The organism is Nocardia sp. 149-1B (genome assembly GCF_057747975.1).
This window is the reverse complement of the sequence record NZ_CM173233.1, coordinates 2931866-2988760: the sequence shown is the minus strand read 5'-3', so window position 1 is coordinate 2988760 and position 56895 is coordinate 2931866. Positions and strand designations below refer to the sequence as shown.

At 72.3% G+C, this 56895-nt stretch carries 54 protein-coding genes and 2 pseudogenes (2 of these 56 only partly in view); 35 read left to right on the top strand and 21 right to left on the bottom strand.

The features are described from left to right. From AC3ANS_RS14315 to AC3ANS_RS14290, 6 genes are all read left to right on the top strand, one after another. Positions 1-597 carry the end of an AMP-dependent synthetase/ligase gene (locus tag AC3ANS_RS14315; protein WP_488292253.1) on the top strand. It extends 1242 nt beyond the left edge of the window, so only the last 597 of its 1839 coding nucleotides appear in the window; its start codon lies beyond the left edge, outside the window; its stop codon occupies positions 595-597. 144 nt (positions 598-741) lie between these two features. Continuing rightward, entirely contained in the window at positions 742-1437 is a 696-nt protein-coding gene (locus AC3ANS_RS14310; RefSeq protein ID WP_488292252.1) for a hypothetical protein, read from the top strand. A gap of 11 nt (positions 1438-1448) precedes the next feature. After that, positions 1449-3011 (top strand): DNA polymerase Y family protein, encoded by a 1563-nt coding sequence (locus tag AC3ANS_RS14305; protein ID WP_488296502.1) that lies wholly within the window; start codon positions 1449-1451, stop codon positions 3009-3011. Positions 3012-3106: 95 nt separating this feature from the next. Continuing rightward, positions 3107-6538, top strand: a complete 3432-nt coding sequence (locus AC3ANS_RS14300; RefSeq protein ID WP_488292251.1) for an error-prone DNA polymerase — start codon at positions 3107-3109, stop codon at positions 6536-6538. A gap of 129 nt (positions 6539-6667) precedes the next feature. Next, a complete protein-coding gene (hemW, locus tag AC3ANS_RS14295) occupies positions 6668-7909 on the top strand; it encodes a radical SAM family heme chaperone HemW (protein WP_488292250.1) in 1242 nt (413 codons plus the stop codon). 41 nt (positions 7910-7950) lie between these two features. Further along, the gene (locus AC3ANS_RS14290) at positions 7951-8487 is read left to right on the top strand and encodes a TM2 domain-containing protein (RefSeq protein WP_488292249.1); all 537 of its coding nucleotides are present in this window, start codon (positions 7951-7953) and stop codon (positions 8485-8487) included. Between the two features lie 132 nt (positions 8488-8619). Here the strand turns inward: AC3ANS_RS14290 and AC3ANS_RS14285 are convergent, their stop codons facing one another. The 4 genes from AC3ANS_RS14285 to AC3ANS_RS14270 are packed head-to-tail and all read right to left on the bottom strand — an operon-like array spanning position 8620 to position 11398. Further along, on the bottom strand, positions 8620-9468 hold the full coding sequence (locus tag AC3ANS_RS14285) for a DUF3097 domain-containing protein (RefSeq protein ID WP_488292248.1): 849 nt from the start codon (positions 9466-9468) through the stop codon (positions 8620-8622). Between the two features lie 49 nt (positions 9469-9517). Further along, the gene (locus AC3ANS_RS14280) at positions 9518-9766 is read right to left on the bottom strand and encodes a hypothetical protein (RefSeq protein WP_488292247.1); all 249 of its coding nucleotides are present in this window, start codon (positions 9764-9766) and stop codon (positions 9518-9520) included. A gap of 17 nt (positions 9767-9783) precedes the next feature. After that, positions 9784-10659: an MBL fold metallo-hydrolase gene (locus AC3ANS_RS14275; RefSeq protein WP_488292246.1), complete on the bottom strand. Its 876-nt coding sequence runs from the start codon at positions 10657-10659 to the stop codon at positions 9784-9786. Positions 10660-10693: 34 nt separating this feature from the next. Then, positions 10694-11398, bottom strand: coding sequence for a hypothetical protein (locus AC3ANS_RS14270; protein ID WP_488292245.1), 705 nt, complete (start codon positions 11396-11398; stop codon positions 10694-10696). Positions 11399-11518: 120 nt separating this feature from the next. Between AC3ANS_RS14270 and hrcA the strand changes: the two genes are divergently transcribed. The 3 genes from hrcA to AC3ANS_RS14255 are packed head-to-tail and all read left to right on the top strand — an operon-like array spanning position 11519 to position 14556. Next, complete coding sequence (gene hrcA / locus AC3ANS_RS14265; protein ID WP_488292244.1) at positions 11519-12577, top strand: heat-inducible transcriptional repressor HrcA; 1059 nt, start codon at positions 11519-11521, stop codon at positions 12575-12577. Between the two features lie 57 nt (positions 12578-12634). Then, on the top strand, positions 12635-13807 hold the full coding sequence (dnaJ, locus tag AC3ANS_RS14260; protein WP_488292243.1) for a molecular chaperone DnaJ: 1173 nt from the start codon (positions 12635-12637) through the stop codon (positions 13805-13807). 8 nt (positions 13808-13815) lie between these two features. Further along, positions 13816-14556, top strand: a complete 741-nt coding sequence (locus AC3ANS_RS14255; RefSeq protein ID WP_488292242.1) for a 16S rRNA (uracil(1498)-N(3))-methyltransferase — start codon at positions 13816-13818, stop codon at positions 14554-14556. Between the two features lie 37 nt (positions 14557-14593). Here AC3ANS_RS14255 and AC3ANS_RS14250 read toward each other — a convergent pair whose 3' ends face one another. From AC3ANS_RS14250 to AC3ANS_RS14235, 4 genes are read right to left on the bottom strand one after another with little or no spacing between them, the layout of a single operon-like run. Further along, on the bottom strand, positions 14594-15499 hold the full coding sequence (locus AC3ANS_RS14250; RefSeq protein ID WP_488292241.1) for a winged helix DNA-binding domain-containing protein: 906 nt from the start codon (positions 15497-15499) through the stop codon (positions 14594-14596). Next, positions 15496-16386, bottom strand: coding sequence for a Gmad2 immunoglobulin-like domain-containing protein (locus AC3ANS_RS14245; protein WP_488292240.1), 891 nt, complete (start codon positions 16384-16386; stop codon positions 15496-15498). Before AC3ANS_RS14245 ends, AC3ANS_RS14250 begins: the two co-directional genes overlap by 4 nt. A 26-nt stretch (positions 16387-16412) precedes the next feature. Continuing rightward, a complete protein-coding gene (locus AC3ANS_RS14240) occupies positions 16413-17396 on the bottom strand; it encodes a Gmad2 immunoglobulin-like domain-containing protein (protein ID WP_488292239.1) in 984 nt (327 codons plus the stop codon). Beyond that, complete coding sequence (locus tag AC3ANS_RS14235; protein WP_488292238.1) at positions 17393-17917, bottom strand: SigE family RNA polymerase sigma factor; 525 nt, start codon at positions 17915-17917, stop codon at positions 17393-17395. The genes AC3ANS_RS14240 and AC3ANS_RS14235 overlap by 4 nt, the downstream gene beginning before the upstream one ends. 74 nt (positions 17918-17991) lie before the next feature. Between AC3ANS_RS14235 and AC3ANS_RS14230 the strand changes: the two genes are divergently transcribed. Beyond that, complete coding sequence (locus AC3ANS_RS14230) at positions 17992-18342, top strand: HIT domain-containing protein (protein ID WP_488292237.1); 351 nt, start codon at positions 17992-17994, stop codon at positions 18340-18342. After that, positions 18339-19535 carry a hypothetical protein gene (locus tag AC3ANS_RS14225; protein ID WP_488292236.1) on the top strand — a complete coding sequence of 399 codons (1197 nt, stop codon included), beginning with the start codon at positions 18339-18341 and terminating at the stop codon, positions 19533-19535. Before AC3ANS_RS14230 ends, AC3ANS_RS14225 begins: the two co-directional genes overlap by 4 nt. 3 nt (positions 19536-19538) lie before the next feature. Here AC3ANS_RS14225 and AC3ANS_RS14220 read toward each other — a convergent pair whose 3' ends face one another. The 3 genes from AC3ANS_RS14220 to AC3ANS_RS14210 are packed head-to-tail and all read right to left on the bottom strand — an operon-like array spanning position 19539 to position 22695. Further along, entirely contained in the window at positions 19539-21152 is a 1614-nt protein-coding gene (locus AC3ANS_RS14220) for a glycerol-3-phosphate dehydrogenase/oxidase (protein ID WP_488292235.1), read from the bottom strand. Continuing rightward, positions 21149-21994, bottom strand: a complete 846-nt coding sequence (locus AC3ANS_RS14215) for an aminoglycoside phosphotransferase family protein (RefSeq protein ID WP_488292234.1) — start codon at positions 21992-21994, stop codon at positions 21149-21151. The genes AC3ANS_RS14220 and AC3ANS_RS14215 overlap by 4 nt, the downstream gene beginning before the upstream one ends. Beyond that, positions 21991-22695 (bottom strand): class II aldolase/adducin family protein, encoded by a 705-nt coding sequence (locus AC3ANS_RS14210; RefSeq protein ID WP_488292233.1) that lies wholly within the window; start codon positions 22693-22695, stop codon positions 21991-21993. Before AC3ANS_RS14210 ends, AC3ANS_RS14215 begins: the two co-directional genes overlap by 4 nt. A gap of 56 nt (positions 22696-22751) precedes the next feature. Between AC3ANS_RS14210 and AC3ANS_RS14205 the strand changes: the two genes are divergently transcribed. Next, a complete protein-coding gene (locus tag AC3ANS_RS14205; RefSeq protein ID WP_488292232.1) occupies positions 22752-23381 on the top strand; it encodes a TetR family transcriptional regulator in 630 nt (209 codons plus the stop codon). Between the two features lie 7 nt (positions 23382-23388). On the opposite strand, the gene AC3ANS_RS14200 is transcribed toward AC3ANS_RS14205, so the two are convergent. Further along, the gene (locus tag AC3ANS_RS14200) at positions 23389-23679 is read right to left on the bottom strand and encodes a hypothetical protein (RefSeq protein ID WP_488292231.1); all 291 of its coding nucleotides are present in this window, start codon (positions 23677-23679) and stop codon (positions 23389-23391) included. Positions 23680-23779: 100 nt separating this feature from the next. On the opposite strand from AC3ANS_RS14200, the gene AC3ANS_RS14195 reads away from it, so the two are divergent. From AC3ANS_RS14195 to AC3ANS_RS14150, 10 genes are all read left to right on the top strand, one after another. Beyond that, positions 23780-24820 carry a PhoH family protein gene (locus tag AC3ANS_RS14195; RefSeq protein ID WP_488292230.1) on the top strand — a complete coding sequence of 347 codons (1041 nt, stop codon included), beginning with the start codon at positions 23780-23782 and terminating at the stop codon, positions 24818-24820. A 4-nt stretch (positions 24821-24824) separates the two neighbouring features. Further along, positions 24825-25274 (top strand): rRNA maturation RNase YbeY, encoded by a 450-nt coding sequence (ybeY, locus tag AC3ANS_RS14190; RefSeq protein WP_488292229.1) that lies wholly within the window; start codon positions 24825-24827, stop codon positions 25272-25274. 19 nt (positions 25275-25293) lie between these two features. Continuing rightward, on the top strand, positions 25294-26583 hold the full coding sequence (locus tag AC3ANS_RS14185; RefSeq protein WP_488292228.1) for a hemolysin family protein: 1290 nt from the start codon (positions 25294-25296) through the stop codon (positions 26581-26583). Beyond that, entirely contained in the window at positions 26576-26944 is a 369-nt protein-coding gene (locus tag AC3ANS_RS14180) for a cytidine/deoxycytidylate deaminase family protein (RefSeq protein WP_488292227.1), read from the top strand. The genes AC3ANS_RS14185 and AC3ANS_RS14180 overlap by 8 nt, the downstream gene beginning before the upstream one ends. A gap of 61 nt (positions 26945-27005) precedes the next feature. Beyond that, entirely contained in the window at positions 27006-28391 is a 1386-nt protein-coding gene (locus AC3ANS_RS14175; RefSeq protein WP_488292226.1) for an FAD-binding oxidoreductase, read from the top strand. Then, a complete protein-coding gene (locus AC3ANS_RS14170; RefSeq protein ID WP_488292225.1) occupies positions 28388-29659 on the top strand; it encodes a class I SAM-dependent methyltransferase in 1272 nt (423 codons plus the stop codon). Before AC3ANS_RS14175 ends, AC3ANS_RS14170 begins: the two co-directional genes overlap by 4 nt. 281 nt (positions 29660-29940) lie before the next feature. Then, positions 29941-30390 carry a hypothetical protein gene (locus AC3ANS_RS14165; RefSeq protein WP_488292224.1) on the top strand — a complete coding sequence of 150 codons (450 nt, stop codon included), beginning with the start codon at positions 29941-29943 and terminating at the stop codon, positions 30388-30390. A 578-nt stretch (positions 30391-30968) separates the two neighbouring features. Further along, on the top strand, positions 30969-31790 hold the full coding sequence (locus tag AC3ANS_RS14160) for a siderophore-interacting protein (RefSeq protein ID WP_488292223.1): 822 nt from the start codon (positions 30969-30971) through the stop codon (positions 31788-31790). Next, a complete protein-coding gene (era, locus tag AC3ANS_RS14155; RefSeq protein WP_488292222.1) occupies positions 31787-32704 on the top strand; it encodes a GTPase Era in 918 nt (305 codons plus the stop codon). The genes AC3ANS_RS14160 and era overlap by 4 nt, the downstream gene beginning before the upstream one ends. A gap of 14 nt (positions 32705-32718) precedes the next feature. Then, entirely contained in the window at positions 32719-33114 is a 396-nt protein-coding gene (locus tag AC3ANS_RS14150; protein WP_488292221.1) for a nuclear transport factor 2 family protein, read from the top strand. Here AC3ANS_RS14150 and AC3ANS_RS14145 read toward each other — a convergent pair. Together AC3ANS_RS14145 and AC3ANS_RS14140 are read right to left on the bottom strand one after the other, a co-directional pair. Further along, a complete protein-coding gene (locus AC3ANS_RS14145; protein WP_488292220.1) occupies positions 33087-33920 on the bottom strand; it encodes a septum formation family protein in 834 nt (277 codons plus the stop codon). The genes AC3ANS_RS14150 and AC3ANS_RS14145 overlap by 28 nt on opposite strands. Next, positions 33917-34732 carry a septum formation family protein gene (locus AC3ANS_RS14140; RefSeq protein ID WP_488292219.1) on the bottom strand — a complete coding sequence of 272 codons (816 nt, stop codon included), beginning with the start codon at positions 34730-34732 and terminating at the stop codon, positions 33917-33919. Before AC3ANS_RS14140 ends, AC3ANS_RS14145 begins: the two co-directional genes overlap by 4 nt. Positions 34733-34917: 185 nt before the next feature. Here AC3ANS_RS14140 and AC3ANS_RS14135 point away from each other — a divergent pair, with 185 nt between their 5' ends. Then, on the top strand, positions 34918-36144 hold the full coding sequence (locus AC3ANS_RS14135; RefSeq protein ID WP_488292218.1) for a glucose-1-phosphate adenylyltransferase family protein: 1227 nt from the start codon (positions 34918-34920) through the stop codon (positions 36142-36144). 4 nt (positions 36145-36148) lie between these two features. Here the strand turns inward: AC3ANS_RS14135 and AC3ANS_RS14130 are convergent, their stop codons facing one another. Continuing rightward, positions 36149-37000 carry a sigma-70 family RNA polymerase sigma factor gene (locus tag AC3ANS_RS14130; protein ID WP_488292217.1) on the bottom strand — a complete coding sequence of 284 codons (852 nt, stop codon included), beginning with the start codon at positions 36998-37000 and terminating at the stop codon, positions 36149-36151. A 282-nt stretch (positions 37001-37282) separates the two neighbouring features. On the opposite strand from AC3ANS_RS14130, the gene AC3ANS_RS14125 reads away from it, so the two are divergent. Beyond that, on the top strand, positions 37283-38464 hold the full coding sequence (locus AC3ANS_RS14125) for a zinc-dependent alcohol dehydrogenase (protein WP_488292216.1): 1182 nt from the start codon (positions 37283-37285) through the stop codon (positions 38462-38464). A gap of 263 nt (positions 38465-38727) precedes the next feature. After that, complete coding sequence (leuA, locus tag AC3ANS_RS14120; RefSeq protein ID WP_488292215.1) at positions 38728-40452, top strand: 2-isopropylmalate synthase; 1725 nt, start codon at positions 38728-38730, stop codon at positions 40450-40452. Positions 40453-40464: 12 nt separating this feature from the next. Here leuA and AC3ANS_RS14115 read toward each other — a convergent pair whose 3' ends face one another. Then, the gene (locus AC3ANS_RS14115) at positions 40465-43239 is read right to left on the bottom strand and encodes an ATP-binding protein (protein WP_488292214.1); all 2775 of its coding nucleotides are present in this window, start codon (positions 43237-43239) and stop codon (positions 40465-40467) included. A gap of 69 nt (positions 43240-43308) precedes the next feature. Between AC3ANS_RS14115 and AC3ANS_RS14110 the strand changes: the two genes are divergently transcribed. From AC3ANS_RS14110 to AC3ANS_RS14090, 5 genes and pseudogenes are all read left to right on the top strand, one after another. Continuing rightward, entirely contained in the window at positions 43309-44166 is an 858-nt protein-coding gene (locus AC3ANS_RS14110; RefSeq protein ID WP_488292213.1) for an alpha/beta fold hydrolase, read from the top strand. A 29-nt stretch (positions 44167-44195) separates the two neighbouring features. Further along, positions 44196-44933 carry a DNA repair protein RecO gene (recO, locus tag AC3ANS_RS14105; RefSeq protein ID WP_488292212.1) on the top strand — a complete coding sequence of 246 codons (738 nt, stop codon included), beginning with the start codon at positions 44196-44198 and terminating at the stop codon, positions 44931-44933. Positions 44934-45007: 74 nt separating this feature from the next. Next, complete coding sequence (locus AC3ANS_RS14100; RefSeq protein WP_488292211.1) at positions 45008-46657, top strand: sensor histidine kinase; 1650 nt, start codon at positions 45008-45010, stop codon at positions 46655-46657. A gap of 27 nt (positions 46658-46684) precedes the next feature. Then, positions 46685-47443: pseudogene (locus tag AC3ANS_RS14095) on the top strand (isoprenyl transferase); the annotation flags it as partial. 99 nt (positions 47444-47542) lie between these two features. After that, positions 47543-49162 (top strand): sensor histidine kinase, encoded by a 1620-nt coding sequence (locus tag AC3ANS_RS14090; RefSeq protein ID WP_488292210.1) that lies wholly within the window; start codon positions 47543-47545, stop codon positions 49160-49162. Between the two features lie 28 nt (positions 49163-49190). On the opposite strand, the gene AC3ANS_RS14085 is transcribed toward AC3ANS_RS14090, so the two are convergent. The 5 genes and pseudogenes from AC3ANS_RS14085 to AC3ANS_RS14065 all read right to left on the bottom strand — a co-directional run bounded on the left by AC3ANS_RS14085 (position 49191) and on the right by AC3ANS_RS14065 (position 52393). Then, positions 49191-49616 carry a Fur family transcriptional regulator gene (locus AC3ANS_RS14085; RefSeq protein ID WP_488292209.1) on the bottom strand — a complete coding sequence of 142 codons (426 nt, stop codon included), beginning with the start codon at positions 49614-49616 and terminating at the stop codon, positions 49191-49193. Further along, positions 49603-49731, bottom strand: a complete 129-nt coding sequence (locus tag AC3ANS_RS14080) for a zinc transporter permease (RefSeq protein WP_488296501.1) — start codon at positions 49729-49731, stop codon at positions 49603-49605. Before AC3ANS_RS14080 ends, AC3ANS_RS14085 begins: the two co-directional genes overlap by 14 nt. Positions 49732-49824: 93 nt before the next feature. After that, positions 49825-50574, bottom strand: a pseudogene (locus AC3ANS_RS14075) (metal ABC transporter permease); the annotation flags it as partial. A gap of 32 nt (positions 50575-50606) precedes the next feature. Beyond that, the gene (locus AC3ANS_RS14070) at positions 50607-51482 is read right to left on the bottom strand and encodes a metal ABC transporter ATP-binding protein (protein ID WP_488292208.1); all 876 of its coding nucleotides are present in this window, start codon (positions 51480-51482) and stop codon (positions 50607-50609) included. Then, positions 51479-52393: a metal ABC transporter substrate-binding protein gene (locus AC3ANS_RS14065; RefSeq protein WP_488292207.1), complete on the bottom strand. Its 915-nt coding sequence runs from the start codon at positions 52391-52393 to the stop codon at positions 51479-51481. The genes AC3ANS_RS14070 and AC3ANS_RS14065 overlap by 4 nt, the downstream gene beginning before the upstream one ends. A gap of 61 nt (positions 52394-52454) precedes the next feature. Here AC3ANS_RS14065 and AC3ANS_RS14060 point away from each other — a divergent pair, with 61 nt between their 5' ends. The 5 genes from AC3ANS_RS14060 to AC3ANS_RS14040 form a co-directional block, all read left to right on the top strand. After that, a complete protein-coding gene (locus AC3ANS_RS14060) occupies positions 52455-52775 on the top strand; it encodes an antibiotic biosynthesis monooxygenase family protein (protein WP_488292206.1) in 321 nt (106 codons plus the stop codon). Positions 52776-52834: 59 nt separating this feature from the next. Further along, on the top strand, positions 52835-54247 hold the full coding sequence (locus AC3ANS_RS14055) for a glycine--tRNA ligase (protein WP_488292205.1): 1413 nt from the start codon (positions 52835-52837) through the stop codon (positions 54245-54247). Between the two features lie 26 nt (positions 54248-54273). Continuing rightward, a complete protein-coding gene (locus AC3ANS_RS14050; RefSeq protein WP_488292204.1) occupies positions 54274-54993 on the top strand; it encodes a hypothetical protein in 720 nt (239 codons plus the stop codon). A 42-nt stretch (positions 54994-55035) separates the two neighbouring features. After that, positions 55036-56184: a tRNA dihydrouridine synthase DusB gene (gene dusB, locus AC3ANS_RS14045; protein WP_488292203.1), complete on the top strand. Its 1149-nt coding sequence runs from the start codon at positions 55036-55038 to the stop codon at positions 56182-56184. Positions 56185-56355: 171 nt separating this feature from the next. Then, on the top strand, positions 56356-56895 hold the 5' portion of the coding sequence (locus tag AC3ANS_RS14040; RefSeq protein WP_488292202.1) for a VldE C-terminal domain-containing protein. Its footprint extends 345 nt past the window's final position; only the first 540 of its 885 coding nucleotides appear in the window; its start codon is at positions 56356-56358; the stop codon falls past the right edge of the window.

The following is a 56895-nucleotide window of genomic DNA, read 5'->3' as shown; positions in this document are numbered from 1 at the left end:
GGCAGCGAGGTCAAGATCGGCGAGAACGACGAGGTCATGCTCCGCGGCCCGCACATCATGGCCGGCTACCACAACCTCCCCGAGGAGACGGCGAAGACGCTGACCGACGACGGCTGGCTGCACACCGGCGACAAGGGCAGCCTCGACGCCGACGGCTTCCTCACGATCACCGGCCGGATCAAGGACCTCTTCAAGACCTCCGGCGGCAAGTACGTCGCGCCGTCCGCGATCGAGTCGAAGTTCAAGGCGGTCTGCCCCTACGCCAGCCAGTTCCTGGTGTTCGGCAACGAGCGCAACTACGTGGTCGCGCTGATCACCCTCGACCCCGACGCGATGGCCGGCTGGGCGGAGGAGAACGGCATGGTCGGCGCGTCGTACACCGAGATCGTGAACTCCGACGCCGCGCACAAGATGGTGGGGGAGTACGTCGACCAGCTCAACGCCCGCCTCAACCGGTGGGAGACCATCAAGAAGTGGCGGCTGCTCGACCATGACCTGACCATCGAGTCGGGTGAGCTGACCCCCTCGATGAAGGTCAAGCGCAACATCGTGGAGAAGAACAACCAGGAGCTGATCGACTCGCTGTACGCGGGCTGACGTTGGTTGAGGTGCGAAGGCGCGCTAGCGCCTGAGCCTCGAAACCATCGTCGGTTGAGGTGGTTTCGAGGCTCGCTTCGCTCGCACCTCAACCGCCGGGCCACCCCCGATTGACTCACTCGAACACATGTTCGATGATGGGGTGTGGGCACCTCGACCAGCACCGGCGGCACCGCGGACACCGCTGCTGACACGATCGCGCAGCTGCGCAGCCGGATGGCGCGCATGCACGACGGGGTGCCCCAGCTGGCCCTGGAGACCCACCCGGCGCTGGCCGGGCTGGTCCAGCTGCGGGCGGGGAGCAGCTACGCCGTCGACAGCGCGAGCCTGGCGCTCGCGCTGATGGCCGGCCCGTCGCGGACGGGCAGCTGGTGCGCGGTCGTGGGGGTGAGCGACTTCGGCGCGGAGGCGGCGTACGCACTCGGTGTCGACCTCGACCGCACCGTGCTGGTGCCCGATCCCGGCGACCAGTGGCTGGAGGTCACCGCTGCGCTGATCGACGTCGTCACGCTCGTGGTGGTCCGTCCGTCCGGCCGGGTCACCGAGCGGGTCGCCGAGCGGCTCGGCGCCCGGCTGCGCAAGCGCTCCGCCGCGCTGGTCGCCCAGGAAGCGACCCCGGGTGACTGGCCGCGCTGCGAGGTGCGCCTGACCACGCGATCGCCCGCCTGGTCCGGGGCCGGGCAGGGCGAGGGACACCTGCGCTCGCGCCGACTGCTGGTCGAGGCGCAGCGCGGGTCGGCGCCGCCACGCCGCGGGGCGCTGTGGTTCCCCGCCGAGGACCAGACCTACCGCCGGCTGGAGAGCATCACCCCGGCCGCGGGGGTCGAGGTGGCGAGCTGACCGTGAGAGTGATGGTGGTCTGGTGCCCCGACTGGCCGGTGGTCGCCGCGCTGGCCGACGAGGGCCTCCCCACGCACCTCCCGGCGGCGGTGTTCAGCGCGAACATCGTGCAGGCGTGCAACGACGGCGCCCGGAGGTTCGGCGTACGCCGCGGCATGCGCCGCCGCGACGCGCAGTCGCGCTGCCCCGAGCTCAAGGTGTACGCCGCGGTGCCCGACCGCGACGCCCGGGCGTTCGAGCCGGTGCTGGCCGCGGTCGAGGAGCTGCGGCCGGGGGTGGCGCCGCTGCGGCCGGGGCTGCTGGCGCTGCGGGCACCCGGCCGGTTCTACGGCGGTGAGCCGGCGGCCGCGGCGCTGGTCGCGGAGCGCCTGGTCGGCCTCGGGGTGTGGGACTGCCGGGTCGGGGTCGCCGACGAGCTGTTCACCGCCGAGCAGGCCGCCCGCCGGGCCGCGCCCCAGGACGCGCACGTGATCGACCCCGGCGCATCGGTGCCGTTCCTGCGCGGGCTGCCCGTCGAGGCGATCGAGGACCTCCCCGACGGCCGCGAGGCGGTGAGTCTGATGCGCCGGCTCGGGCTCCGCACGCTGGCGGACGTGGCCGACCTGCGTGCGAGCGACGTACGCGACCGGTTCGGTCCGCAGGTGGCCTGGGTGCACCGGGTGGTGGGCGGCGACGGTGCGGTGCTGCTCGCGACCCGCACCCCGCCGCCCGAGCTGGCCTGCCACGTCGACTTCGAGCCGCCGCTCGACTCCGCCGAGACGATCAGCTTCAGCGCCCGGCGTACGGCCGACCGGTTCGTCGCCGGTCTCGCCCGGCAGCGCCTGGTGTGCACCGAGGTCCGCATCGAGGCCCGGGCCGAGGGCGAGAGCGATGTGATCGCCTGCTCGCGGGTCTGGCTGCACCCGCGGTGGTTCAGCGCCGTCGACCTCGTCGACCGGCTGCTCTGGCAGCTCCAGGGCGCGAGCGGACCGACCCCCGGGCGCACCGGAGCGGTGCGCGCCCCGGTCGACCGGGTGGTCTTCGAGCCGGTGACCGTGGTGCCCGAGGCCGTGCACGCCGACGGGTTGTGGGGCGGCACCGAGGAGCGGGTCGAGCGCGGCATCGCCCGGGTGCAGGGGATGCTCGGTCACGAGGCCGTCGTACGCCCCGTGCTGCAGGGTGGTCGCAGCCCCGCCGCGCGGCAGGCGTTCGTGACGTGGGGGGAGCGGCCCAGTGGGCTGCGACCCCGGTCGGTCGATGGCGGGCCGCCGTGGCCGGGCAGCATCCCCCCGCCCGCGCCGTCGCGGGTGCTGGCGGACCCATGGGCCGCGGAGGTGGTCGGGCCCGCCGGGCGCCCGGTCGCCGTGGACGACCGGGGCGCGGTCACCTGCGCGCCGGAACGGTTCCGCGCCGAGCCCACCGGCGGCTGGCAGCCGGTCGCCGCGTGGGCCGGCCCGTGGCCGGTCGAGGAGCTGTGGTGGGAGGCGTCAGGACCGCGCTTGGTGGCCCGCTTCCAGGTCGTCGGCGTCGACGGCCGCGCGTGGCTGATGACGTGCGACGAGGGCGTGTGGTGGACCGAGGCGGTGTACGAGTGAGCGGGGACGCGCCAGCGGACCCGCTGATGGTGGTCGAGCGAGCCGCGCGGCTGAGGAACGAAGCCGCGACCGGCGTGTCGAGACCGGTGATGTAGATGGGCTGGAGCAACCCCCCGATCTCCTGGGGCGAGCTGGAGAAGCGGCTCTCCGGGCGGGTCAACACGCCTCAGGACCCCGAGGCGCCGATCTCGACGCGCAAGCGCAAGCGCACCCGGGTCGACGTGGAGCGCCCCGACGGCCCGGTGACGCCGTACGCCGAGCTGCACGCGCACTCCAACTTCAGCTTCCTCGACGGCGCCAGCGGCCCCGACCACCTGGTGCTCGAGGCGATCCGGCTCGGCCTGCACGGGCTCGCGATCACCGACCACGACGGGTTCTACGGGGCGCCCCTGTTCGCCGAGACCGCCCAGCTGCACGCGAGCGCGGGTCTGCAGACGATCTACGGCGCCGAGCTCTCCCTGGGGCTCACCAAGCCGCAGAACGGCATCGCCGACCCCGAGGGCAGCCACCTGCTGGTGCTGGCCCGCGGGGTGGAGGGCTACCACCGGCTGGCCGCCGCGATCACCGATGCCCAGCTGCGGGGCGACGAGAAGGGCCGGCCGGTCTACGACCTGGACGAGCTGGCCGAGAGAGGGCGCGGGCACTGGCTGGTGCTCACCGGCTGCCGCAAGGGGATCGTGCGGCAGGCACTCGCGCGTGCCGGATCGGGGGGTGGTCCGTCGTACGCCGCCGCTGAGCTGGACCGGCTGACCGCGCTGTTCGGCCACGAGAACGTCGTGGTCGAGCTGACCGACCACGGGTTCCCCACCGACTCGACCCACAACGACCTGCTCGCCCGGCTGGCCGCCGACCACGGGCTGCCGGTGGTCGCGACCAACAACGTCCACCACGCCCGGCCCGAGCAGCACCGCATCGCCGACGCGATGGCCGCGGTGCGGGCCCGGCGCAGCCTGGCCGAGATGGACGGCTGGCTGCCGGCGTCCGGGATGGCCTGCCTGCGGTCGGGCGAGGAGATGGCGCGCCGGTTCGCGCGCTACCCCGGTGCCGTGGCGCGCAGCGTGGCGATCGCCGACGAGATCGCCTTCGACCTGCAGAAGGCCACTCCGCGGCTGCCCAAGGACGGCATCCCGGCCGGCCACACGCCGTCGAGCTGGCTGCGCGAGCTGACCGAGGAGGGGTTCGCGCTGCGCTACGCCGGCGGTCCGCTCGAGGTGCAGGCGCGCCAGACCGTCGAGCACGAGCTGAAGGTCATCGAGGAGAAGGACTTCGCCGGCTACTTCGTGATCGTCCACGACATCGTGGCGTTCGCGCGCTCGCAGGGGATCCTCTGCCAGGGCCGAGGCTCGGCGGCGAGCTCGGCGGTCTGCTACGCGCTCGGCATCACCGCGATCGACCCCGTCTTCTACCGGCTGCCGTTCGAGCGGTTCATCTCCCAGCACCGTGACGAGGAGCCCGACATCGACGTCGACTTCGACTCCGATCGACGCGAGGAGGTGATCCAGTGGGTCTACGAGCGCTACGGGCGCCACAATGCCGCGCAGGTGGCCAACGTCGTCGGCTACCGCCCCAAGATGGCGGTCCGCGACGCAGCCAAGGCGCTGGGCCACTCGCCGGGCCAGCAGGACGCGTGGTCCAAGCAGGTCACCTCGTGGACGACCGTGGCCTCGCGGGACGGCGGCGAGCACGACGTACCGGCTGCCGTCGTCGAGCTCGCCAACGGCCTCCTCGGCGCACCGCGCCACCTCGGCATCCACTCCGGTGGGATGGTGCTCACCGAGCGGCCGATCGGCGAGGTGGTGCCGATCGAGCGGGCGCGCATGGACAAGCGCACCGTCTTGCAGTGGGACAAGGACGGCTGCGAGTTCATGGGGCTGGTGAAGTTCGACCTGCTCGGGCTGGGGATGCTCAGTGCGCTCGACCACATGATGCGGATCGTCGAGGAGCACCTCGGCGAGCACTGGGAGCTGAGCACGATCCCCAAGGAGGAGCCGGCGGTCTACGACATGCTCTGCCGGGCCGACTCGGTCGGGGTGTTCCAGGTCGAGAGCCGCGCCCAGATCGGCACGTTGCCGCGGCTGCGGCCCCGGGAGTTCTACGACCTCGCGATCGAGATCGCGCTGATCCGGCCCGGCCCGATCCAGGGCGGTGCGGTGCACCCCTACATCCGCCGGGCCACCGGGCGGGAGGAGGTCGACTACGCCCACCCGTCGCTGGTGCCGGTGCTCGAGCGCACCAAGGGCGTGCCGCTGTTCCAGGAGCAGCTGATGGACATGGCGCGGGTGCTCGGCGACTGCACCCGCGACGAGGCCGACCTGCTGCGCCGGGCGATGGGTTCCAAGCGTGGCATCGAGCGCATCGAGAGCATCAAGGACAAGCTGTACGCCGGCATGGCCGCCAAGGGTCTGGTCGGCGAGGAGGCCGACGCGATCTACCTGAAGATCCTGTCGTTCGCGAACTTCGGGTTCGCCGAGAGCCACGCGCTGTCCTTCGCCAAGCTCGTCTACGCCAGCTCCTGGTGCAAGCTGCACTACCCCGGGGCGTTCCTCGCCGCCCTGCTGCGGGCCCAGCCGATGGGGTTCTACTCCCCGCAGTCGCTGGTGCACGACGCCCGCCGGCACGGGGTGGAGGTGCTGCGCCCCGATCTCCGGCTCTCCGCGGCGACCGCCGACCTCGAGCCGCTGGGGTCCGAGTCCGGCGCGGTGGGGCTGACCGGGTGCCTGGCCGACCATCCCGACCGGGTCGAGTGGGTCGAGGGCACCCCCGATCCGACCCCGGCGCACCGGCGTGACGCGCGCTACGCCGTACGCCTCGGGCTGGATGCGGTCCGCGGCATCAGCACCGTGGTCGCCGAACGCATCGTCGCCGCGCGTGCCGAGCGGCCGTTCGCCGACCAGGTCGACCTCTCGCGCCGGGCCGGCCTCGACGCCCGGCAGCTCGAGGCGCTGGCGACCGGCGGGGTGTTCGAGTCGGCGTTCCCCGAGGGCCACCTGTCGCGGCGCCAGGCGCTGTGGAACGCCGGGTGGACCGAGGGTGAGGAGCACCTCGAGGGCCTCCGGGTCGCCGGGCCAGCGCCGATGCTGCCCGAGATGGAGGACGTCGAGGTCACGATGGCCGACCTGTGGGCCACCGGCATCACCCCGGCGGCCCACCCGTTCGCGCACCTGCGCGACCTGCTGCGTGGGGCCGGCATCAGGTCGGTCGCCGACTGCGCCACGTCGGAGCCCAACCGGCGGGTGCACGTCGCCGGGCTGGTCACCCACCGTCAGCGGCCGGGCACCGCCGGCGGCGTCACGTTCCTCAACCTCGAGGACGAGACCGGGATGCTCAACGTGGTGTGCACGGTCGGGGTCTGGCGGCGCTACCGCGCCACCGCGGCCAGCGCCGCCGGCATGATCATCCGCGGCATCCTCGAGCGCCAGGACGGCGTCACCAACCTGGTCGCCGACCGGCTCGCCCCCGTCGAGGACGTCTACCCCGAGGCCGGACAGGCCCTCCGCGCCCGCCACCGCTCCCGCGACTTCCACTGATCGAGGACGCGTCAGCGGACTCAATCGTCGGTGGTCGAGCAGCGACCGCGACCGAGCCTGCGAGGTCGCGACGGAGCGTGTCCCCAGTGAGCTGAGAGGCCGCATCCGCCCGGGTGGGAGGATGAGGCGGTGCCCCCGTCTGTGCTGCCCGCTGGTGATCCGGTGCCCGAGGACGGGTCGCTGCCGAGCGGGGCGTTGGAGCACGTGGGGGAGCGCGGGTTCGGGTTCTACGTGCACGTGCCGTTCTGCAGGGTGCGCTGCGGCTACTGCGACTTCAACACCTACACCGCCGAGGAGCTCGGTCCGGCCGGCGGGGCTCCCGGCGCGAGCCGGGCGACGTACGCCGAGGCCGCGATCGCCGAGGTGCGCCGCGCCCGCCGGGTGCTGGGCGACGTCGACCTGCCGGTGGACACGGTGTTCTTCGGAGGCGGGACGCCCACCCTGCTCAGCGCCGCTGACCTCGGGTCGGTGGTCGCCGCGATCGGTGCGGAGTTCGGGCTGGCCGACGACGCCGAGGTGACGACCGAGGCCAACCCCGACAGCGTCGCGCTCTGGGACCTCGAGGAGCTGCGCTCGGTCGGGTTCAACCGCATCTCCTTCGGCATGCAGTCCGCCGTCGACCACGTGCTGCGGGTGCTCGACCGCACCCACGACCCGCTGCGGGTGCCGGCGGTCGTCGGCTGGGCCCGTCAGGCCGGCTTCCAGCAGGTCAGCCTCGACCTGATCTACGGCACCCCGGGGGAGTCCATCGCCGACTGGGAGACCAGCGTCGAGGCCGCGCTCGCCTGCGCGCCCGACCACGTCTCGGCGTACTCCCTGATCGTCGAGGACGGCACCGCCCTGGCCCGGCAGGTCCGTCGCGGCGAGCTGCCGATGCCCGACGAGGACGACCTCGCCGACAAGTACCTGCTGGTCGACGAGCGGCTCGCGGCGGCCGGGCTGGGGTGGTACGAGGTCTCCAACTGGGCGCGTGGCCTGGACGACAACACAGCCAGCCGGTGCCGGCACAACATGCTCTACTGGACCGGCGGCGACTGGTGGGGGGTCGGCCCCGGCGCCCACTCCCACGTCGGTGGGGTGCGCTGGTGGAACGTCAAGCACCCCGCGGCGTACGCCGACCGCATCGCCGCCGGGGTCAGCCCGGGACACGCACGCGAGGTGCTCGACGACGAGAGCCGCCGGGTGGAGCGGGTGCTGCTCGAGCTGCGGCTGCGCGAGGGCCTGCCGACCGCGGTGCTGGACGCCACCGGTCGCGCAGCGGTCCCCGGCCTCGTCGAGCAGGGTCTGATCACCCTCGAGGAGGATCGGCTCGTGCCGACCCGGCGTGGCCGGCTGCTGGCCGACGCGGTGGTGCGCGATCTCCTGCCCTGATGTCCGGCGCCGGAGGTCGACCGGGTCCTAGGGTGGCGAGCATGAGTACTGGCCCTGAACACCCCGATCCGTCCCAGCAGCCCGAGGGACAGTCGACCCCGCCGCCCTACGGCGCGCCCGAACCGCCCCCGTCCGGCCAGACGCCCCCGCCGCCCTTCGGCGAGACGCCCCCGCCCTACGGGCAGCCCACGCCCCCGCCCTACGGGCAGCCCGCGCCGCCGCCCTACGGGCAGCCCACGCCGCCGCCCTACGGGCAGCCGTACGCCCAGCCCAGCGGCTACCCGCCGCCCCCGGCCGCGGGCGTCGCCTACGGCGCCAGCCCGGGCGCGCCGTACGGCGTGCACCCGGCCACCGGCATCCCCTACTCGGACAAGTCCAAGCTGGTCGCCGGCCTGCTGCAGATCCTGATCCCGCTGGGCATCGGCCGGTTCTACATCGGTGACACCAAGACCGGCGTCTGGCAGCTGCTCGTCACGATCTTCACCTGCGGCATCGGCGGCCTGTGGCCGTTCATCGACGGCATCATCATCCTGGCCACCGACAGCGTCGACGCCCAGGGCAGGCCGCTGCGCAGTTGACGGCCCGATGATCCGGGCCACGACTGGGTTTCGAGACGGGTCGCTCGGCCCTCGCAGGCTCGGTCCGAGCCGAGCCCTCCTCAACCTCCCGACCTAAGCGCCAGGGTGCGCCGGCTCAGGCCCTTCGCCGGCTCACCCTGGCGAGGTCGTGAAGTCGATCAGCTCCTCGACCCGGCCCAGCAGGGCCGGGTCGAGGTCGTTGTAGGACGTGACCTTGCCGAGGATGTGCTTCCAGGCGCGGGCGATGTCGGCCTGGTCGCGGTGCGGCCAGCCGAGCTGCTGGCACACGCCCTTCTTCCACTCGATGGTGCGGGGCACGTCGGGCCAGCGCGACAGGCCGAGCCGGTCGGGCTTGACCGCCGCCCAGATGTCGATGAACGGGTGGCCGACGATCAGCACGTGCTGGCCCGCGGGGGACCTCGCGATCGCGTCGGCGATCCGGCTCTCCTTGGAGCCGCGCACCAGGTGGTCGACCAGCACACCGACCTTGCGCTCGGGCCCGGGCTTGAAGTCACGCAGGTGGTCGGCGAGGTCGTCGACGCCGCCGAGGTACTCCACGACGACGCCCTCGATGCGCAGGTCGTCGCCCCAGACCTTCTCGACCAGCTCGGCGTCGTGACGACCCTCGACGAAGATGCGGCTGGCGCGCGCGACCCGGGCCTTGGCGCCGTGGACCGCGACCGAGCCGGACGCGGTGCGGGTGGGCTTGGCGGGCGCCCCGCCCCGCGGCGGCGGCACGAGGATCACCGGGCGCCCCTCGAGCAGGAAGCCCGGCCCGAGCGGGAACGTACGGCGCTTGCCGCGCCGGTCCTCGAGCGTCAGCGTGTCGAGGTCGCGGTCGACCGCGACGATCTCGCCGCACCAGTCGGTCGTGACCTCCTCGACCACCGCGCCGAGCTCGGCGGGTGCCTCGACGGCGCGGCCGCGCTTGGGGGCGCGCCAGTCGGTGGCGAGGACGTCGGATCCGTAGCGGTCGTTCACCTGCGCCAGGCTAGGCGGGCCCGCCGACACGACCCGGCAGGGCGCGCCGTCAGCTCTCGGACTGGCCCTCGGACTCGTCGCCGGACCCGTGGCCGGACCCGTCGCCGGACCCGTCCTCGGACTGCTCGGGCGTCTTGCCGCCGTGCATGTCGAGCTCCTCGGGCGACTTGGGGTCGTCCTCCTCGCTCAGCGGTTTCGCGAGCGGGTTGTCGTCGGTCGGCCGGAGGTCCTCGGGCAGCTGGTCGTCGGTGATGCCGGTCGTCTCCTCGGCCGCGTTCTCCTGGGTGTTGTCGCTCATGCCGAGGCCGTACCCGCTCAGACCAGCGGCAACCGCTTCTGGCTGCGCGGCAGCAGCTCGTAGCCACGACGTACGGCGGCGGCGAGGTCCTCGCGCGGGTAGGGCCACTCGCCGACCTCGAGCGCCTGGCCGACCGGGACGCCGCGACTGGCGAGGTCGCGGATCGTCTCGGCGACCACGCCGATCGCGTTGCGCTGGTCCTCCACGAAGTCACGGTCGACGATCGCGCCGTGCCCGGGCACGACCACGGACGACGGCGTCGTCATCGCGAGGACGACGTCGAGGCTCAGCGGCCAGTCGAAGGGGTGGCAGTCCTCGCCGAACCCGGGCACCGACCCCCGCTCCGCGGACTCCTCGACGAGGTCGCCGGCGATCAGCACGTCGGCGTCGGGCACCCGCAGCACCAGGTCGCCCGCGGTGTGGCCACGGCCCGGGTGCACGAGCTCGAGCACCCGGTCGCCGAGGTCGAGCGCCACGGCGGAGGAGAACGTCGTGTCGGCGGCGACGATCTCGGTCGCCTGCACCTCCTCGCGGTGCGGGTCGTCGGGCTCGGCGGCGTACAGCGCCTTGATGCGCTCGCCGGCCGACACGGTCCGCTCGGCGGCGACCTCGTGGGCGTGGATCGGCACCGGTCCGTACGCCGTGCGCAGCTCGCCGTTGCCGAACGTGTGGTCGAAGTGCTCGTGGGTGTTGACCACGGCGACCACGTCTCCGGCGCCGAGCCGGCGGATGTCCTCGACCACGGCGCGAGCCGCCACCGCCGAGGCGTGCGTGTCGACGACCAGCAGCCCGCGATCACCGCCCACGAGGGTCACGTTGACGTCGAACCACTCGTAGCGCGCGACCCACACCCGGTCGGCGACCTCCCTGAACCCTGCACCGGTGACTGCCACGCGGCCACCCTAGGCCGCGGCTGCGACCGGCTGGTCAGCAGATGTCGGCGTGCAGTCCACGCCGGAGCAGGTCGCCGAGGTCGGGGAGGTCCCGGGCGACCCGTGGGAAGCGGAGTGCGGTGCGGTGCGCGCCGGCGACGTCGACCCACTGCAGCTCGACGCCGCTCGCGGTCAGGCGGGTGAGCTGGACGCCGAGGAGGTCGCCGGGACGGGTGTCCGTGGCATGGGAGACGGCCTGGCGGAGCTCGGCCTGGTGCCACTCGTTGGCGTGCTCGACCGAGCGTTGGAGGTGGCCGCGGTTGAGCTGGTGCACCGGGCTGCGGAACTCCTCCAGCGGCACCCGGTGCTGGCGTCCGGCCCGGGCGAGCAGCACGAACCGGAGCTCGAGGCTGACGACGTGCCGCACCTCCTGGCAGCAGGCGCACCGCTCCGAGCCGCTGCGCTCGAGCCGCCCTGCGATCGTCAGGACGTCGTGGCGCTCGGCGCCGCCCGGGGGCCCGAGCCCGCTGCCGATCTTGAGCAGCGCGCTGCGGTGGGTGGCCGCCGCGCGGGCGACGGAGGAGTCGGGCCGGCACACGAACGTCGGGGTGCCGTCGTGGTCGATGACGCCCAGGCCGTCGTCGTCGGCGGGGCCGGTCAGGGAGGGTTCGCCCTCGACGACCATGCCGGCGGTGGCGGGGCAGGCCAGGATGCTGCGGGCGTCGGCTCCCCAGGAGGTGACGGAGGCGAGGTCGGGCACCGGTTCTCCTCGTGTTGGTTAGGTAAGCCTAACCTATGGCGCTCGATTCGAGCCGACGACCCCTGTTCCACGATGTGGGCTCCGCCAGGTCCTAGTAGTCTTGGCACTCAGGAGTTTCGAGTGCCAGCGCCCGAGGGCGCTGCCGGACGTGAGGAGGTGAGGCGGGTGCAGGAGGAGCGCAGGCTCGCCGTACTCCGCGCGATCGTCGAGGACTACGTCGCGACCGAGGAGCCGGTCGGCTCCAAGGCGCTGGTCGAGCGCCACGGCCTCGGGGTCTCCCCGGCGACCGTCCGCAACGACATGGCGGCGCTGGAGGACGAGGGCTACATCACCCAGCCCCACACCAGCGCCGGCCGGGTGCCCACCGACAAGGGCTACCGGATGTTCGTGGACCGGCTCACGACGATCAAGCCGATGAGCTCGGCCGAGAAGCGCGCGATCGCCACGATCCTCGACGGGGCGATCGACCTCGACGACGTCGTGCAGCGCTCGGTGCGGCTGCTGGCGCAGCTGACCCGGCAGGTCGCGGTCGTGCAGTACCCCACCCTGTCCCGCTCGACGGTGCGCCACATCGAGCTGGTCGCGCTCGCGCCGACCCGGCTGCTCGTGGTGCTGATCCTCAGCACCGGCCGGGTCGAGCAGCGCCTGGTCGACCTCGCCGCCGAGCTCGGTGAGGAGGACCTCGCCGACCTGCGCAGCCTGGTCAACCGGGCGGCGATCGGCGAGATCATCGCCGACGCTGCCTCGGCGCTGCGCGCACTGGTGCCCGAGGACGGCGCCACCCCCGCCCGTGCCGTGGTCGACGTGCTCGTCGAGGCGATGTCCGACCACCGCTCCGACGAACGGATCGCGGTCGGCGGAGCCGCGAACCTCGCCCGCTTCGGGGACAGCTTCGACTCCGCGGTGCGCCCCCTGCTCGAGGCGCTCGAGGAGCACGTGGTGCTGCTCAAGCTGCTCGGCGAGGCCAACTCCGGTGAGGTCCTCACCGTCCGGATCGGCCACGAGGGCCCCTACCAGGAGCTCTCCTCCACCAGCGTCGTGGCCACCGGCTACGGTCCCAACGACGAGGCCTTCGCGCGCCTGGGCATCGTCGGCCCCACCCGCATGGACTACCCGGGCTCGATGGCCGCGGTCCGCGCCGTAGCGCGCTACGTGTCGCGGATCCTCGACGAGGCCTGAGCCCGGACCAGCAGCCCCCACCAGCACCCCAGACCAGCAGCAACAGAAGGACACACGTTGAGTCAGGACCTGTACGAGCTTCTCGGTGTCGGCCGCGACGCGGACGCCGACGCCATCAAGAAGGCCTACCGGCGACTGGCCCGCCAGTACCACCCCGACGTCAACCCCGACCCGGACGCCCAGGAGCGCTTCAAGGAGGTCTCGCTCGCCTACGAGGTGCTCTCCGACCCGCAGAAGCGCGCGCAGTACGACCGCGGCGGTGACCCGTTCGGCGGCGGTGCAGGCGGCTTCGGCCAGGGGGCCGGGTTCTCGTTCACCGACATCATGGACGCGTTCTTCGGTGGCGGTGCCGCGGGCGCCGGCCGGGGTCCGCGGCCGCGCGAGCGGCGCGGCCAGGACGCCCTGATCCGGCTCGAGGTCGAGCTCGCCGAGGCGGCGTTCGGCGTCACCAAGGAGATCAAGGTCGACACGGCCGTCCGCTGCGGCACCTGCAACGGCGAGGGTACGGCGGCCGGCACCCACCCGATCCCGTGCGAGACCTGCCACGGGGCCGGTGAGGTCGCCCACGTGCAGCGCTCGTTCCTCGGCGAGATCCGCACCCTGCGCCCCTGCCCGGCGTGCCGCGGCTTCGGCACGATCATCCCCGAGCCCTGCCGGGAGTGCTCCGGCGACGGCCGGGTGCGCTCGCGCCGCACGCTCACCGTGAAGATCCCGCCCGGCGTCGACAACGGCACCCGCGTCCAGCTCTCCGGCGAGGGCGAGGTCGGGCCCGGTGGTGGCCCGGCCGGCGACCTGTACGTCGAGATCCACACCGCCCAGCACGACACGTTCACCCGCCACGGCAACGACCTGCACTGCACGGTCACCCTGCCGATGACCGCGGCGGCGCTCGGCACGACGTTGACGCTGCCCACCCTCGAGGCCGACGTGCAGGCAGACGAGGACACCGGCTCCGGGCTGGAGACCTCCTTCGAGATCGACGTCCGGCCCGGCACCCAGTCCGGCACCGAGCAGGTGCTGCGCGGGCGCGGCGTACCCGGCCTGCGTGGCGGTCGCGGCGACCTCGTCGTCACCGTCGTCGTCGAGACCCCGACCCGGCTCGACCCGCAGCAGGAGGCGCTGCTGCGCGAGCTCGCGGCGGTCCGGGGCGAGGAGACGCCGACCGGTCAGGTCCGCCCGAGCTCGAAGTCGGTCTTCGGCCGGCTCCGCGACGCGTTCAACACCCACTGAGCCGTCCCGTGTCGCTCCCGGTGCACCTGGTGCCGAGCCTGGCCGGCGCCGCCGCGGGCTCGGAGGTCACGGTCGAGGGCGACGAGGCGCACCACGCCGTGGCCGTGCGTCGCCTGCGGGTGGGGGAGCAGGTGGTCCTCACCGACGGCGCCGGCGCGTCGGTGCAGGGGCCGGTCGCCTCGACCGGCAAGCGGGTGTTCACGGTGACCGTCGAGTCCGTGCGCGTCGACGATGCCCCGATCCCGGCCATGGTCGTGGTGCAGGCGCTCCCGAAGGGCGACCGCGGCGAGCTCGCGGTCGAGGTCCTCACCGAGATCGGCGTCGCCGAGGTCGTGCCGTGGGCGGCGTCGCGCAGCGTGGCGGTCTGGAAGGGTGAGCGGGAGGCCAAGTCGCTGGCCCGCTGGCGCTCCACGGCTCGCGAGGCCGCCAAGCAGGCGCGGCGTACGTGGTTCCCTGCGGTCACCGACCTGGCGACGACGGCCGGCGTCGCCGCGCTCGTGGCGGCCGCCGACCTCGGGGTCGTGCTCCACGAGGAGGCGACGGTGCCGTTGGCGTCGGTCGAGGTGCCGAGCACGGGCCGGATCGTCGTCGTGGTCGGGCCCGAGGGAGGCCTGTCGCCCGAGGAGATCGAGGCGTTCGTGGCCGCCGGGGCGGTGTCGGTGCGCCTGGGGGCCGAGGTCCTGCGCACCTCGACCGCGGGCGTCGCGGCCGTGTCCGCGTTGCTGTCGCGCACGCAGCGCTGGGGCTGAGCCAGTTTCGTCGGCGGGCCGACGAAACTCGCGCGTCTCAGCGAGCGAGCAGGGCCTCGACCCCGGCGACCTCGTCGTCGAGCTCGGACCGCTCGCGGGTGGTGAGGTCGCGGAACGTCTCGACGGAGTCGACCCGGCCGTCGCGGGTCCGCCACAGGCCCTCGAGCATGCCGTCGACGAGCACGACCATCCCCGATCCGCCGTTGGGGCCCATCCAGCGGCGCCGGTTGTCGGGCGTCGCCACCCGGTCCCGGGCGGCGTGGGAGAGCCACAGGTTGTCGTAGGTGCCGAGCAGCCGCACGGGCGCGGGCGCGTCGGCCTCCGCGATCACCCCGTCGGGCACGTCGAGGAGCACCGTGCCGGACTCGTCCTCGTGCCGCACCAGGTCGTCCATGGCCGCAAGCACCGGGCCGAGGCGGGTCACGCCCGACCACGCGGTCACGTCCGCCGTCGACGCGGGGCCGAAGGCGCGCAGGTAGCGGCGCACGATCGCCGGCACGTCGGGCTCGCGCAGCTGGGCACCCACCCAGTCGACGAGGTCGGCGTAGTCGACGCCCCCGCCGCCTTTCCAGGTCCCCCGCGGCGGTCGTTGCACGAGTGCGCGGGCGAACTGGGGCACGATCTCGTCGTGGTTGCGCTGCCCGCGGTCGATCACGACCTGGGTCCAGGGCCGGAGCTCGAGCGCGTCCTCGGGCGTGAGCAGGTGGATGGTGCCGCGCATGGTCAGCAGCCGGACCAGCGAGCGGCCCTCGAGCGCGCGGGTGACGGCGTACGGGTCGAAGTCCCTCAGCCGCGCGTGCAGGGAGAGGTACGGCGAGAGCGACTCCTGGGCCTGGAGCCCGACGAGGTGCCGGACCATCAGGTGCGGGTCGAGGTCGGCGCGCGCCAGCAGGTGCTGGCGGTGGAGCAGCGTGCGGTTGAGCAGGCGGTGCCCGAGCCTCACTGGACCGTGATCGACTTGGAGTCCTCGGTCGGGCCCTTGCCCTCGCCACCGGAGGGGTCGTCGGTCATCGCGACGAACGTGTAGGCCCCGGGTGCGAGGCCCGAGACGTCGACGTCGGTCTGCCAGGGGTAGAGCTTGTCCATCCAGCCGTCGGCGGTGGCGAACCCCTTCTTGACGACCTTGCCGTCGGCCGCGCGGATCTCCCAGGGCGTGTTCGCCTCGAACGAGCTGGACACGCCGCTGGCCGTGAACGTGCCGCTGACCGTCGCCCCCTCCTCGGGGCTGGTGACGTTGACCAGGGCGCGTACGTCGGTCTCGGGCTCGTTGGTGAGCTCGCCGCCGAGCCCGAACAGGTCGGCGGGCGCGCCGTCGAGCTGGATCTCCACCGATGCCCGCGACTGGGCGACGCCCTGCAGCGTGTAGACGAGCTGCTGGGCGGCCAGCCGTGCGTCGTCCTCGGACATGCCCTTCGGCATCGTCGTCCAGCGCTCGTCGGGCAGGCTCACCACGATCGGGTCGGCGTCGGTCTGGACGCTGGGTGCGTCCCCGCCCGGGAACAGCGTGCGGTAGTCGGGGTCGAGCGCGTCGCCGGAGGTCAGCAGCGCGAGCGCCTCGGCCGCCGGGTCCGCGGCCGGGACCTGCCGAAACTCGCGGTAGAGCCGCGGGCCCTCCGGGGTGTCGCCGACGAAGTAGACCGGTACGACGACGGTGTCGTCGGCCGGTGCCGACGACTCCGTCGGCTCCGGGGTCTGCGACTCCTCGGCCTGGGTCGGCCCGCTGGCCGGGGTCGGGTCCTCGGCCTTGGTGTCGCTCCCGCAGCCCGCCAGGGCGACCAGGCCGAGGGCGGCGGCGGACAGCAGGGCGGTGAAGCGGCTGCGGGCGTTCATGGCTCAATCCTCCCGGTCCGGGGTCCTCAACCGACGATGATCGTGCGCGTGTCGACGAACGGCTCGGCGCCCGCGGCGCCGCCCGATGGGTCGTCGGTCATCGCTGCGAACGTGTACGTGCCGGGGTCGAGGTGGGAGACGTCGACCTTCGTCTCCCAGGGGTAGAGCCGGCCCATCCAGCCCTCGGCGGTGGCGAAGCCCTGCTCGACGACCGTGCCGTCGGCCGAGCGGATCTCCCAGGGGACGGTCGCCTCGAACGAGTTCGCGGCACCCCGGGCCGTGAACGACCCGCTGACCTGCAGGCCTTCGACGGGGTCGCTGATCTGCACGAGGCTCAGCACGTCCGCCTGCGGCGCGTTGGCCAGCGGCTCGGACGTCGGGACGCCGTACACCTCGTTGATCGGGTTGCCGTCGAGGAGGAACTGCACGGGCACCCGGCCGTGGGCCGCGGCCTGGATCGTGTAGACGACCTGCTCGATGGCCAGCCCCGCTTCCTCGGTGCTCATGCCGGCCGGGCGGTCGTGCAGGGACGCGTCGCCGATCTCGACGGTGTAGACGTCGCCGCGCTGCGCCGCGGACGTCAGGGATCCCTGCGGCCACAGCGTGCGGTAGTCCGGGTCGTCCGGCGCCTCCTGCAGCTCCGCGATCGCCGCGTCGAGCCCTCCCGGACCGGTGCGCACGTCGAATTCGCGGAACAACCGCAGCCCGCGCGGGGTCTCGCCGACGAAGTACGCCGGCACCGAGTGCGTCGCCGGGGCCGGGGTCGGATCGACGGCGTGGCTGTGGTGGCTGGGTGCCGGCTCGTGGGCGTCGTCCCCGTCGAGCAGCGCGAACGTCCCGACACCCGCGGCGGTGGCCAGCACGGTCGCGGCGGCCGCGTAGGACCAGGGTCGTGCGGCGGCCCGCTGGTGCTGGGCGCTGCGAGACCGGATCGTGGTGAGCCGATCGGTCGGCTCCACGTCCGCGACGGCGTCGCGGAGCAGCTCGGAGAGGCGGTCGTCGGTGGTCACAGCTCCTCCTCGAGGAGAGTCCGGAGGGTGGCCGCGCCCCGGGAGGCGTGGCTCTTCACGGCGCCGCGGCTGATGCCGAGCGTGTCGGCGATCTCGGCCTCGGACAGGTCCAGGTAGTAGCGCAGCGCGAGCACCTCGCGCTGCCGTTGGGGAAGCGCGCGCATGGCCGCGAGCACCTGCGTGCGCCGTGCGTCCGCGAGCGCCGACTCGTCGGCGCCGGGGACCTGGGTGCTCTCGGGCGAGGCGGCTTCGCGGGCGGCGTACTTCCGCACGATGCCGCGATGCCGGAGCGCGGAGCGGGAGCGGTTCACGACCGCCTGGCGCAGGTACGCCAGGGCGCGGTCGGGGTCGCGCAGCCGGCCCCAGCGGGCGTGCACCGCGACGAACGCGTCCTGCACGATCTCCTCGGCGGTCCCCTGGTCATGCACGAGCAGCACGGAGAGGCGGACCAGTCGGCGCCAGTGCGCGGCGTACAGCGCTTCGAGCGCCTCATCGGCCGTCCAGACCGGTTCTACGGTCACCGTTGTCACACTAGTGGCACGCTCGGCGGCGGTATCCGGTTTACCGACGCGCTCCGAGGACCCAGGAGGAAGACGTGGAGAGCCCTATGGCGGACTGCCTGTTCTGCAAGATCGTGGCGGGGGAGATCCCCGGCGACATCGTGCTCGTCACGGAGCGCACGGTCGCGTTCCGCGACCTGAACCCCCAGGCGCCCACGCACGTGCTGGTCGTCCCGAAGGACCACTACGCCAACGCCGCCGAGCTCGCCGCCGGGGACCCCGAGGCCGCAGCGGAGCTGGTGACGGCGGCCGCGGCGGTCGCGGCCGCCGAGGGCCACGACGACTACCGGATCGTGTTCAACACCGGCGCCGGCGTCGGCCAGAGCGTGTTCCACACCCACCTGCACGTGCTCGCGGGGCGGCCGATGACCTGGCCGCCCGGATGAGAGGGCGTCTCCTCGCCACGGTCGTCGCGTTGCTGGCGCTCGTCCTCACCGCCTGCGTCTCCGAGGACGCCGACCGCCGGACCGGCTCGCCGCAGGAGCTGCTCCAGCCCGCCGACCCACCGGCGGTGGTGGGCGACCAGCTCGCCGCCGTACCGGCAGGCAAGCTGCTGCCACTGCGCAGCGGTGAGCAACGGATGACGCTCACGATGCCCGAGGCCTACACGCCCTCCGCGCCGACCGGCGTCGGGACCGACGACTACCGCTGCTTCCTGCTCGACCCCGGTCTGGACCGCGACGTCTGGCTCACCGGCAGCAACGTGCTGCCCGGCAACCCGCGGGTCGTGCACCACGTGATCCTCTTCCGGGTCCCGCCCGCGAAGGTCGCGGAGGCCGAGCGGCTCGACGCCGACCAGGACGGGGAGGGCTGGACGTGCTTCGGCGGCACCGGGATCTCCGGCGACTTCACCAACATCGACGACGCCTCCTGGCTGGCCGCCTGGGCGCCCGGCGGCGACGAGACGAGGCTCCGCGACGGGTACGGCGTCCCTCTCGAGGCCGGCTCGCAGATCGTGATGCAGGTCCACTACAACCTGCTCCAGGGCGCCGAGCCCGACACCTCGAGCACGCAGCTGCGCTGGATGAGCGGCGCTCGCGACCTCACGGCCCTGCACACCTACCTCACCCCGGCGCCGGTCGAGATGCCGTGCCGGCCCGACCACGACGCCTCGCCGTTGTGCGACCGTGACGCGGCCGTCGCGGACGTGATGGCGCGCTTCGGCACTGCCGGCAACACCAACAGCCTGCTCCACCTGCTGTGCGGGAGCCCGGTCACGCCGTCCGCCACGACCTCGTGCACCCGCACCGTCGGGCGACCCATGACGATCCTCGGCGTCGCCGGGCACATGCACCTGCTCGGTCGCTCGCTGAAGATCGAGGTCGACCCGGACACGCCGGACGCGCGGACGATCCTCGACATCCCGCTCTGGAACTTCGACGACCAGCAGACGCGGCCGATCAAGCCGGTCCACCTCGAGCCGTTCGACACGGTGCGGATCACCTGCCACCACGTGCAGTGGCTGCGCGACCTGCTGCCCTCCTTCGCGAGCAGCCGGGACGACCGCTACGTGATCTGGGCCGAGGGCTCGACCGACGAGATGTGCCTGGGCATGCTGCAGGTCGCCTTCGACGACTGAGCGTCACCAGGGCAGGGTGAGCGCCCGGCTCGCCTGCTCGAGCTCGGCGTCGCGACGCTCGCCGCTCCAGCCCAGCTCGGACGCGACGACGCCCGCGACCGCCTCCAGCACGTCGTCGCCCGGGTGGCCGAGCGTCCCCAGGCCGGTACGCCGCAGCAGCACGTCGGCCAGCGTGCGGGCCGACTCGTGCCGGGCGGCGACCAGTGCCTGGGCGACCAGCTCGCCGTCGGCGTCCAGCGGCCGGCCGAGCGAGGCGTCCGACCGGGCGAGGTCGAGCACAGCGTCGAGCTCGGTGCCGTGGTGGAGCGCGAGGTAGCGCACGGTCTCGGCGGCGAAGTCGGGGTGCCGGGCGACCGCGGCCGCGACGTACGGCTCGATGGGACCGGTGTCGCACCCGTGCAGGCTGGTGGTGGCGGTGCGGCTCGCCGGGAGTCGGCGGCCGAGCTTGCGCCCGACCCGCTTCACCACGTCGGCGGCGAACCCGCGGCTGGTCGTGTACTTGCCGCCGGCCGCGGTGAGCAGCCCCTCGACCCCGCCCCGGGCGGCGTCCGCGTGGTCGACGACCTCGGCGGCACGGGAGGCCTCGTAGGTGTCGTCGCCCACGTCCTCGGTGAGCGGCCGGAGCCCGCCGTACGCGTGCTCGACGTCGGCCAGGGAGAGCGGCACCGGCAGCAGGCCGGCCGCGTTGATCGCGGTGAGGAACTCCTCGACGCTCTCGCGGGTCAGGTGCCAGTCGGAGACCGGGCCGCGGTAGGCCTTCTCGGTCGGGCCGATCATGCTGTGCCCCCGCCACGGCGCGCACGAGAAGTGGCCGTGGGGGGTGACATGGAGGGTCATCACGTCCGTGAGCTGCCGGGTGATCAGGTAGATGCCCTCGGACCGCACCGACGGCGGGCTCCCGGCGGAGCCGTCCGTCAACGACGACCCCGCGAGCGTCTCGAAGGCCCACGGGCCGGTCGCGTTGACCACGACCTCGGCCCGGACCTCGCGGGTGCGGCCGGAGAGCAGGTCGCGGACCGTGGCCCCGACCACGCGCGACCCCTCGGTCAGCAGCTCGTCGGCCCGGGTGTGGTTGGACACCAGTGCGCCCGCGGCGGCCGCGGACCGCACGAACGCGAGCGTCAGTCGCTCGGGGCTGATCATCAGGCAGTCGTGGTAGAGCAGCCGCCCGTCGTCCAAGCGCCGGTGGCGGGGGATCCGCTTGGCAGGGTCGCGGACCCGGTTGCGGTCGAACGACAGCACGTCGTACGCCGTGAGACCGGCCCTGACCACGAGCCCGCTGTCGGGGATGACGATCGGGTAGACCGTGACCAGGTTGGGGGCGATGTCGCTCAGGATCCGCCGCTCCCGCAGGGACTCGCGGACCAGCCCGATCTCGAGCTGCTTGAGGTAGCGCAGCCCGCCGTGGATCAGCTTGCCCGTGGCGGCCGAGGTGGCGCCCCCGTAGTCGCGTTCCTCGACCATCGCGACGCTCAGCCCGCGGCTGGCCGCCTCGTAGGCCACCGCGGCGCCCGTGATGCCACCGCCGACGACCAGCACGTCCACGGCGACCGGCTCGGTGCCGGGCTGCTCGACGAACCTCCCGAGCGTGTACGGCGCGGTGGACCGGGCGGTCATCGCGCAGCGCCGAGCATCTCGGTGAGCTCGCGGCGGAAGGCGTCGCGCTCGCTGGCGATGTCGAGCGTGCTCATCCGCAGCACGACCACGGGCAGCCGCCAAGCGGCGATCTCGGCCTCCGTCATGCCGGTGCGCGAGCGGTACTCCGCGAGGTAGGTCGACAGCACCACCTTGCGGACGGACTGCACGAGGATGCGCTTGAGCAGCGGGGTCCCGGGCCAGAGCTCGGCATCGCTGAGCAGCAGCACGGTCATGGCGACGTCGGCGGCGGGGTCGCCGCGCAGAGCCGTCTGCCAGTCGATCACCTCAGGGTCGGCGGAGTGTCCGCCGTCGTGGGCGAAGACGTTCTCGGTGTGGAAGTCCAGGTGGAGCACGCGGTCGCCGGCGGGGAGCGAGCGGATCGCGGCGCGCGCGAGCTCGCGTTGCGAGTCGGTCAGGAACGCGAGCGGCGCGGTGTCGAGGGCGGTGTCGGCGGCGTCGCGGACCTCGGGGAGCACGGACGTGGATGCCTGGTGCACGCGCGCGTGGGTGCGGGCGAGCGTGCGCGACCCCGACCGCAGGGTCAGCGGGTTGCGCTCGGCCAGCCGGGTCAGCGAGTCGCCGTGGAGCCGGTCGAGCAGCAGGCCGGGCCGGTCCTCGACCTGGACCTGGCCGTGGCACGCGATCGTGGTGAGCCCGAGGCGATGGGCCTCGGTGCTGGCGACCACCTCGGCGGCGACCAGCGCGGCGTCGTACTCCGCGGGGAACAGCTTCACCACGAGGTCGCCGGTGGGCCAGCGCAGGATCTCCGCGCTGCGGCCGACCGCGATCGGCTCGCCCAGGTCGCCACGCCGGACGCTCACGGCCCCTCCGTCCCGGCGGCGCGGGGCGCGCCGTATCCGGTCGCGAGCGCGACCTCGATGACGGCGACCTGCTGGGCCTCGGTGAGTGCGCGCGGGGTGCCGAGGGCGGCCGCCCGCCAGTAGAGGTCGGCCGCCCACTCCAGGAGCAGCGCGTTGTCGGCCGCCTTCGTGAGGTCGGAGCCGAGGGCCACGGTCCCGTGGTGGGCAAGGATCGCGGCCTGCTTGCCGGCCAGCGCGGTGCGTACGGCGGCCGCGAGCTCGGGGGAGCCGAACACCTCGAACGGTGCCACCCGGATCGCGCCGCCGATCGCGAGCTGCTGGTAGTGCACGCACGGCAGCTCGTCGACCACGAGCGAGACGGCGGTGGCCGCGGGGGAGTGGGTGTGCACGACGGCGCCGCCGCGCTCGCGCAGGGCGTCGAGGTGGAGCTCGAGCTCGGAGGTGGGGGCGAGATCTCCGGCCAGCTGATGCCCGCCGAGGTCGAGCACGCTCACCTGGGCCGGCTCGAGGTCGGCGAGCACGACCCCGGTCGCGGTGATGGCGACCTCCGGGCCGGTGGGACCGTCGAAGCGGAGGCTGACGTTGCCGGCGGTACCGATCACCAGGCCGGCGTCGGCGAGCCGGCGGGCCGTGGCGGCGACGTACCGACGGGCTCGCTCGCGGGCGTCGCTGCTCGTCGTCACAGGGGATGCGGTGGTCATGGCGTTATCGTCAGTCCGAGCAGAACCAGTATCAACTCTGATTCGGGGAGGCCCGCATGGACCTGCCGGCCGGCGCGCTGCGCCGGGTGCCGCGCCAGGCGCGCGCCCGCGACAAGGTCGAGCGCGCCCTCGCGGCCGCCGAGGTCCTGCTGGAGCGCGAGGGCGTCGCCGCGATCACGCTGATCAGGGTGGCCGACGAGGCCGACGTCTCGGTCGGCGCCCTGCACCAGTACCTACCCGACCGCGAGTCGATCCTGGCCGCACTGTCCGCGGACTACCACTCCCGGCACGAGGCCCTCATGGACACGCTGGTGAGCGACCTCCTCGACCGCGCGGGCGATCGCGATGCCGATCCGGTCGGTTCGATCGTGGCGGCGGTGGCGCTGTTGTACGGCGAGCAGACGGGCAGCCGCGCCCTACGGGCTGGTCTCCAGAGTGCCGCTCAGCTGCGGCTGGCCCGCGAGCACAAGGAGCGGATGGTCGCCAAGGTGCACCAGCTGCTGACGGGATACGCCATCGTCGGCACCGCGGACGACCAGGTGGCGCGGACGGTCTTCTTCGCCGCCGACGCCCTCATGCACGAGGCCTTCGGCGAGCAGGAGAACGGCGACCCGCGGCTGCTCGCGGAGCTGGAGCGGCTGCTGCGTGCCTACCTCTCGGCCGTGCCGCACGACGCGGCACAGTGAGGCGGGCTCACCAGAGGTAGAGCAGCCGCAGCGCGGAGAACAGGACCGGCAGGCCGAACACGACCAGCAGTGCCCACGCGGTGATGCGGTGACCGAGCTTGGCGGAGTCGAGCCGGCCGGCGAAGTCGAGGATCGCCCCGTCGGGGACGTGGTGGGTCAGACCCATCCGGCGCGCGTCGGGGGGCAGGTGCTGCCCGGCGAACCAGTACGGCGGCGCCGGGCGGTCGGGGTCGTCGTCGAGCGCCCAGTCCTCGGCGTACGGATCGTCGTCCGCGTCCCCGTGCCCTCCCCGGTACATGCGGTCACGCTACTCGCAACTCGCTGGGCCGGCCGACGACCAGCCCGTACGATGGAGAGGCTCGATCACCTATCGGAGAGGCGCCCCACGCAGGGCTTCCATGACTGACAGCAACCACCCCGGGGACCGCCCGGCGACCGCCACGCGGCACACGGTCGTGATCCCCAACAGCATCAACATGGTCAGTGTGCTCGGGCCCGGCGACGAGTTCCTCGGGATCATCGAGGGCGCCTTCGACGCCGACATCCACGTGCGCGGCAACCGGGTGGCCATGTACGGCGAGCCCGGCGAGGTCGCGCTCGCCGAGCGGCTCATCGACGAGCTGGTCGCGATCATCCGCACCGGCCAGGGCGTGACCAGCGAGACCGTCGAGCGGGTGATCTCGATGCTGCGCGCCGAGACCACCGAGCGCCCGGCCGACGTGCTGAGCATGAACATCCTGAGCAACCGTGGCCGGTCGATCCGGCCCAAGACGCTCAACCAGAAGCGCTACGTCGACTCCATCGACAAGCACACGATCACGTTCGGCATCGGCCCCGCCGGCACCGGCAAGACCTACCTCGCGGTCGCGAAGGCCGTGCAGGCGCTGCAGTCCAAGAACGTCAACCGGATCATCCTGAGCCGCCCCGCGGTCGAGGCCGGCGAGCGGCTGGGCTTCCTGCCCGGCACGCTCAGCGAGAAGATCGACCCCTACCTGCGGCCGCTCTACGACGCCCTGCACGACATGATCGACCCCGAGACGATCCCCAAGCTGCTGGCCGCCGGCACCATCGAGGTCGCGCCGCTGGCGTTCCTGCGCGGCCGCTCGCTCAACGACTCCTTCATCATCCTCGACGAGGCGCAGAACACCACGCCCGAGCAGATGAAGATGTTCCTGACCCGGCTCGGGTTCGGCTCCAAGATCGTCGTGACCGGCGACGTCACCCAGACCGACCTGCCCAGCGGCCAGAAGTCCGGGCTGCGGGCGGTCGAGGAGATCCTCGACGAGGTCGAGGACATCAGCTTCAACCGGCTCACCAGCCACGACGTCGTACGCCACAAGCTGGTCGGCCGGATCGTGGCGGCCTACGACGAGCACGACGCCCGCGCGACCCGCTCGCAGGAGCTCAAGCAGGCCAACCGGCCCGGAACGCGAAGCTGAGCCGATGAGCATCGAGATCCTCAACGAGTCCGGTCGCGAGCTCGACGTCAAGGCGCTGGCCGCGCTCAGCCGCTTCGTCATGGACCGGATGCGCGTGCACCCGCTGGCCGAGCTGTGCATCAAGGCCGTCGACGAGCCGACGATCGCGCAGCTCAACGAGCAGTGGATGGAGAAGGAGGGCCCGACCGACGTGCTGGCCTTCCCGATGGACGAGCTGCGGCCCGGGCTGGTCAACGAGGACCCCGAGGAGGGTGTGCTCGGCGACCTGGTGCTGTGCCCCGATGTCGCCGCCCGTCAGGGCGAGACCGCCGGCCACGGCACCGAGGCCGAGATCGAGCTCCTCACCGTCCACGGCATCCTCCACCTGCTGGGCTACGACCACGCCGAGCCGGAGGAGCACAAGGAGATGTTCGGGTTGCAGGACGAGCTCCTGGCGGCCTGGCGGGCTCAGTGATCGGCTCAGTGATCGTCCAGTGAGCCTCTGGCTGCTCCTCGTCGCGGCACTCCTCGTCGTCCTGGCCGGGCTGTTCTCCGCGGCCGACGCGGCACTGTCCAGCTTCTCCCGGGCGCGTGCCGAGGAGCTGCTCGACGAGGCGCGTCCCGGCGCCAAACGGCTGGTGGCGCTGCTCGACGACCTGCCGCGCTACCTCAACACCGCGCTGCTGCTGCGACTGTTCTGCGAGATCGCCGCGATCACGCTGGTCGCGCTCGAGGCCGACGATGCCTACGGCGGCACCTGGTGGCCGACCCTGCTGACCACGATCGGCGTGATGCTGGTCGTCTCGTTCGTCGCGATCGGCGTGGCGCCCCGGACGCTGGGGCGCCAGCACTCCGAACGGATCGCGCTCCTCTCGGCCGCACCGCTGGCGACCGTGACCGCCGTGCTCGGACCGCTGCCGCGACTGCTGATCCTGGTCGGCAACGCCCTCACGCCCGGCAAGGGCTTCCGCGAGGGTCCGTTCTCGACCGAGACCGAGCTGCGTGAGCTCGTCGACCTCGCCGAGGCGTCGGCGGTGATCGAGTCCGGCGAGCGGCGGATGATCCACTCGGTGTTCGAGCTCGGCGACACCATCGCGCGCGAGGTCATGGTGCCGCGCACCGACGTGGTCTACATCGAGCGTCACAAGAACCTCCGCCAGACGCTGTCGCTGTTCCTGCGCAGCGGGTTCTCCCGGGTGCCGGTGATCGGCGAGAACCTCGACGACGTGGTCGGCATCGCCTACCTCAAGGACATCGTGCGCCGCGACTTCGAGGCTCCCGACGTCGAGTTCACCCAACGCATCGACGAGGTGATGCGGCCGGCGCACTTCGTGCCGGAGTCCAAGCCCGTCGACGCGCTGCTGTCGGAGATGCAGGCCATGCGCCAGCACATCGCGGTCGTGGTGGACGAGTACGGCGGGACCGCGGGACTCGTCACGATCGAGGACGTCCTGGAGGAGATCGTCGGCGAGATCACCGACGAGTACGACCAGGCCGGCGTGGAGGTCGAGACGCTGGAGGACGGCGCCGTGCGGGTCTCCTCGCGCTACCCGATCGACGACCTCGACGAGCTCTTCGGCTTCGAGGTCGACGAGGAGGAGATCGACAGCGTGGGCGGGCTGATGGCCAAGCACCTGGGCCGGGTGCCGATCCCCGGCTCCGTGGTCGAGGCCCACGGCCTGCGGTTCGAGGCCGAGGGGGTCTTCGGGCGGCGCAACAAGATCGGCACCGTTCTGATCCGCCGGGTCGAGACCGACGATGACACCGAGGAGACCGATGACTGACCTGCCCGGGAGCCCGGAGCTGCCCGCGCTGTCCGCGGAGGACCGCAAGCTCGTGACGCTCGCCCGCGCCACCCGCGCCCGGACCGGCGCCGCCGAAGGAGCCGCCGTACGCGACGCCGACGGTCGCACGTACGCCGCCACCACGGTCGACCTGCCCTCGCTGCGCGTGTCCGCGGCCGGGGTGTGTGTGGCGATGGCCGTGGCCAGCGGCGCCAAGGGGCTCGAGGCCGCCGTCGTGCTCACCGAGGTGGACCGGCTCGACGACGCCGACCTGGACGCGCTGCGAGACCTCGGCGGATCGGGCGTGGTCGTGCACCGGGGCGACGCGCGCGGCACGGTCGCGGAGACCGTCGTCACCTGAACGTGCGGACGGTGAAAGTCCGAAACACATCCGACACGCGGGTGGAGTAGGTTTTACCCTCGTGAGTCTGCGTGGCTGGGCGGCCCATGGCGCCGCCGTCGAGCGTCTCCGGTCCTCCTACGCCGCGATCCCTCCGGGCGCGCCGGTGCGACTGGCGAAGAGCACCTCCAACCTGTTCCGGCCGCGCGCGGCCACGAGCGCTCCCGGTCTGGACGTCTCCGGCCTCGACGGGGTGATCGCGATCGACGCGCTGGCGCGGACCGCCGAGGTGCAGGGGATGTGCACCTACGAGGACCTCGTCGACGCCACGCTGCCCCACGGGCTGATGCCGGAGGTGGTGCCGCAGCTGCGCACGATCACCCTCGGTGGCGCGGTCACCGGGCTCGGCATCGAGTCCACCAGCTTCCGCAGCGGGCTGCCCCACGAGTCGGTCCTGGAGATGGACGTGTTCACCGGCGCCGGCGAGGTCGTCACCTGCAGCCCCGGGCCCGACGGGGAGCACAGCGACCTCTTCGACGCGTTCCCCAACTCCTACGGCTCGCTGGGCTACGCCACCCGGTTGAAGATCCGGCTCGAGGCCGTTCCGGCGTACGTCTCGCTGCGACACGTGCGGTTCGACGACGCCGGCCTGCTCGCGAAGTCGATCGCCGAGATCACCGAGACGCGCACCTACGACGGCACCCGGGTCGACGGCCTCGACGGCGTCGCGTTCGCGCCGGGGGAGTACTACCTGACGCTGGCGACCTGGACCGAGGAGTCCGGTCCCACGAGCGACTACGCGGGCCAGCAGGTCTACTACAAGAGCATCCAGCAGCGGGCTGCCTCGGGGTCCGGGACCGACCTGCTCACGACCTACGACTACCTGTGGCGCTGGGACACCGACTGGTTCTGGTGCTCGGGCGCGTTCGGCGCGCAGCACCCCGTCGTACGCCGGATCTGGCCGCGCCGCTGGCGGCGCTCGGACGTCTACCACAAGCTGCTCGGCCTGGACCGGCGCTTCTCGATCGCCGACCGCCTCGACCGGCGGGCCGGCCGGCCGCTGCGCGAACGCGTGATCCAGGACATCGAGGTGCCCGTGGAGCGGCTCCCGGACTTCCTGGACTGGTTCGACGAGGCCGTCGGCATGCGTCCGGTGTGGCTGTGCCCGCTCGTCGCCAAGCGGGACTGGCCGACATACCCGCTGGCGCCCGGCGAGGTCTACGTCAACGTCGGCTTCTGGGGCACGGTCCACGTCGGCCCCGAAGCCCCCGAGGGACCGCGCAACCGGGCCATCGAGACGAAGGTGCACGAGCTCGGCGGGCATAAATCGCTCTACAGCGAGGCTTTCTACGACCGCGAGACCTTCGACGAGCTCTACGACGGCGACAACCTCGCCACGGTGAAGGGTCGGTACGACCCCCAGGACAGGCTGACCAGCCTGTATGACAAGGCGGTGAAGAGACGATGAGCAAGACCTACACCATCGGCGCGGCGATCGAGTCGCTGATGCGCGACGGGTTGCCCCTGCGGTTCACGGCGTACGACGGCAGCAGCGCGGGCCCGCCGGACGCCGAGTTCGGCATCGACCTGCTCAACGAGCGCGGCCTCTCCTACATCATGACCGCCCCGGGCGACCTGGGCCTGGCGCGCGCCTACGTCGCCGGCGACCTGGACCTCCACGGGGTGCATCCAGGTGACCCGTACGCCGCGTTCAAGCTGATGATGAGCCACACCAAGTTCCGCCGCCCCTCCGCGGCCGAGCTGGTGGCGATCGTCCGCTCGCTCGGGATCTCGCACCTCAAGCCCCCGCCGCCGCCGCCCCAGGAGCACCTGCCGCGCTGGCGGCGGACGGTCGAAGGCGTGCGGCACTCGCTGCAGCGTGACGCAGAGGTGATCCACCACCACTACGACGTCTCGAACACGTTCTACGAGTACGTCCTGGGCCCCTCGATGACCTACACGTGCGCGCTCTACCCGACCGAGGACGCCACCCTCGAGGAGGCGCAGTTCGCCAAGTACGACCTCGTCGCGCGCAAGCTCGACCTCCAGGAGGGCCAGCGGCTGCTCGACATCGGCTGCGGCTGGGGCGGCATGGTCCGCCACGCCGCGCGTGAGTACGGCGTCAAGGTCCTCGGCGTGACGCTGTCTCGTGAGCAGGCCAGCTGGGCACAGCAGGCGATCAAGGAGGAGGGGCTCGACCACCTCGCCGAGGTCCGCTTCATGGACTACCGCCACCTGGAGGAGACCGGGTTCGACGCGATCTCCTCGATCGGGCTCACCGAGCACATCGGGGTGAAGAACTACCCGGCGTACTTCAGCTGGATCCGCGACCACCTGCGCCCGCAGGGCCGGCTCCTCAACCACTGCATCACGCGCCACGACAACGTGCCGCGCGAGACCGGCGCCTTCATCGACCGCTACGTCTTCCCCGACGGCGAGCTGATCGGCTCGGGCACGATCATCACCGAGGCCCAGAACGCCGGGCTCGAGGTGCAGCACGAGGAGAACCTCCGGGTCCACTACGCCAAGACCCTGGCCGCGTGGTGCCGCAACCTCGAGGAGAACTGGGACGCCTGCGTCGCCGAGGTCGGCGAGGGCACCGCGCGCGTCTGGGGTCTCTACATGGCCGGCTCCCGGATCGCCTTCGAGCGCAACGACATCCAGCTCCACCACGTGCTCGCGACCAAGACCGACGCGAGCGGCGAGAGCGGCTACCCGCTGCGCCACACCTTCTGAGAAGTCGGTACGTGACGCGTCGGCCCTGCGCGAGTTCAGTTCGACGAGATCGCCGATATCGGGCGGCGACGTCGTCCTATGGTCGTGGTGGTCAGGACTTGCAGGATGCTACGGTGATCCGACGCCAATGCGGGCGTCGGATATCTCGGGGGTTTCGTTTCGTGCCAAGTCCACGTATTTCGTCATGTCTTGCCGCCGTTGCTCTGTCGCTCGCCGGCCTGGTGGCATTGCCCGCTGCCGGGTGGGGCGGGACGGAGTCATGCCACTCGAACGAAGGCTGGGTGTTCACTCCCCAGGACAACAACGGCCTGATCCTCGATGGCATGGGTAGCCCGACGATCCTCCACAACGGCACGGCCCACCCGGCGTCGCTGTCGCTCAGTCAGACGTCGAGTGGCACGTCCCAGTGGACCGTGAGCGGGTCATGGCAGCCTTCGGGAGGGTTCGACTTCGCCATCATTAAAGCGAGCGTGACGACCACCTACGGCGGTTCCTACACGCGGAGCACGACACACAGCGGCACCGTGACCGCAACGATCTCGGTGGGGGCGAACCACTATGGGATCCTCCAGGGTGGAGTCTTCCGATCGAAGATCGCCGGGGTCTACACCTATAACACCGGCAACTGCACGTACACGGACACGCATTCGGTGACCGTTAAACTCCCGCACCCCGCCGACGGCTTCGACACCGCGGAGAACACCACGGGCAATGTGCCGTGGGATTCCTGATTCGGCTCGCGATCGGGGCCACCCTGGTTGCGACGACGGTGAGTTGCTCCAGCAGCGACGCTGGGTCGTCGGGCGGTAACCGGCCCGTCTCGCCGACGTCCGCGTCAGGGCTGGATCAGTCTCCGACCACCTCACCACCGCCTTCGGTGTCGGCCACCACTTCCTGGACCGACCCGCTCGTGTCGACGAACGTTCGAGACAGGACGGCGCAGCTCGTGCGGACGCCCGAAGAGCGCGGCTCTCAGGTCGTGAAGACGTTCAGCTCGCCTACCTCTACGCTGTACATCACGTACCAGTGCTTGGGGTCCGGAGGACTGGCGTTTGGCTCCCTATTCACCATCGAGCCCTGCAACGGTCAGCCAGGAACCGTTACTCTGCACGGTCAGCAGGGTCGACACGCCCGCTTGGCCGTGGACGTCGCGGCAGATACCCGCTGGCGGATCTTGGTTCAGCGGCCGCGGTGAGTTCCAGTGGCCGGCAACCATCAAGCCGGTCGCGAGCAGCGCAGCCGCGCAGGACATCGACACCCACCTGCGGCCAGGGGGAGGAGACGGGCAATGGCCCGATAACCTCCAAGGGTGAGCACACGAGCCCAGCAGTACGACGCGCAGGTGTTGCGGCGTGAGCGGCTCTCGGCGCACCTGGTGCGGCTGACGCTGGGCGGGCCGGGGCTGGCGGGGTTCGCGAGCACCGGGATCCCCGACGAGTGGGTGGGCCTGGTGGCGCCGGGGCAGTTCCAGAGCCGGTACTACACGGTGCGGTCGTGGACCGGCGGCGAGCTGACTCTCGACGTCGTCGTCCACGAGACCGGGCTGGTCACCGAGTGGGCGCAACTCGACGTCGTGGGTCAGCGCGTCACGGTCACCGAGCCCAAGGGCTCCTTCGACATGCCGGCCGACGCGCGGTGGCTGCTGCTGGTCGGCGACCTCACCGCGCTGCCGGCGATGGCCCGCATCGCCCAGTCCGTTGCGGAGCGTGCCCCGGTGCCCACCCGGATCTGGGCCGAGGTGCCCGACGATCCCGACAGCATGGCGGGCTACCTCCCGGACGGCACCGACGTGTCCTGGCTGGCCCCGCCGGCCCCCGGGCAGAGCGCGCTCGCCGAGGTCGTCGAGGCCATCGACTGGCCGGAGGGCGAGGGCTACTTCTGGATGGCGGGGGAGTCGGCGCAGATGCGCGCGATCCGCAAGCACCTGATGCGGGTGCGGCACCTGCCGAGCACGGCGTACGACGTGATGGGCTACTGGCGCGCCAACGCCCCACGCCAGCCACGTGCCGTCGACCCGGGCCCGATCTACCGGGCCGGCAAAGCGGCAGGCAGGAGCGACGAGCAGATCTGGGCCGACTACGACGCCCACCACGACGACGACCACGACAACAGCGCGAGGGAAGCCCGATGAGCGAGCACAAGAGCGGCTTCGTGTCCTTCGTCGGACGCCCCAACGCCGGGAAGTCGACGCTGACCAACGCGCTGGTCGGCAGCAAGGTCGTGATCACCTCCGACAAGCCGCAGACGACCCGCACCGTGGTCCGCGGCATCGTGCACCGCGACGACGCACAGCTGGTGCTCGTCGACACCCCCGGCCTGCACCGGCCGCGCACGCTGCTGGGCGAGCGGCTCAACGACCTGGTGAAGACCACGCTCGCGGAGGTCGACGTGGTCGCGGTCTGCCTCCCCGCGAACGAGAAGGTCGGCCCCGGTGACCGGTTCATCGTCAACGAGATGGCCAAGGTCAGGCGCACGATCAAGGTGGCGATCGCGACCAAGACCGACCTCGCCAGCCCCGAGCGCATCGCCGAGCACCTGCTCGACATCCAGCGGCTCGGTGCCGAGACCGGCACCGAGTGGGCCGAGATCGTCCCGGTCTCGGCCAAGTCCGGCGACCAGGTCAAGCTGCTCGAGGACCTGCTCGTGGGCCTGCTGCCCGAGGGGCCTCAGCTCTACCCGGACGGCGACCTCAGCGACGCGCCGGAGGAGATCCTGGCCGCCGAGCTGATCCGCGAGGCCGCGCTCGAGGGGCTGCGCGACGAGCTGCCGCACTCGGTCGCGGTCGTGGTCGAGGAGATGGGGCTGCGGGAGAACCGCCCCGACGACAAGCCGCTGCTCGACATCCACGCCAATCTCTACGTCGAGCGCGACTCCCAGAAGGGCATCATCATCGGCCCGAAGGGCGCGCGTCTGCGCGACATCGGCACCCGCGCCCGCAAGCAGATCGAGGCGCTGCTGGGCACGCCCGTCTACCTCGACCTCCACGTCAAGATCGCCAAGGACTGGCAACGCGACCCGCGCCAGCTCAGGAAGCTGGGCTTCTAGGAGATGGGGTTCTGATGACCCGACCCGCACCGCTGCAGCGTTGGCACGCGATCGCCGAGGCTCGCGACCCGGCCGGTCTGGGCGAGCTGCTCGCCGACGACGTGACGTTCCGCTCCCCGGCCGTGCACACGCCTCAGGAGGGCAAGCTGCTCACCACGACGTACCTCTCGGCCGCGATCGCGGTGCTGGGCCCCTCGCTGCGCTACGTCCGCGAGTGGTACGACGACACCTCGGCCGTGCTGGAATTCCGCGCGGAGCTCGACGGGCTGACCGTCCACGGCGTCGACATGCTGACGTGGGGTGAGGACGGCCTGCTCACCGACTTCACGGTGATGGTGCGTCCGTTCTCGGGCCTGCAGAAGGTGATCGAGAAGATGAGCGCTCAGCTCGGAGCCCAGCAGCGCCCGTAGTGCTGGCCGGCGGCCCACTGCTCGGCGGTAGGCCACTCGTAGCCCCACTTGTAGTCGAGGCTGTCGGCCGCGACCGCGGCGCCGGCATCGCTGCACGGTCCGTCGCCGGCGGCGCGGACCTGCTTCTCGCCCGGGTAGTCGCCCTCGGGCAGCGGGACGACCGCGATCGCCCGCCAGGAGTGCTTGGTCGAGCAGATGACGCGATCGAAGCCGGGGGTGCCGGGCTCGGCGGTGCCGCACATCGCGTAGTGGTCGCGCGACTCGGGCCGGTCGAGCACCCCCGCCATCCGTCCCGTCAACGGTGCGAGCTCGCCGTCGGCCGCCAGCGCGACGACGTCGCAGCGGTACCACGAGGCGCCGGCGTCCGAGGCGGCTACGTCGGGGGTGAACCAGACGGCCCGCAGCATGCTGAGCCGCCGGTCCTCGAGGGTCCCGCCGAGGAACGAGTCCAGCTGCTTGGGGCACGCCGCTGCGGGCTGGGCCTGGACGCGGTCGGAGTCGACCGCGAGCAGGTGGCCGTCGACGACCGTGTCGAGGTCGCCGACCGCGAACGTCATCGAGGTGTGCGTGCGCTGGCAGTCGACCGCACGCTGGTCGGTCGTCGGTGCCACCGCCTGGTCGAACGTGAGCCGGTAGCACGCCTTGTCGGCCGGCACCGGCGCCGGCGTCGCGGTCGGGGGAGGAGCGCTGCTGGTCGTGGTCGTGGGGCCGGGATCCGCCGAGGGTTCGTCCCCACCGCTGCAGGCGGTCAGGGACGCGACCACCAGGAGCCCCGCGGGCAGCAGCCGGGTCAGCACCCGGCTCACTGCTCGGTCCTCGCCCAGCACACCGACCGCCGGTTGCCGGCGTCCCACTCGGCCTGGTGGAACCACGTGTAGCCGAAGTCGTAGTCGACCGGGTAGTTCAGCCACGCGCCGACCGACTTGGAGCAGAAGTCGCGTGTGGTCACCTCGACCACCCGGTCGCCGGGATAGTCGTCGCCCTTCTCGCCCAGTGCGATCGTCGTCACCGCTCGCCACAGGTGCGGCTCGGTGCAGGGGACCTTGACCGATCCGGCCACGGTCGGCCCGTCGGCACAGACCATCCACTGGTCCTTGGGGCGGCCCAGGAGCAGCCCCTTCGCGGTGGTCGGCAGGTCGACGTACTCCTTGCTCTGCTCGCCGCCGCCGACGACGTCGCAGCGGTACCAGCGGGCTCCGTCGTGCCAGGCGTCCTCGGTGGGCCGGAACCACGCCCAGCTCACCACGGTCCGCATCACCATGCTCTCGTCGGCGCCGAGGAAGTCCCCGAACGCCGTCGAGCACGTCTCGTAGGCCCAGGCCCCGAGGTCCTCGTCGTCGTAGTCGGCGTCCGCGAAGGTGTCAGGCAGCTGGCCGACGGCGAACGTCTCGGCGGTGTGCGGCTCGGAGCAGTCGACGGGATCGGTCGTGTTGCTCGGCTTCGCGACATCGTCGGGGCTGAGCGCCCGGCAGTCACCCAGCGTGGGTGCGCGGTCGTCGGCGGACGTGGCCGCCTTGCCCTCGCCGCAGCCGGCGAGCGCGGCACCGAGCAGGAGGGTCAGGGCGGCACCGGTGATCCGGGCGCCGTTCCGGGAGCGGCGGCGTGCGGCCAGCGGCACTGCTCCTCCTCGGACGGCTGGGGCCTGGATGACGGGGGCCTGGGTGACTGGGGCTTGGGTGACTGGGGCTTCCGTGACTGACGCTTGGGGGACCGGGGGCAGGCACGTCGTACGCCGGGCCCGCATCCGCGTGATCGTACCGCCGGGAGGGTGTGCGCCGGGGGCCGCAGGGGCACCGTGCCCCCATGCCTCGCGACCACATCCTCGCCGTGATCCAGGCCGGCGGCACCGGGGGCCGGATGGACGTGCTGACCCGCGAGCGCGCCAAGCCCGCCCTGCCGTTCGCCGGCATCTTCCAGCTGGTCGACTTCCCGCTCTCCAACCTGGCGCACAGCGGCATCACCGACGTCTGGCTCTCCGTGCAGTTCCTCGGCGCCGGCCTCGGTGAGCAGGTGCAGAACGGCCGGCCCTGGGACCTGGACCGCAACCGGGGCGGCCTGAGGCTGCTCATGCCGCAGGAAGGCACGGGCAGCGCCGACGAGGACGGCTTCGCGCAGGGCAACGCCGACGAGCTCTACCGGATCCGAGACCAGGTGAGCGACGAGGGCCCCGCCCTGCTCGTGGTGCTCAGCGCCGACCACGTCTATCGCTTCGACGTCATGGACGCCGTCCGCACGCACCGGCGTACGGGCGCGGAGTGCACGGTGGTCACCACCGACGTCCCGGTGGAGGAGGCGGGCGACCACGCGACCGTCGAGACCGACGACGACGGCCGGGTGACCCGCTTCGACTACAAGCCCGACCGCCCCCGCACCGGCACCGTGGCCGCGGAGATCTTCGTCTACGACCCGGCCGTGCTGGTCTCCGTGCTCGAAGAGCTGCACCGCGAGCTGGGCGCCGAGGCGGGGGAGGGCGACACCGGGCTCGGCGACTTCGGCGACCACCTGCTGCCGCGGCTGGTCGATCGCGGGCGGGTCTTCGCCCATGCGATGCCGGGCTACTGGAGGGACCTGGGCCAGCCCCACAAGTATCTCGCGGCCCACCGCGACGTGCTCGTCGACGACGTCGGGGTGCTAGGCGACCCGGACTGGCCGATCATCGGCCACCAGCAGCAACGACCACCGGCCCGGGTGCTCGACGGAGGCCGCGTGGTCGACAGCCTGCTGAGCCCGGGATCCGCGGTGCGCGGGACCGTGCTGCGCAGCGTGCTCGGCCCCGGTGTGGTCGTCGAGGAGGGTGCGCTGGTCCGCGACAGCGTGGTGTTCCAGGACACGGTGGTCGCCGAGGGGGCCCGCGTGGACTGGGCGGTGGTCGACCGCGACTGCGTGATCGGTTCGGGCGCAGAGGTCGGTGAGCCCGACACCGACCCGGACGACCCCGACGCGATCGTGCTGGTCGGCCGGGGTTCCAGCATCGGCCCGGACGTGGTGCTCGGCGCGGGTGCCCGGCTGGAGCCGGGCACCACCGCGTGAGACCTCAGCTCGCGTCGCGGAGCTCCTCGCGCAGGTCCCCGAGGATGCGGCTGAGCAGCCGCGACACCTGCATCTGGGTCACGCCCAGGTCGTGGCCGATCTCCTCCTGGGTGAGGTCCTCGAAGAACCGCAGGTAGAGGATCCGGCGATGCCGCTCCGGGAGCCGGCGGACGACGGGAGCGAGCATCATCCGGGCCTCGGAGGACGAGCCGTCGTCGTCCGCGCCGGCGATCAGGTCGCCGATCGAGGTCTCGGTCTCACGCCCCACCGGCTGGTCCAGCGACGCGGGCTGGAAGCACCCGTAGGCGCCCGCGGCGTCGCGGTACTCCGCGACGCTGGTGCCGAGCTCGTCGGCGATCTCCTGATCGGACGGCTCGCGGCCGTGGGCCTGGGTGAGCCGTTCGACGACCTGGCTGACCCGCCACTGGAGCTCCTGGATGCGCCGCGGCGGACGCACCGTCCAGCCCTGGTCGCGGAAGTAGCGTTGCAGCTCGCCTCGGATCGTAGGGACCGCGTAGGTGAGCAGGTCGTTGCGCAGGGCGGGGTCGAAGCGGCGTACGGCCTTGGTCAGGCCTTCGTAGGCGACCTGGCACAGGTCGTCCTGGGCCACGCCGCGGTTGCGGAACCGGGCGGCCACGGCCTCCGCGACTCCGCGGTTGATGACGACGACCCGGCCGAGCAGCTCGTCTCGCTCGTCGGAGTCGGTGGTGGCGTGCGCGGCTCGCAGGAGCCGCTCGGTCTGCTCGCCGCGCTCCTGGCGGCTCAGCCCGCTCTCGGCATCGACCGGGTCGATCGGGTCGAGAGGAGCGTCAGTGGTGGCAGGGGTGATTGGTGTGGAGAGAGGTGTGGTGGTCATCGGGCGATCTCCATCTCCGAGTGGATGGGCTTGCCGGGTGCTCAGCAAGGTCGTGCGACCGTCTCCTCCCGATCGACGCTACCCGGCAGTGCCGGAGGCGCAACCCGGGCGAGACCGCGGCGCTGTCCGAGTCGTACCCAGCCCGCCTGCGGGTAGCCCCGCTCGGACCCCATCCGCCCGAAATCCGCCCTAAGGGGTGAGTCCCGGGGCCGGTCCGCGTGGACCTCCGACCGGTGGGTACCAGCGGGTCGACCGTCCCCCGAACGAGAGGAGTGCCGCCTGATGAAGGCTGTCACCTGGCAAGGCCGCAAGGACATCCGCGTCGAGGAGGTCCCCGACCCCCGGATCGAGGAGCCGACGGACGCGGTCATCCGCGTGACGACGACGGGGCTGTGCGGCTCCGACCTGCACCTGTACGACCCGCTGACCCCGTTCATGACACCCGGCGACATCGTCGGCCACGAGCCGATGGGCATCGTCGAGGCCGTCGGCTCGGGCGTGACCGAGCTGTCGGTCGGCGACCGGGTCGTCGTGCCGTTCAACATCAGCTGCGGCTCGTGCTGGATGTGCGACCGGCACCTCTACAGCCAGTGCGAGACCACCCAGAACCGCGACACGGGCACCGGTGCCAGCTTGTTCGGCTACAGCAAGTTGTACGGCGCGGTGCCGGGTGGCCAGGCCGAGCTGCTGCGCGTGCCGTTCGCGAACTTCCTGCCCGTCAAGGTCCCCGAAGGCCCGCCGGACGACCGGTTCGTCTACCTCTCCGACGTGCTGCCCACCGCGTGGCAGGGTGTGGAGTACGCCGCGGTGCCCGAGGGCGGCACGTTGCTCGTGCTCGGTGCCGGTCCGATCGGCGACATGGCGGCGAGGATCGCGATGCACCGCGGCATCCGGGTGATCGTCGTCGACCGGGTCCCCGAGCGCCTGCAGCGGGTCGCGGCCCGCGGCGCGGAGACCATCGACCTCGACGCGATCGACGACGTCGCGGAGCGGGTGCGCGAGCTGACCGGTGGCCGCGGTGCGGACAGCGTCCTCGAGGCCGTCGGCATGGAGGCCCACGGGTCACCGATCGCCGAGACCGTGCAGAAGTCGCTGCGGCTGCTGCCGAAGAAGCTGCAGCAGCTGATGATGACGAACATGAGCGTCGAGCGGCTCGAGGCGCTCTACCTGGCGTTCGAGGCGGTCCGCCGCGGCGGCACGGTGTCGATCTCCGGGGTGTACGGCGGGTCCTCGGACCCGATGCCGATGATGCAGCTGTTCGACAAGCAGCTGCAGCTGCGGATGGGCCAGGCCAACGTGCGGGCCTGGACCGACGAGATCTTCGACCTGCTCCAGCGCGAGGACGACGTGCTCGGCGTCGAGGGGTTCGCCACCCACCACCTGTCCCTGGACGACGCCCCCGAGGCGTACGCGAAGTTCCAGGCCAAGGAGGACGGCATGGTCAAGGTCCTCTTCCGGCCCTGACCCCCGGTCCACCCCAGTCGACCCAGTCGACCCGGTCCGACCCGGTCCACCCCGGGGCGGCCCGGGTCCAGCTGCCGGACGGCCCGCCGCGATCCGAACGGCGGGCCGTCCGGTGCGTTATGGTGTCGAGGTCATGATGCGTAGCCTCCTCCTTCGCTGCCGCAGCGAGGTCTGAGCCCACACGGGCAGGTCCGGACCCCCTCGCTGCGGAGTGAGTGCGTGCGCCGGCCACACCGCACCGACGTCTCTTTGCGAGGACCCTCATGACCATTCCGCAGCAGCAGCCCAGCCCGATGCCGTTCCAGCGCTACCGGGCGTTCCCGCCGATCGACCTGCCCGACCGCACCTGGCCCAACCGGACGATCACCCAGGCGCCGCGGTGGCTCTCCACCGACCTGCGCGACGGCAACCAGGCGTTGATCGACCCGATGTCGCCGGCGCGCAAGATGAAGATGTTCGACCTCCTCGTGAAGATGGGCTACAAGGAGATCGAGGTCGGCTTCCCCTCGGCGAGCGAGACCGACTTCAGCTTCGTGCGCCAGCTGATCGAGGGTGACCACATCCCCGACGACGTGACGATCTCGGTGCTGACCCAGGCGCGTGAAGACCTGATCGAGCGCAGCGTGCAGTCGCTGATCGGCGTACCCCGCGCCAACATCCACCTCTACAACGCGCTGGCGCCGATGTTCCGCCGCGTGGTGTTCCGGGCCAGCAAGGACGAGGTCAAGGACATCGCCGTCCGCGGCACCCAGCTGGTGATGAAGCACGTCGAGAGCAACCTCGACACCACGATCATCGGCTACGAGTACAGCCCCGAGATCTTCACCAGCACCGAGCTGCCGTTCTCGGTGGAGGTCTGTGAGGCCGTCTCCGACGTCTGGCAGCCGGACGACGGCCGCGAGATCATCCTCAACCTGCCCGCGACCGTCGAGGTCGCGACCCCGAACGTGTATGCCGACCAGATCGAGTGGTTCTCCCGCCAGCTGACCCGCCGCGAGAACACCGTGATCTCCCTGCACCCGCACAACGACCGGGGGACCGCCGTCGCGGCCACCGAGCTCGCGATGATGGCCGGCGCCGACCGCGTCGAGGGCTGCCTGTTCGGGCACGGCGAGCGCACCGGCAACGTCGACCTGGTGACGCTGGCGCTGAACCTGTTCAGCCAGGGCGTCGACCCGCAGGTCGACCTCTCCGACATCGACGAGATCCGCCGCACGGTCGAGTACTGCACCCAGCTGCCGGTCCACCCTCGTCACCCGTACGCCGGCGACCTCGTCTACACGGCGTTCTCCGGGTCCCACCAGGACGCGATCAAGAAGGGCCTGGAGGACCTCGACCGGCAGGCGCAGGAGCAGCAGGTGCCCGTCGGGCAGCTGCCCTGGGAGGCGCCGTACCTGCCGATCGACCCCAAGGACGTGGGCCGCACCTACGAAGCCGTCATCCGGGTCAACAGCCAGTCCGGCAAGGGCGGCGTGGCCTACATCCTCAAGGCCGAGCACAAGCTCGACCTGCCGCGCCGCGCGCAGATCGAGTTCAGCCGGGTGGTGCAGGAGCGCACGGACACCGAGGGCGGCGAGCTGACCGCCGACGAGATCTGGGGCATCTTCCGTGCCGAGTACCTCGACCGCGCGACCCCGTTGAAGCTCAACTCCGTGCACACCTCCTCCGCGGCGGGGGAGAAGGACGCGCTGGACGTCAACGTCTACGTCGACGGCGAGATCACCTCGCTGCACGGCGAGGGCAACGGCCCGATCGCGGCGTTCGTCAACGCGATCAACGAGCTCTCTGCCCGACCTGGGGGGCACGAGTGGGACGTCCGCGTGCTCGACTACGCCGAGCACGCCCTGTCCGCCGGCGGCGACGCCCTGGCGGCGGCGTACGTCGAGTGCCTCGTGCGCGACCAGGTCTACTGGGGCGTGGGGGTCGACGCCAACATCGTCACCGCCTCCCTCAAGGCCGTGATCAGCGCCGTGAACCGCACGAAGTAGCCACCCGGAACATCACCGCGCGAGGGGCAGCCGCACGGTGAAGGTGGTGCCCTCCAGGTGGGCGGACTCGACGTCGATCCGCCCACCGTGGGCGGCGACGGTGGCGGCGACGATTGAGAGGCCGAGGCCGGTGCCCTGGATCGCGCGCTCCTGAGCGGTGGAGGAGCGGAAGAACCGCTGGAAGAGCCCGGACTGCTCCTCGGTGGGGATGCCGATCCCGGTGTCGCTGACCGAGACCCAGGCCTCGCCGTCGCGGCGCTCCACGCGGCAGTCGATGCGCCCGCCGTCCTCGGTGAACTTCACCGCGTTGCCGAGCAGGTTGGTGAGCACCCGCTCGAGCTGGACCCGGTCACCGAGCACCAGCACGGGGTCCGAGTGCGCGGCGAGGGAGAGCTCGAGGTCGCGGCCGGCGAGCAACGGCCGCACCGCCTCCTCGGCGGCCGGCAGCAGCGAGGCGAGGTCGAGGGTCTCGTGCTCCCAGGCGGCGGCGCCGGAGTCGAGGCCGCTGAGCGTGAGGAGGTCGTCGCACAGCAGGATCAGCCGCTGGCCGTTGCGGGCGATGCTGTCCAGCATCGGGCGCTGCTCGGGAGTGGGTTCGCCGACGGACCCGTCCTCGAGGAGCTCGGTGTAGCCGACGATGCTCGTGACGGGCGTGCGCAGCTCGTGGCTGACCGTGGACACGAACTCGCTCTTGGCGGCGTCGAGCTGGCGCAGGCGCTCGACGGCGAGTCGCTCCTTCTCCAACGCGGCGACCAGCAGCTCCTGGCTGGCCCGGGCCTGGGTGACGTCCCGGCCGACGCAGAGGTATCCGACCCGGGCCGCGAAGGCGTCCGCGGCGACGCTGAGCGTCATCGCCACGGTGTGGGCACTCCCGTCGGCTCCCACCCAGGTCCAGTCCCGGGTCGCGGTCTCGCGCCCGCTGTCGATGCCGGCGACCAGCTGGGCGAACGCGTCCTCCCCGGTCGCCCCTCCGCACCGCCGCGCGACCTGCTCGGGGTCGAGCAGGTCGGTGAACGCGACGCCGCGCATGTCCTGCGCGTCGTACCCGAGCAGCCCGACCGCGCCGGCGTTGAACAGGGTGATCCGGCCCCGCGGGTCGATGCCGATCAACGCGACCGCGGTCGCGGCATCGAGCAGGTGCTGGTTGAGACCGGCCGCGGTGCGCTCGGCGGTGAGGTCGGTGCCGGTGATCACGATGTACGTCGGGCGGTCCCGCTCGTCGCGGACGTAGCTGGTGTTCCACAGCACCCGTCGCCGCATGCCCTGCCGGGTGATGACGTCGGTCTCGCGACTGACCTGGGCGGTGGGCTCGTCGGGCAGGCCGGCGGGGTAGCCGCTCGACCCGGCCGAGGCGAACGGCATGTCCCAGATCGCGGTGCCGAGCAGGTCGTCCTCGTCGAAGCCGGTCAGCGCGGTCGTGGCGCCGTTGACGCGGACGACGGTCCCCTCGAGATCGGTGACGAGGATCATCGCGGCGGTGGTGTCGAGCGTGGCGCCGGTCAGCTTCTCGGCGGCCTCGAGCCTCCGCCGGGCGTCGTACTCCGCGGTGACCTCCTGCAGCTGTGCGGAGAACGTCGGCTCGGGGGTCGTGGTCAGCAGCGAGACCGCGATGTTGACCCGGGCGCCCGGCCGGTCGCGCACGCGGGCCTGGGTGCGCCAACCGCCCGCGCTGCCGTCCGGGCTGCCGGTGAGCATCCGGGCCGCGATCAGGGCCAGCGGCTCGGGGGTGTCGAGGACGTCGGCGAGACCGCGACCAAGGGGCGAGGCGGAGCCACCGATGATCCGGGCGGCGGCGTCGTTGACGTCGACGATCTCGAGGTAGTCGCCGGGGCCGTTGCGCAGGAGCACCATGCCGATCATCGACTCGGTGAAGTTGCGACGGAAGAGGCGCTCGCTGGCGCCGAGCCGTTCGAGCAGCCGGTGCCGCAGGTCCATTGCGAGGGCGAGCGGGGTGGCGACGCTGGCCGTGCAGAGCAGGTAGGCCTGGACAAGGGTCGCCATGGCCGCGGCCCCGACCTTGCCCTCGTCGAAGTCGGCGCCCAGCGGGCCGCCACCCACTGAGCTGAGATAGGTCACCAGGGCCGCGAAGGCGACGACCTCCCAGGTCACCGTCCGCAGGTCGAGCCGCAGCGCTGCCCAGGCGAGCACGGGGAGCGGCAGGATCGTGAGGGCCAGCTCCTGCCCCGGGGCGAAGACCAGCGCGGTCACCGCGATCAGGGCCGCGGCCTGGACCGGCGCCTCCCACGAGGTCCACCGGCGCCCGGACGCGGCTGCCGCGAGGGCGGCCGGCACGATCACCAGGGTGGACGTCGCGTGCGAGGTGTAGACGGTGCGAGCCGTCGACCACACGCTGCCGTCGCTGATCACGCCCACCGCCAGCGGTGCCACCAACGCGATCGCGACCGCGCCCACGACCGCGGCGACGGCCACCCGCCCCAGGTCCTCGAACGACGCGAGCACGGGCGCGCGGTCACCGCGCCGCAGGAGGGCACCCGCGACCAGTGCCTCGGCTGCGTCGCCGATCCCGAAGATCGTGGCGATGCCCGGGTCGCGACCGCCCGTGAGGTTCGCCAGCGTGCAGACGACCACGATCGCGGCGACGACCACGGCCCAGCGCCGGCGTGGCGTGAACGCGACGAGCACCACCGAGAGACCCGCGCCCGGCCACCACGCCGCGACCGCCCCGTGCTCCGGCGCGAACCGCACCGCGACCGTGCTGGCGACATAGACCGCGACGAGCAGGCCCAGCGTGCCTTGCCACGAGAGCCGGCCGCGCGGGGGGGACATGGAGGAAGTGTGGTCCACGCGGACCCCGTGTGCACGCATTCCCGGCGATGCCTGGCCTATGTTGTGCCCATGCTGGTGTCGGAGCGGATCGGGCAGTTCTTCGTGGAGTCCGACGCGGGTCGCGACCGGCTCGAGTACACCGAGTACGGCGCCGGGGACGCCTGGGTGGTGCTGGTGCCCGGTGAGCTGATGCCGCGCCGGATGCAGCAGCCGCTGGCCCGGGTGCTCGCCGCCGAGGGCCTGCACGTGGTGACCCTGGACCCGCTGGGGCACGGCCGCTCGGACCGGCCCGCGGACCCGCACGCCTACTCGGTCACAGCGTTCGCCGAGCAGGTCGTCGCCCTGCTGGACCACCTCGGCGCCGCCCAGGCGGTCGTCGGCGGCAGCGGGCTCGGCGCGAACGTCGCCCTGGAGACGGCCGCGATCGCCGGGCGCCGCGTGCGCGGGCTGATCCTCGACGCACCCATCCTCGACAACGGGGTGGAGGCAGGGATCCTCGCGTTCGGGCCGTTGCTGCTCGCCGCGCGCTTCCTGCCGCTGTCGGTGTCGGTCCTGCGCCGGCTGACCCGCCCGGTGCCGCGCGGCATCGTGCCGTTCTGGGTCGGGATCGCCCTCGACACCTGCGACCAGCGGCCGGCGCCGATGGCTGCGCTCCTGCACGGCCTCTTCTTCGGCCGAGCGGCACCCTCGGCCCGCGAGCGGCGCGCGATCAGCGTGCCCGCCCTCGTGGTCGGCCACGCCGGTGACCCGATGCACCCGCTGGCCGACGCGGCGATGCTCGCCGACGAGCTGCCCCGCGGCACGTTCGTCAAGGCCCGGTCGGCGCTCGAGTGGCGGCTGCGTCCCGAGCGCCTGGACCGCGCTGCGGCCGACCTGGCGACCGGGTGCTGGAAGACGCCGCGGCGCGGCCGTCGCGCCGGAGCCTGATTCCACCCGGCACGGGGCAGAATGGGTCAGTGCTCTACCGCGACGAGGCCATCGTGCTGCGCACCCACAAGCTGGGTGAGGCCGACCGCATCGTCACGCTGCTGACCCGCCAGCACGGCCGGGTCCGGGCGGTCGCCAAGGGGGTGCGGCGTACGACGTCGCGCTTCGGGTCCCGGCTCGAGCCGTTCACCCACGTCGACCTGCAGCTCGCCGAGGGCCGCAGCCTCGACACGATCACGCAGGCCGAGACCCTGACGCCGTTCTCCAAGGGACTGGGCCTCGACTACGACCGCTACACCGCCGGCACGGTGATGCTCGAGACCGCCGACCGCCTGGTGGCCGAGGAGCGCGAGCCGTCGGTGCAGCAGTTCCTGCTCCTGGTCGGCGGACTGCGGGCGATGGTGGCGGGGGAGCACGCACCCGGCCAGGTGCTCGACTCCTACCTGTTGCGCTCGCTGGCGGTCGCGGGGTACGCCCCGTCGTTCGACCACTGCGCGCGCTGCGGCACGCTCCCGGCCGAGGAGTCCCGGCACCGGTGGTTCAACCCCTCGATGGGCGGCATGCTGTGCGCGACCTGCCGGGTGCCGGGGTCCGCATCGCCGGCGCCTGAGACCGTCGGGCTCCTCGGGGCGCTCCTCGCCGGCGAGTGGGCCGTCGTCGACCCCGCGCAGGGCCGGCACCTCAAGGAGGCCAGCACGCTGGTCGCGGCCTACCTCGCCTGGCACCTCGAGCGCGGCCTGAAGTCGATGGCGTACGTCGAGCGCTGAGCCCGGCTTCACCTCCGCCGCTCAGGTCCGGCGTGTCGGCGCCGATGGGCCAGGACGAGGACGGGAGGTGATGTGTGCGCGCCTGGGGTACGCGATGCCGCTGGCTGGTCCGCAACCTGTGCTGGAACGGCGGTGAGCCGGACCCGCGGGTGCTCCAGTCCTCCTTCGCGCTGATCTTGATGATCGCCCTCGGGTTCCGCGTCGCCGGCGAGGGGCCCGTGGCCCCGGCCTCCTGGCCGGTCGTCGGGGTCGCGCTCGCGGCCACGGCCAGCGTGGTCGTGCTGACGGCGCCGGCCGGTCGGGTCGAGGTCGTGTCGCGGGCGGTCGCCCTGGTCCACATCGCCGCACTGGGCATGCTCGCCCACGGCTCCGAGCTCGGCATCGCGTCGGGGCTGGTCGTGTTCCCCTCGATCTGGCTCGGCCTCGAGCTCGGGTCGCGCGGGGTGGCCCTGGCGACCGGTGGGACGGTGGCGTTCATCGTCGTCCCCGGACTCCTGACGCGGGGGCTGGAGGTCGTCAACGCCGAGTGGCTCCTCCTCCTGACCGTCCTGGCGGGCTTCAGCGCCTTCGCGACCAGTGCCGCCCTGGTCGCCGCACGCACCGCACAGGCCCGTGCGGAGGCGCGGGAGGCCGAGCTCGCGGTCGCCCTCGAGGCCATCGAGCGGAGCCGCCGCTCGGCGTACGCCGTGTTCGAGGCCGTCGACGTGGGACTCGCCCTGCTCGACCGCGAGGGCAACCCCATCTTGATGAACGAGCGGCTCGCCGAGTTCTCGGCGCGCGCCTACCCCGGAGGTGACCTCGCCGCGGCGCAGGTCTTCGACGAGTCCGGCAGGACTCCGATCCCGATCGAGGAGGTGCCGACCGCTCGCGCCCGGCGCGGCGAGGAGTTCGACGACCTCCGGGTCTGGATCGGGCCGGAGGAGGACCGGAGGGCGATGTCGATCTCGGCCCGCCGGGTCGAGGACGCGGACGGGAGCGTCGTCGGGGCCGCGATCTCCTACACGGACGTCACCGAGCTGATGCGGGCCGTCAAGGTCAAGGACGACTTCATCGCGCTCGTCTCGCACGAGCTCCGGACCCCGTTGACCCCGATCGTGGGGTACGTCGCGGTGGCTCTGGACCGCGCCGACCTGGATCCGACGCTGCGCAAGCAGCTCGACGCGGTGGCCCGCAACGGCCGGCGGCTCGAGCGGCTGGTCCAGGACCTCCTCGACGAGGTGCAGCACGCCGGCCGCCCGGTGCCCCTTCGGGAGCGGGTCACCGACCTCGCGCAGATCGTCCGCACGTGCGTCGACGGCGCCCGTCAGGACGCCGCTCGCGCCGCCGTTCACCTCGAGGCCGACGTCCCCGACAGCATCGCCTTCACCGGTGACCCCGACCGGCTCGCCCAGGTCGTCGACAACCTGGTCTCCAACGCCATCAAGTTCACCGAGGCCGGGGGAGCCGTCCAGGTGGTCGTCGACGTGGGGGAGGGCAGCGTGCGGATCCAGGTCCGAGACACCGGGATCGGCATCCCGCTCGCGGACCGGGCGCGGCTGTTCAGCCGGTTCTTCCGCGGGACCGAGGCCACCCGGCGGGCGATCCAGGGAATCGGACTCGGCCTGTCGATCACCCGGTCGATCGTGGAGAGCCACGGCGGCCGGATCGAGGTCGACAGCGAGCCCGGCCGCGGGACCGAGTTCCGGGTCGTCCTTCCGCGATACGCCGCTGAACTCGCCTCCTGACTCCCTGGCGCCACTAGGCTCGCCGACGTGAGACGCAGCGTCCGGCCACCCACGCCGCATCCCTCGGGGGCACGCCCGCCGGCGATCCCCCCGGAGCTGGTGCCCAGGCACGTGGCGATCGTCATGGACGGCAACGGTCGCTGGGCCAAGCAACGTGGGCTGCCCCGCACGAAGGGCCACGAGCAGGGCGAGCACTCCCTGTTCGACGTGGTCGAGGGCGCGATCGAGATCGGTGTGAAGGCGGTGTCGGCGTACGCGTTCTCCACCGAGAACTGGTCGCGCACCCCCGACGAGGTGCGCTTCCTGATGGGCTTCAACCGTGACGTGATCCGGCGCCGCCGCGACGAGATGCACGAGCTCGGCGTCCGGGTGCGGTGGGCCGGCCGGGCCCCGCGGCTGTGGAAGTCGGTGGTCCGCGAGCTGCAGGTCGCCGAGGAGCTGACCCGGCACAACGACGTGCTCACGCTGACGATGTGTGTCAACTACGGTGGGCGCGCCGAGCTGGCCGACACCGCCCGCAGCATCGCCCGTGAGGTGGCGGCCGGCCGGCTGGACCCCGAGAAGGTCGACGAGAAGACCTTCGCCCGGCACCTCTACGTCCCCGAGCAGTCCGACGCGGACCTGGTCTGGCGGACCTCCGGGGAGCAGCGTCTCTCCAACTTCATGCTGTGGCAGGCGGCGTACTCCGAGCTGGTCTTCACCGACGTGCTGTGGCCCGACGTCGACCGGCGCCACCTGTGGCACGCCGTCGAGCTCTACGCCAGCCGCGACCGGAGGTACGGCGGGGCCGCGCCGAACCCGGTCGGGCCGAACCCGGTCGGGCCGGACCCGGTCGGGCCGGACCCGGTCCGGCCGGATCCGGTCCGGGCCGAGGACTGAGCGACCATGGGCCCCCTCGCCCAGCGACTGGGCGACCTGCGACACCGCCTGCTGTTCACCGACGAGCCCGACGCCGCGGTGCTGCAGGGTGTGTTCGCGCTCCTGTTCGGCCTCGACATGGCGTTGCGCGCGCTCCAGGGGTCGTCGCTGGCGCTCAGCGGCTGGCCGACGGCGGGCCTCCTGCTGACGCTCGTCATGTGCGCGGTCGCCGTGATGGTGCCGTGGACCACGAGTCCACCGTGGGCGGTTGCCGTGCTGCCGGTGCTCGACCTGGCGGCGCTCGGGCTGTCGCGGATGGACCAGGCGGGCGGCGGGGCCGGCATCCTGGCCGTGGTCCCGGCGCTGTGGCTGGGCCGGCAGTTCGGCCGTCCCGGTGCCGTCGTCGCGTTCACCGCGACGACGCTGCTGCTCGCCGTCCCGAGCCTGCTCTATCTCGGGATCAACGGCGTCAACCTGTCCCGGGCGGTGCTGATCCCGGTCGTGGCGGGCTGGGCCGCGTTGGCGATCTCCTATGCCCTCGAGCGGGTCCGCCTCAGCATGACCGTGATCGAGCACCAGCGCCGGGTGTCGCAGGCGATCTTCGACACCGTCGACGTCGGGCTGCTGCTGCTCGACCGGCAGGGCGCCTACCAGGGGATGAACCGGCGGCACGAGGACTTCATGGACCTCGCCTTCCCGAGCGGCCACGCCGGTCGCTCGGGGCAGCTCGGCGACGTCTACGACGCCTCCGGCACCCGGGAGCTCACCGCGGAGGAGATGCCGACGTACCGCGCCAGCAGGGGCGAGGAGTTCGAGGACGTGCGGATCTGGGTGGGCCGGGACCCACTGACCCGCCGGGCGCTCTCGGTCTCCGCGCGCCGGGTGGAGGACGAGGCGGGTGAGTTCGCGGGTGCGTCGCTGGCCTACAAGGACGTCACCGACTACATGCGGGCGCTGCAGGTCAAGGACCAGTTCGTGGCGTCGGTCTCGCACGAGCTGCGCACGCCCCTGACCTCGATCGTCGGCTACGTCAACATCCTGCTCGAGCGCGACGACCTGCCGGCCGACGTGGTGGCACAGCTCGAGGTGGTGGCCCGCAACACCGGCCGGCTGCACCGTCTGGTCGCCGACCTGCTGCACACGGCGCGCACCGACGAGGGTCAGCTGCCGGTGCTCCGGGTGCCGACCGACCTCGCCGCGATCGCGCGCGACTGTGTCGCCGCTGCCACGCCGGTCGCCTCGCGCAACGGCATCTTGCTCGAGCTCGACGCGCCCGAGAGCCTCCTCGTGCTGGCCGACGAGGAGCGGATGGGTCAGGTGGTCGACAACCTGGTCTCCAATGCCGTGAAGTACACCACCGCCGGCGGCCGGGTCTGCGTCACGCTGGGCATCGATGCCAACCGGGCCGAGCTCTGCGTCACCGACACCGGCATCGGGATCGCCGCGGCCGACCGCGACCGGCTCTTCACGCGGTTCTTCCGCAGCCGGCAGGCCGAGGAACGCACGATCCAGGGAGTCGGTCTGGGCCTGAGCATCACCAAGTCGATCGTGGAGAGCCACGGCGGTCGGATCGAGGTCGAGAGCGAGCTCGACGCCGGGAGCGTGTTCCGGGTGCGCCTGCCGCTCGGCCCGGACGCACTGGACTGACCCCTGGGCCGTCCTGAGCGCGGTCCCGTCAGCCGCTGCAGGCGCGGCAGGTGCCGAAGATCTCGAGCGTGTGGCTGACGTCGGCGTACCCGTGCTCGGCCGCGATCGCGCGGGTCCAGCGCTCGACGGTCGGGCCTTCCACCTCGACGGTCGCACCACAGGACCGGCACACGAGGTGGTGGTGGTGGCTGTCGGAGCACCGGCGGTAGATCGCCTCACCGTCCTCGGTGCGCAGCACGTCGACGTCGCCGGCCTCGGCGAGCCGCTGCAGGGTGCGGTAGACGGTCGCCAGCCCGACCGGCATGCCGCGCTCGCCGAGCAGCTCGTGGATCTCCTGGGCCGAGCGGAAGTCCGCGAAGGAGTCGAGGACCTCGGTGACCGCGCGGCGCTGCCGCGTCGGGCGCAGCGGCGGTGTCGCCGGGCTCGTCGAGCCGCCGTCGTCAGTGCTCGTCATAGTGCCTCCCGTGCGGGGCGTGCCGGTGCCCGTCGTGGACGTAGTCGACGTGGTCTCCGTGGGGTACGGCGACGTGCCCGCAGTCGTCCCCGTGGTCGTGGGGGTGCTCGCCGATCGTCTGGTGGGCCGCCGCCGCGACCACCGGGAACGGTCGCCGCAGCCGCTGGCGCGAGCGCAGCCACACGCCGAGCGGCCAGGACACCGTGAAGCAGGCGAGCGCGAGCAGCACGATCGTGGGGCCGGGGGCGACGGTGGTGCCCTCCGGCGCGGCCGCGGAGATCAGGAGTCCGCCGACCGCCGCCAGCATGCCGAGGACCATCGCGGCCACCAGCGTGCCGCGGAACGAGCGCGTCAGCTGCTGCGCGGTGGCGACCGGCACGACCATGAGCGCCGAGACCAGGAGCAGGCCAACGGTGCGCATGGCGACGCTGACGCTCACCGCGGCCAGCACGGCGACCAGCACGTTGTAGACACGGATGTTGAGACCGGTGACCTGGGCGAACTCCTGGTCCTGCGCGACCGCGAAGAGCTGGGGCGCGAGGCCGACGCCGAGGAGCACGACGACGCCCGCGAGCGCCATCGTCACCAGCACGTCGGTGCGCGACATCGTGGTGATGGAGCCGAACAGGTAGGTCTGCAGCCGCGCGCCGCTCTGGCCCGCCAGTCCGGTGATCAGCACGCCGCCCGCGAGCCCGCCGTAGAAGAGCAGGGCGAGCGCGACGTCGCCGTTGGCGTGCCCGCGCTCGCGGATGATCTCGATCAGGATCGCGCCGAGCACCGAGACGAGCACCGCGGTCCACACCGGCGACACGCCGGTCAGCAGGCCGAGGGCGACGCCGGTGACCGCCACGTGACCGATGCCGTCGCCCATGAGCGCGAGGCGCCGCTGCACGAGGTAGGTGCCGACGACGGGTGCGGCCAGTCCGGTGAACAGCGCCGCGATGAGCGCCCGCTGCATGAACTGCAGGTTGAGGAGGTGCAGGTAGTCACTCATGAGTGGCCCCCTGCCGTGCCGTCCAGCGGTGACGCGACGTGGGGTGCGTGGTCGTGGCGTGCGGGGTCGTCGTGGTGGTGGCCGTGTCCCTGGTCGACGTGGTCCACGTGCACCATCGCCAGGTCGGTGCTGCCGTGACCGTGGTCTGGATCCAGGTGATGGACCTGGTGATGCGTGAGCGGCGGACCGTCGTAGGTGACCCGCCCGTCGCGCATGACCACCGCCCGGTCGATCAGCGGGGCCATCGGCCCGAGCTCGTGGGCGACCAGCACGATCGTCGCGCCGCGCCGCGACAGGGTCTCGAGGCTGTCGGCGAGCACCTGCTGGTTGGGCAGGTCGACGCCGGCGGTCGGCTCGTCGAGGAAGAACAGGTCCGGCTCGGCAGCCAGGGCCCGGGCGATCAGCACCCGCTGCTGCTGGCCGCCCGAGAGCGTCGAGACGCCGTCGCCGGCCCGGTCGGCCAGGCCGACGACCTCGAGGGCGTCGGTGATCGCGGCCCGGTCGCGCCGCCCGAGCGGGCGGAACAGCCGACGGTGGGTCAGCCGGCCCGAGGCGACGACCTCCCACACGGAGGCGGGGATGCCGGAGGCGGCGCTCCCGCGCTGGGGCACGTAGCCGACGCGGCCCCAGTCGTGGAAGTCGTCGTACGCCGTGCCGAACAGCCGCAGGCTCCCCGCGGCCAGCGGGTGCAGGCCGGTGAGCGCGCGCACCAGAGTGGACTTCCCCGAGCCGTTGGCGCCCATCAGGGCCACGAACTCGCCGCGCCGGACGGTCAGGTCGATGCCGCGCAGGATCGGCCGGCCCGCGATCGCGACCGCGCCGTCGGTCAGCTCGACGACCGGGTGGGGAAGGTCGGAGGCGTGCTCGCTCAACAGCCGTTCGCCTCCTCGAGGGAGGAGAGGTTCGCACGCATGAGGGAAAGGTAGTCCTCGTCCGCGGTGCGGTCGGTCAACCCCTCGATCGGGTCCAGCACCTCGCTCTTCGCGCCGGTCTGCCGGGCCAGGGCCTCGGCGGCCTTGGGGCTCACGATCGACTCGGAGAACACCGTGGTGACCCCGTCGTCGTGGATCAGCTCCTGCAGCCGGGCGAGGTCGGCGGGCGTCGGCTCGGACTCGGGGGAGAGGCCGAGGATCGCCTCCATGTCGATGCCGTAGCGCTGCAGGTAGCCGAACGCGTCGTGGCTGACGACGACCGTGCTCCGCTCGCACTGGGCCAGACCGGAGGTGTACTCCTGGTCGAGCTGCTCGAGGTCGTCGCGCAGGTCGGCGGCGTTGGCGCGGTAGTCCGCGGCGTGCTCGGGGTCGACGTCGGCCAGCTGCTCGGCGACGGCGTCGCCGACGTCGGCCAGGAGCAGCGGGTCCTGCCAGAAGTGCGGGTCGAGCTCGTCGGAGTCGACGCCGTGGTCTCGGAACGGCACCAGGTCCACGACGCCGGCGGCATCGAGGACGTCGCCGCGGGCGTTCTCCTCGACCGCGGCGTCGACGGCCGGCTGGAAGCCGTGCTCGTAGACCACCAGGTTCGCCTCGGTGATCTCCGCGGTCACCTCGACCGACGGTTCGAGGTCGTGGGGCTCGCCGCCGGGGGCGGTCAGGTTGGTGACCGACACGTCGTCGCCGCCGACCCGCTCCGCGACGTAGGCGAGGGGGTAGAACGCCGCCGCGACCCGGACCCCGTCGGCGGAGGAGACGGGGCCGCCGCTGTCGCTCGAGAACGCGGCGCAGCCGCTCAGGGACACGGCGCTGAGGGACAGGGCGGCCAGGGTCGCGACGGCGGGTCTCTTCATGAGAATCATTCTCAGACTAGTTGAGAACGGTTGTCAACTCGACGCCGCGTAGGATCGACGTGTGCTGGTCGTGAACAGGTTCCGCGTGCCGCTGTCCGAGGGCGAGTCCTTCCGCGAGGACCTCGGCACCGCGCACCGGACGCTCGCCGCGTGCCGGGGGTACGCCGGCGGCGAGATCGGCCGCAACGTCGACGACCCGGAGCTCTGGGTGCTGACCACCCGGTGGGCCGACGTCGGGAGCTATCGCCGCGCGCTGTCGACCTACGACGTGAAGCTGCACGCGGTCGTCGTGCTGAGCCGAGCCCTGGAGGAGCCGTCGGCCTACGAGGCTGCCGAGCCGGGCACCACCCTCAATGTCGCGGCGCCGCGGTCGTTAGGCTGACCGTTCCGAGCATCAACCCCTGACCGGCAGCCAGCCGGCCGAGAACCAGGAGTTCCATCGTGGCCAAGCCCCCGCCGTCCACCGTCGACCACGTCGTCTCCCTCGCCAAGCGCCGGGGCTTCGTCTACCCGTGCGGCGAGATCTACGGCGGCACCCGCTCCGCCTGGGACTACGGCCCGCTCGGGGTCGAGCTCAAGGAGAACATCAAGCGCCAGTGGTGGAAGTCCATGGTCACCATGCGTGACGACATGGTCGGCCTCGACTCCTCGATCATCCTGCCGCGCCCCGTGTGGGAGGCCAGCGGCCACGTCGACACGTTCACCGACCCGCTGACCGAGTGCCAGTCGTGCCACAAGCGCTTCCGTGCCGACCACCTCCAGGAGGAGGTCGCGGAGAAGAAGTCCAAGGACGGCCACGAGGTCAACCCCGACGACGTCGACCTGACGACGGTGGCGTGCCCCAACTGCGGCACCCGTGGCGCCTGGACCGAGCCGCGCCAGTTCTCCGGCCTGCTGAAGACCTACCTCGGTGTGGTCGAGGACGAGACCGGCCTGCACTACCTGCGTCCCGAGACCGCTCAGGGCATCTTCGTGAACTTCGCGAACGTGGTGACCTCGAGCCGCCAGAAGCCGCCGTTCGGCATCGCCCAGATCGGCAAGAGCTTCCGCAACGAGATCACGCCGGGCAACTTCATCTTCCGCACCCGCGAGTTCGAGCAGATGGAGATGGAGTTCTTCGTCAAGCCGGGCGAGGACAAGGAGTGGCACCAGTACTGGATCGACGAGCGCACGCGCTGGTACGTCGACCTCGGCATCGACGCCGACAACCTGCGCCACTACGAGCACCCGCAGGAGAAGCTCAGCCACTACTCCACGCGGACCGTCGACATCGAGTACCGCTTCCGGTTCGCCGGCTCGGAGTGGGGCGAGCTCGAGGGCATCGCCAACCGCACCGACTTCGACCTGACCACGCACTCCAAGCACTCGGGGCAGGACCTGTCGTACTTCGACCAGGCCAACAACGAGCGCTACATGCCCTACGTCATCGAGCCCGCTGCCGGCCTGTCGCGCAGCCTGATGACGTTCCTGGTCGACGCCTACACCGAGGACGAGGCGCCCAACACCAAGGGCGGCGTCGACAAGCGCACCGTGCTGCGCCTCGACCCGCGCCTGGCGCCCGTCAAGGTCGCGGTGCTGCCGCTCTCGCGCAACGCCGACCTCTCGCCCAAGGCCAAGGACCTCGCGATGGAGCTGCGCCGGGCGGGCTGGAACGTCGACTTCGACGACTCCGGCGCGATCGGCCGCCGCTACCGCCGCCAGGACGAGATCGGTACGCCGTACTGCGTGACGGTCGACTTCGAGACGCTCGACGACCTCGCGGTCACGGTCCGCGAGCGCGACACGATGCAGCAGGAGCGGGTCGGGCTCGACCGGATCAGCGCGTACTTCGCCGAGCGTTTCATCGGCTGCTGACTCCCGTGCGCGTGCACAATGACCGCATGATCCGGGTCCCCACGACGGCCGGCACCGCTCTGGCCGCTGCTGCCCTGGCCGGGGTCCTCGCGCTCGCCGGCTGCTCCTCCTCCGACGGCAGCGACGGCGCGCCCGAGTCCTCTCCGGGCAGCGGCGGTTCGCCGACCTCGGTCAGCATCGGGCCGCCGTACCTCCCGGTCCCCGACGGGGTCGAGCTGACCGACCCGGGCAGCCAGCTGAACGTGGGCGACCACGCGGTCGTCGCCTACCAGCCGCGCCAAGACCTGGTGGGTGTCCTCGACATCCAGGTGACGCGTCTGGAGAAGGCCTCGATCAAGGACTTCTCCGCGTGGCAGCTCAGCGACGCGCAGAAGGCCTCCACCCCCTACTACGTGCGGGCGCGGGTCAAGAACGTCGGCGACACCGGCCTCGGCGGCCGCGAGGTGCCGCTCTACGTCGTCAACGAGGACAACGTGCTGCTGGAGCCGACCCCGTTCGCGAGCTCCTTCAAGCCGTGCCCGAGCACGCCGCTGCCGGACAAGTTCGGGCCCGGCGACGTGGCCCAGGTGTGCCTGGTCTACCTCGCGCCCGACCACGGCGACCTGGTCGCGGTGAGCTTCCGTCCCGAGGAGACGTTCAACCCGATCACCTGGTCGGGTGACATCGAGAAGTACGTGCCCCCGAAGGCCGGCGGCGCCACCAAGGGCGGCACCAAGGCGGGCAAGGGCGGCACGCGCGGCGGCTGAGCGCGATTTGGGAGGGCTCGGCGCGCCTTGGACAATGGCGACATGTCGCCGTCCGTCCCGCTGCCCTCGGGCCTGACCCTCGGGTCGCTGCACGTCGACACGCCCGTCGTGCTCGCTCCGATGGCGGGCATCACCAACGCTGCTTACCGGCGCCTGTGTGCCGAGCAGGGCGCCGGCCTGTACGTCTGCGAGATGATCACCAGCCGCGGCCTGGTCGAGCGCGACCAGCACACGATGGACATGCTGGTCTTCGACGAGCTGGAGACGATCCGGTCGGTCCAGCTCTACGGCAGCGACCCGGTCTACGTCGGCAAGGCGGCCGAGATCCTCTGCGCGGAGTACGGCGTGGCGCACATCGACCTCAACTTCGGCTGCCCGGTGCCCAAGGTGACCCGCAAGGGCGGCGGCGGTGCGCTGCCGTGGAAGCGGGGGCTGCTCGCCGAGATCCTGGAGGCAGCCGTCGCCGCGGCCACGCCGTACGACGTGCCGGTGACGATGAAGACCCGCAAGGGCATCGACGGGGACCACCTGACCTACCTCGACGCCGGGCGGATCGCCCAGGAGTCGGGCTGCGCCGCGATCGCGCTGCACGGGCGGACCGTCGCGCAGGCCTACTCCGGTGCGGCCGACTGGGACGCGATCGGCGAGCTGGTCTCGCACGTCGACATCCCGGTGCTCGGCAACGGCGACATCTGGGAGGCCGCCGACGCCCTGCGGATGGTCGAGCAGACCGGGGTCGCGGGCGTGGTGGTCGGGCGGGGCTGCCTGGGGCGGCCGTGGCTGTTCCGCGACCTGGCCGCGGCGTTCGCGGGCGAGCAGGTCGCCACGCTGCCCCGGCTCGGCGAGGTGGCCGCGATGATGCGCCGCCACGCGGAGCTGCTCTGCCACCACCTGGGGGAGGAGCGGGGCTGCAAGGAGTTCCGCAAGCACGTCACGTGGTACCTCAAGGGCTTCGGCGCCGGCGGGGAGATGCGCCGCTCGCTGGGCCTCGTCGACAGCCTCGCGGCGCTCGAGCGCCTGCTGGATGACCTCGACCCGGACGAGCCGTTCCCGGTGCGCGAGCTGGGCGCTCCGCGCGGGCGCCAGGGCTCACCGCGCGACCGGGTCGCGCTGCCGGAGGGCTGGCTGGACGACTCCGACGGCAGCGGCAGCCACCTCCAGGAAGACGCGGACGAGACCACCGGCGGGTGACTGGCCCCCGCGTCAGGCCGTGACAGGGAACACGCCCTGCGGGTTGATTGAAGATTGGGACAGTCGACTTTGGGTGTGGTTGACTCGAGCGGTCGTTGCCTTTTCGTGACCTTTCGGGGGGTCGGTCGAGGCGGACAGCCCCCCGTCAAGCAACAGCAAAGGATCAGCGCTGTGGCAGAGCATCGCCACAAGCGGGAAACCAATGCCCGCCGCACGCCCCGAGCAGCCGTCGTCGCTGCTCCGCTCGCCGTCCTGGCGACCGCCTCGGCGGTCACGCTCGGCGTGCTCGTCAGCAACCCGGAGGCGCGCGACCTGGTCTCGCAGGACGCCACGAGCGACGTCGCCGCCGCCGCGTCGCCCCTGTCCGCGGCCGATCGGCCGCCGGTGCTGTCTCGTTCCGGGTCCCGGGTGGCTCCGGTCGAGCTGCGCAAGTCGGTCGTGCTCGACCGCCAGCGCGCCGCGACCGCACGTGCCGCGTCGGACGCCCACACCAAGCTCTGGACCACCACGGTGCTCAACCTGTGGACCACGTCCGGCGCCGACGCCACCGAGGTCGGCGAGCTCGAGGCAGGCAAGCAGGTGCTCGTCACCGGCCGCTCCGAAGCGGGCCGGGTCGAGATCGTCTGGCAGGGCAAGTCGCGCTGGGTGACCGCCGGCTACCTCTCGCCGGACAAGCCGGTGGCCGCGGCCGCCGGGCTCTCGATGGCCCCG

Coding starts and splice junctions, on each gene's coding strand:
- AC3ANS_RS14305 (WP_488296502.1), top strand. CDS start 1,449: ATGGTGGTCTGGTGCCCCGACTGGCCGGTGGTCGCCGCGCTGGCCGAC.
- AC3ANS_RS14300 (WP_488292251.1), top strand. CDS start 3,107: ATGGGCTGGAGCAACCCCCCGATCTCCTGGGGCGAGCTGGAGAAGCGG.
- AC3ANS_RS14290 (WP_488292249.1), top strand. CDS start 7,951: ATGAGTACTGGCCCTGAACACCCCGATCCGTCCCAGCAGCCCGAGGGA.
- AC3ANS_RS14280 (WP_488292247.1), bottom strand. CDS start 9,766: ATGAGCGACAACACCCAGGAGAACGCGGCCGAGGAGACGACCGGCATC.
- AC3ANS_RS14245 (WP_488292240.1), bottom strand. CDS start 16,386: ATGAACGCCCGCAGCCGCTTCACCGCCCTGCTGTCCGCCGCCGCCCTC.
- AC3ANS_RS14225 (WP_488292236.1), top strand. CDS start 18,339: ATGAGAGGGCGTCTCCTCGCCACGGTCGTCGCGTTGCTGGCGCTCGTC.
- AC3ANS_RS14220 (WP_488292235.1), bottom strand. CDS start 21,152: ATGACCGCCCGGTCCACCGCGCCGTACACGCTCGGGAGGTTCGTCGAG.
- AC3ANS_RS14210 (WP_488292233.1), bottom strand. CDS start 22,695: ATGACCACCGCATCCCCTGTGACGACGAGCAGCGACGCCCGCGAGCGA.
- AC3ANS_RS14205 (WP_488292232.1), top strand. CDS start 22,752: ATGGACCTGCCGGCCGGCGCGCTGCGCCGGGTGCCGCGCCAGGCGCGC.
- AC3ANS_RS14200 (WP_488292231.1), bottom strand. CDS start 23,679: ATGTACCGGGGAGGGCACGGGGACGCGGACGACGATCCGTACGCCGAG.
- AC3ANS_RS14195 (WP_488292230.1), top strand. CDS start 23,780: ATGACTGACAGCAACCACCCCGGGGACCGCCCGGCGACCGCCACGCGG.
- ybeY (WP_488292229.1), top strand. CDS start 24,825: ATGAGCATCGAGATCCTCAACGAGTCCGGTCGCGAGCTCGACGTCAAG.
- AC3ANS_RS14180 (WP_488292227.1), top strand. CDS start 26,576: ATGACTGACCTGCCCGGGAGCCCGGAGCTGCCCGCGCTGTCCGCGGAG.
- AC3ANS_RS14170 (WP_488292225.1), top strand. CDS start 28,388: ATGAGCAAGACCTACACCATCGGCGCGGCGATCGAGTCGCTGATGCGC.
- era (WP_488292222.1), top strand. CDS start 31,787: ATGAGCGAGCACAAGAGCGGCTTCGTGTCCTTCGTCGGACGCCCCAAC.
- AC3ANS_RS14150 (WP_488292221.1), top strand. CDS start 32,719: ATGACCCGACCCGCACCGCTGCAGCGTTGGCACGCGATCGCCGAGGCT.
- AC3ANS_RS14135 (WP_488292218.1), top strand. CDS start 34,918: ATGCCTCGCGACCACATCCTCGCCGTGATCCAGGCCGGCGGCACCGGG.
- AC3ANS_RS14130 (WP_488292217.1), bottom strand. CDS start 37,000: ATGACCACCACACCTCTCTCCACACCAATCACCCCTGCCACCACTGAC.
- AC3ANS_RS14125 (WP_488292216.1), top strand. CDS start 37,283: ATGAAGGCTGTCACCTGGCAAGGCCGCAAGGACATCCGCGTCGAGGAG.
- leuA (WP_488292215.1), top strand. CDS start 38,728: ATGACCATTCCGCAGCAGCAGCCCAGCCCGATGCCGTTCCAGCGCTAC.
- AC3ANS_RS14115 (WP_488292214.1), bottom strand. CDS start 43,239: ATGTCCCCCCCGCGCGGCCGGCTCTCGTGGCAAGGCACGCTGGGCCTG.
- AC3ANS_RS14110 (WP_488292213.1), top strand. CDS start 43,309: ATGCTGGTGTCGGAGCGGATCGGGCAGTTCTTCGTGGAGTCCGACGCG.
- AC3ANS_RS14090 (WP_488292210.1), top strand. CDS start 47,543: ATGGGCCCCCTCGCCCAGCGACTGGGCGACCTGCGACACCGCCTGCTG.
- AC3ANS_RS14085 (WP_488292209.1), bottom strand. CDS start 49,616: ATGACGAGCACTGACGACGGCGGCTCGACGAGCCCGGCGACACCGCCG.
- AC3ANS_RS14065 (WP_488292207.1), bottom strand. CDS start 52,393: ATGAAGAGACCCGCCGTCGCGACCCTGGCCGCCCTGTCCCTCAGCGCC.
- AC3ANS_RS14050 (WP_488292204.1), top strand. CDS start 54,274: ATGATCCGGGTCCCCACGACGGCCGGCACCGCTCTGGCCGCTGCTGCC.
- dusB (WP_488292203.1), top strand. CDS start 55,036: ATGTCGCCGTCCGTCCCGCTGCCCTCGGGCCTGACCCTCGGGTCGCTG.